This is a genomic window from Bacillus sp. DE0042 (genome assembly GCF_007680225.1).
Lineage (GTDB): Bacteria > Bacillota > Bacilli > Bacillales > Bacillaceae_G > Bacillus_A > Bacillus_A wiedmannii.
This window is the reverse complement of record NZ_VEJP01000001.1, coordinates 1,523,618-1,581,288: the sequence shown is the minus strand read 5'-3', so window position 1 is coordinate 1,581,288 and position 57,671 is coordinate 1,523,618. Positions and strand designations below refer to the sequence as shown.

General features: G+C 36.3%; 63 protein-coding genes and 2 other annotated features (2 of these 65 running past the window's edge). Of the genes, 38 read left to right on the top strand and 25 right to left on the bottom strand.

Annotated features, from left to right (window positions below):
- Positions 1-946: the 5' portion of an MATE family efflux transporter gene (locus FS802_RS07905; RefSeq protein WP_141546006.1), read on the bottom strand. Its footprint begins 500 nt before the window's first position; only the first 946 of its 1,446 coding nucleotides appear in the window; its start codon is at positions 944-946; the stop codon falls past the left edge of the window.
- Positions 947-1,299: 353 nt separating this feature from the next.
- On the opposite strand from FS802_RS07905, the gene FS802_RS07900 reads away from it, so the two are divergent.
- Positions 1,300-2,946 (top strand): peptide ABC transporter substrate-binding protein, encoded by a 1,647-nt coding sequence (locus FS802_RS07900; RefSeq protein ID WP_088048326.1) that lies wholly within the window; start codon positions 1,300-1,302, stop codon positions 2,944-2,946.
- Between the two features lie 28 nt (positions 2,947-2,974).
- On the opposite strand, the gene FS802_RS07895 is transcribed toward FS802_RS07900, so the two are convergent.
- Positions 2,975-3,178: a hypothetical protein gene (locus tag FS802_RS07895; RefSeq protein WP_000559978.1), complete on the bottom strand. Its 204-nt coding sequence runs from the start codon at positions 3,176-3,178 to the stop codon at positions 2,975-2,977.
- A gap of 594 nt (positions 3,179-3,772) precedes the next feature.
- Here FS802_RS07895 and spx point away from each other — a divergent pair.
- Positions 3,773-4,168 (top strand): transcriptional regulator Spx, encoded by a 396-nt coding sequence (gene spx / locus FS802_RS07890; protein WP_000258267.1) that lies wholly within the window; start codon positions 3,773-3,775, stop codon positions 4,166-4,168.
- A gap of 49 nt (positions 4,169-4,217) precedes the next feature.
- Here spx and FS802_RS07885 read toward each other — a convergent pair whose 3' ends face one another.
- On the bottom strand, positions 4,218-4,892 hold the full coding sequence (locus FS802_RS07885) for a TerC family protein (protein ID WP_000362605.1): 675 nt from the start codon (positions 4,890-4,892) through the stop codon (positions 4,218-4,220).
- 342 nt (positions 4,893-5,234) lie between these two features.
- Here FS802_RS07885 and mecA point away from each other — a divergent pair, with 342 nt between their 5' ends.
- The 4 genes from mecA to pepF all read left to right on the top strand — a co-directional run bounded on the left by mecA (position 5,235) and on the right by pepF (position 10,737).
- The gene (gene mecA / locus FS802_RS07880) at positions 5,235-5,918 is read left to right on the top strand and encodes an adaptor protein MecA (RefSeq protein ID WP_000350712.1); all 684 of its coding nucleotides are present in this window, start codon (positions 5,235-5,237) and stop codon (positions 5,916-5,918) included.
- Between the two features lie 72 nt (positions 5,919-5,990).
- Entirely contained in the window at positions 5,991-7,535 is a 1,545-nt protein-coding gene (locus FS802_RS07875; RefSeq protein ID WP_000799207.1) for a cardiolipin synthase, read from the top strand.
- An 80-nt stretch (positions 7,536-7,615) separates the two neighbouring features.
- Positions 7,616-8,860, top strand: coding sequence for a competence protein CoiA (locus tag FS802_RS07870; protein WP_070168541.1), 1,245 nt, complete (start codon positions 7,616-7,618; stop codon positions 8,858-8,860).
- Positions 8,861-8,910: 50 nt separating this feature from the next.
- On the top strand, positions 8,911-10,737 hold the full coding sequence (gene pepF / locus FS802_RS07865) for an oligoendopeptidase F (protein WP_088057601.1): 1,827 nt from the start codon (positions 8,911-8,913) through the stop codon (positions 10,735-10,737).
- A 129-nt stretch (positions 10,738-10,866) separates the two neighbouring features.
- Here pepF and FS802_RS31000 read toward each other — a convergent pair whose 3' ends face one another.
- From FS802_RS31000 to FS802_RS07850, 4 genes are all read right to left on the bottom strand, one after another.
- Positions 10,867-11,040: a hypothetical protein gene (locus FS802_RS31000; protein ID WP_046957017.1), complete on the bottom strand. Its 174-nt coding sequence runs from the start codon at positions 11,038-11,040 to the stop codon at positions 10,867-10,869.
- A gap of 230 nt (positions 11,041-11,270) precedes the next feature.
- Positions 11,271-12,164 (bottom strand): ClpXP adapter SpxH family protein, encoded by an 894-nt coding sequence (locus FS802_RS07860; RefSeq protein ID WP_098720259.1) that lies wholly within the window; start codon positions 12,162-12,164, stop codon positions 11,271-11,273.
- On the bottom strand, positions 12,164-12,562 hold the full coding sequence (locus tag FS802_RS07855) for a globin domain-containing protein (protein ID WP_000043382.1): 399 nt from the start codon (positions 12,560-12,562) through the stop codon (positions 12,164-12,166). The genes FS802_RS07860 and FS802_RS07855 overlap by 1 nt, the downstream gene beginning before the upstream one ends.
- A gap of 180 nt (positions 12,563-12,742) precedes the next feature.
- Positions 12,743-13,321 carry a CYTH domain-containing protein gene (locus tag FS802_RS07850; protein ID WP_000191104.1) on the bottom strand — a complete coding sequence of 193 codons (579 nt, stop codon included), beginning with the start codon at positions 13,319-13,321 and terminating at the stop codon, positions 12,743-12,745.
- A 146-nt stretch (positions 13,322-13,467) separates the two neighbouring features.
- On the opposite strand from FS802_RS07850, the gene FS802_RS07845 reads away from it, so the two are divergent.
- Genes FS802_RS07845 through FS802_RS07830 form a run of 4 tightly spaced genes read left to right on the top strand, consistent with a single transcriptional unit; the run spans position 13,468 to position 16,233 of the window.
- Positions 13,468-13,839: a UPF0738 family protein gene (locus FS802_RS07845; protein ID WP_001180000.1), complete on the top strand. Its 372-nt coding sequence runs from the start codon at positions 13,468-13,470 to the stop codon at positions 13,837-13,839.
- Positions 13,840-13,869: 30 nt separating this feature from the next.
- Positions 13,870-14,508 carry a GTP diphosphokinase gene (yjbM, locus tag FS802_RS07840; RefSeq protein WP_001081480.1) on the top strand — a complete coding sequence of 213 codons (639 nt, stop codon included), beginning with the start codon at positions 13,870-13,872 and terminating at the stop codon, positions 14,506-14,508.
- A gap of 18 nt (positions 14,509-14,526) precedes the next feature.
- On the top strand, positions 14,527-15,324 hold the full coding sequence (locus tag FS802_RS07835) for an NAD kinase (protein ID WP_000673190.1): 798 nt from the start codon (positions 14,527-14,529) through the stop codon (positions 15,322-15,324).
- Between the two features lie 15 nt (positions 15,325-15,339).
- Positions 15,340-16,233: an RluA family pseudouridine synthase gene (locus tag FS802_RS07830; RefSeq protein WP_001079117.1), complete on the top strand. Its 894-nt coding sequence runs from the start codon at positions 15,340-15,342 to the stop codon at positions 16,231-16,233.
- A 48-nt stretch (positions 16,234-16,281) separates the two neighbouring features.
- On the opposite strand, the gene FS802_RS07825 is transcribed toward FS802_RS07830, so the two are convergent.
- From FS802_RS07825 to FS802_RS07795, 7 genes are all read right to left on the bottom strand, one after another.
- Positions 16,282-17,670, bottom strand: a complete 1,389-nt coding sequence (locus FS802_RS07825; protein ID WP_000730491.1) for a peptidase G2 autoproteolytic cleavage domain-containing protein — start codon at positions 17,668-17,670, stop codon at positions 16,282-16,284.
- A gap of 154 nt (positions 17,671-17,824) precedes the next feature.
- Positions 17,825-18,565 carry a bis(5'-nucleosyl)-tetraphosphatase PrpE gene (gene prpE, locus FS802_RS07820; protein WP_000667004.1) on the bottom strand — a complete coding sequence of 247 codons (741 nt, stop codon included), beginning with the start codon at positions 18,563-18,565 and terminating at the stop codon, positions 17,825-17,827.
- A gap of 74 nt (positions 18,566-18,639) precedes the next feature.
- Positions 18,640-19,800, bottom strand: coding sequence for an FtsW/RodA/SpoVE family cell cycle protein (locus tag FS802_RS07815; RefSeq protein ID WP_000654714.1), 1,161 nt, complete (start codon positions 19,798-19,800; stop codon positions 18,640-18,642).
- 146 nt (positions 19,801-19,946) lie between these two features.
- A complete protein-coding gene (locus tag FS802_RS07810; protein WP_001059625.1) occupies positions 19,947-20,882 on the bottom strand; it encodes a glycosyltransferase family 2 protein in 936 nt (311 codons plus the stop codon).
- 6 nt (positions 20,883-20,888) lie between these two features.
- Positions 20,889-21,647 carry a class I SAM-dependent methyltransferase gene (locus FS802_RS07805; protein ID WP_098654961.1) on the bottom strand — a complete coding sequence of 253 codons (759 nt, stop codon included), beginning with the start codon at positions 21,645-21,647 and terminating at the stop codon, positions 20,889-20,891.
- Between the two features lie 140 nt (positions 21,648-21,787).
- Entirely contained in the window at positions 21,788-22,633 is an 846-nt protein-coding gene (locus tag FS802_RS07800; RefSeq protein WP_000428853.1) for a TylF/MycF family methyltransferase, read from the bottom strand.
- Between the two features lie 122 nt (positions 22,634-22,755).
- Positions 22,756-23,652, bottom strand: coding sequence for a BclA C-terminal domain-containing protein (locus FS802_RS07795; protein WP_144524955.1), 897 nt, complete (start codon positions 23,650-23,652; stop codon positions 22,756-22,758).
- 165 nt (positions 23,653-23,817) lie between these two features.
- On the opposite strand from FS802_RS07795, the gene FS802_RS07790 reads away from it, so the two are divergent.
- The 10 genes from FS802_RS07790 to FS802_RS07745 all read left to right on the top strand — a co-directional run bounded on the left by FS802_RS07790 (position 23,818) and on the right by FS802_RS07745 (position 31,848).
- The gene (locus tag FS802_RS07790; RefSeq protein ID WP_000932898.1) at positions 23,818-24,918 is read left to right on the top strand and encodes a glycosyltransferase; all 1,101 of its coding nucleotides are present in this window, start codon (positions 23,818-23,820) and stop codon (positions 24,916-24,918) included.
- 152 nt (positions 24,919-25,070) lie between these two features.
- Entirely contained in the window at positions 25,071-25,760 is a 690-nt protein-coding gene (locus FS802_RS07785) for a class I SAM-dependent methyltransferase (RefSeq protein WP_001087871.1), read from the top strand.
- On the top strand, positions 25,757-26,443 hold the full coding sequence (locus FS802_RS07780; RefSeq protein ID WP_064476799.1) for a glycosyltransferase family protein: 687 nt from the start codon (positions 25,757-25,759) through the stop codon (positions 26,441-26,443). Before FS802_RS07785 ends, FS802_RS07780 begins: the two co-directional genes overlap by 4 nt.
- Positions 26,444-26,455: 12 nt before the next feature.
- A complete protein-coding gene (locus FS802_RS07775) occupies positions 26,456-27,136 on the top strand; it encodes a glycosyltransferase family protein (protein ID WP_000651513.1) in 681 nt (226 codons plus the stop codon).
- 14 nt (positions 27,137-27,150) lie between these two features.
- Positions 27,151-27,888: a sugar phosphate nucleotidyltransferase gene (locus FS802_RS07770; protein WP_000676179.1), complete on the top strand. Its 738-nt coding sequence runs from the start codon at positions 27,151-27,153 to the stop codon at positions 27,886-27,888.
- An 8-nt stretch (positions 27,889-27,896) separates the two neighbouring features.
- Complete coding sequence (gene rfbC / locus FS802_RS07765; RefSeq protein WP_098654964.1) at positions 27,897-28,442, top strand: dTDP-4-dehydrorhamnose 3,5-epimerase; 546 nt, start codon at positions 27,897-27,899, stop codon at positions 28,440-28,442.
- Between the two features lie 16 nt (positions 28,443-28,458).
- Positions 28,459-29,430 carry a dTDP-glucose 4,6-dehydratase gene (rfbB, locus tag FS802_RS07760; RefSeq protein WP_001024131.1) on the top strand — a complete coding sequence of 324 codons (972 nt, stop codon included), beginning with the start codon at positions 28,459-28,461 and terminating at the stop codon, positions 29,428-29,430.
- 11 nt (positions 29,431-29,441) lie between these two features.
- Positions 29,442-30,296, top strand: a complete 855-nt coding sequence (gene rfbD / locus FS802_RS07755) for a dTDP-4-dehydrorhamnose reductase (RefSeq protein ID WP_000664550.1) — start codon at positions 29,442-29,444, stop codon at positions 30,294-30,296.
- Positions 30,297-30,405: 109 nt separating this feature from the next.
- Positions 30,406-31,176: an enoyl-ACP reductase FabI gene (fabI, locus tag FS802_RS07750; RefSeq protein WP_000421885.1), complete on the top strand. Its 771-nt coding sequence runs from the start codon at positions 30,406-30,408 to the stop codon at positions 31,174-31,176.
- A 141-nt stretch (positions 31,177-31,317) separates the two neighbouring features.
- Positions 31,318-31,848, top strand: a complete 531-nt coding sequence (locus tag FS802_RS07745) for a spore coat CotO family protein (protein ID WP_070168550.1) — start codon at positions 31,318-31,320, stop codon at positions 31,846-31,848.
- A 60-nt stretch (positions 31,849-31,908) separates the two neighbouring features.
- Here FS802_RS07745 and exsY read toward each other — a convergent pair whose 3' ends face one another.
- On the bottom strand, positions 31,909-32,367 hold the full coding sequence (gene exsY, locus FS802_RS07740) for an exosporium assembly protein ExsY (RefSeq protein WP_098654965.1): 459 nt from the start codon (positions 32,365-32,367) through the stop codon (positions 31,909-31,911).
- A 125-nt stretch (positions 32,368-32,492) separates the two neighbouring features.
- Here exsY and FS802_RS07735 point away from each other — a divergent pair, with 125 nt between their 5' ends.
- Together FS802_RS07735 and FS802_RS07730 are read left to right on the top strand one after the other, a co-directional pair.
- Positions 32,493-32,852 (top strand): DUF1360 domain-containing protein, encoded by a 360-nt coding sequence (locus FS802_RS07735; protein WP_000899661.1) that lies wholly within the window; start codon positions 32,493-32,495, stop codon positions 32,850-32,852.
- A gap of 101 nt (positions 32,853-32,953) precedes the next feature.
- A complete protein-coding gene (locus FS802_RS07730; RefSeq protein WP_033657682.1) occupies positions 32,954-33,139 on the top strand; it encodes a hypothetical protein in 186 nt (61 codons plus the stop codon).
- A gap of 77 nt (positions 33,140-33,216) precedes the next feature.
- Here FS802_RS07730 and exsF read toward each other — a convergent pair whose 3' ends face one another.
- From exsF to FS802_RS07700, 6 genes are all read right to left on the bottom strand, one after another.
- Positions 33,217-33,720, bottom strand: a complete 504-nt coding sequence (gene exsF / locus FS802_RS07725) for an exosporium protein ExsF (protein ID WP_000492937.1) — start codon at positions 33,718-33,720, stop codon at positions 33,217-33,219.
- A gap of 167 nt (positions 33,721-33,887) precedes the next feature.
- Positions 33,888-34,361 carry a spore coat protein CotY gene (gene cotY / locus FS802_RS07720; RefSeq protein WP_144524953.1) on the bottom strand — a complete coding sequence of 158 codons (474 nt, stop codon included), beginning with the start codon at positions 34,359-34,361 and terminating at the stop codon, positions 33,888-33,890.
- A 143-nt stretch (positions 34,362-34,504) separates the two neighbouring features.
- Positions 34,505-36,571, bottom strand: coding sequence for an ATP-dependent helicase (locus tag FS802_RS07715; RefSeq protein WP_000191182.1), 2,067 nt, complete (start codon positions 36,569-36,571; stop codon positions 34,505-34,507).
- Positions 36,572-36,670: 99 nt separating this feature from the next.
- Positions 36,671-37,093 carry a GNAT family N-acetyltransferase gene (locus tag FS802_RS07710; RefSeq protein ID WP_000543285.1) on the bottom strand — a complete coding sequence of 141 codons (423 nt, stop codon included), beginning with the start codon at positions 37,091-37,093 and terminating at the stop codon, positions 36,671-36,673.
- Position 37,094: 1 nt separating this feature from the next.
- Entirely contained in the window at positions 37,095-37,613 is a 519-nt protein-coding gene (locus tag FS802_RS07705) for a YjcG family protein (RefSeq protein WP_098653962.1), read from the bottom strand.
- 92 nt (positions 37,614-37,705) lie between these two features.
- Positions 37,706-38,437 (bottom strand): alpha/beta hydrolase, encoded by a 732-nt coding sequence (locus tag FS802_RS07700; protein WP_001076856.1) that lies wholly within the window; start codon positions 38,435-38,437, stop codon positions 37,706-37,708.
- 203 nt (positions 38,438-38,640) lie between these two features.
- On the opposite strand from FS802_RS07700, the gene FS802_RS07695 reads away from it, so the two are divergent.
- Both FS802_RS07695 and FS802_RS07690 read left to right on the top strand, forming a co-directional pair.
- Positions 38,641-39,552: a DMT family transporter gene (locus FS802_RS07695; protein ID WP_000808256.1), complete on the top strand. Its 912-nt coding sequence runs from the start codon at positions 38,641-38,643 to the stop codon at positions 39,550-39,552.
- A 76-nt stretch (positions 39,553-39,628) separates the two neighbouring features.
- A complete protein-coding gene (locus FS802_RS07690; RefSeq protein ID WP_098653960.1) occupies positions 39,629-40,024 on the top strand; it encodes a PH domain-containing protein in 396 nt (131 codons plus the stop codon).
- A gap of 24 nt (positions 40,025-40,048) precedes the next feature.
- On the opposite strand, the gene FS802_RS07685 is transcribed toward FS802_RS07690, so the two are convergent.
- A complete protein-coding gene (locus tag FS802_RS07685; protein WP_000878738.1) occupies positions 40,049-40,447 on the bottom strand; it encodes an Ig-like domain-containing protein in 399 nt (132 codons plus the stop codon).
- Positions 40,448-40,609: 162 nt separating this feature from the next.
- Positions 40,610-42,088 carry a sodium/proline symporter PutP gene (gene putP, locus FS802_RS07680; protein WP_000107193.1) on the bottom strand — a complete coding sequence of 493 codons (1,479 nt, stop codon included), beginning with the start codon at positions 42,086-42,088 and terminating at the stop codon, positions 40,610-40,612.
- 306 nt (positions 42,089-42,394) lie between these two features.
- Positions 42,395-42,632, top strand: a binding site (T-box leader).
- A gap of 42 nt (positions 42,633-42,674) precedes the next feature.
- Positions 42,675-42,919: a binding site (T-box leader), on the top strand.
- A 52-nt stretch (positions 42,920-42,971) separates the two neighbouring features.
- Between putP and trpE the strand changes: the two genes are divergently transcribed.
- From trpE to FS802_RS07625, 10 genes are all read left to right on the top strand, one after another.
- Positions 42,972-44,390 (top strand): anthranilate synthase component I, encoded by a 1,419-nt coding sequence (trpE, locus tag FS802_RS07670; RefSeq protein ID WP_141546007.1) that lies wholly within the window; start codon positions 42,972-42,974, stop codon positions 44,388-44,390.
- On the top strand, positions 44,387-44,974 hold the full coding sequence (locus FS802_RS07665; RefSeq protein ID WP_098720244.1) for an aminodeoxychorismate/anthranilate synthase component II: 588 nt from the start codon (positions 44,387-44,389) through the stop codon (positions 44,972-44,974). The genes trpE and FS802_RS07665 overlap by 4 nt, the downstream gene beginning before the upstream one ends.
- Positions 44,971-45,996 carry an anthranilate phosphoribosyltransferase gene (gene trpD, locus FS802_RS07660; RefSeq protein ID WP_098653957.1) on the top strand — a complete coding sequence of 342 codons (1,026 nt, stop codon included), beginning with the start codon at positions 44,971-44,973 and terminating at the stop codon, positions 45,994-45,996. Before FS802_RS07665 ends, trpD begins: the two co-directional genes overlap by 4 nt.
- Position 45,997: 1 nt before the next feature.
- Complete coding sequence (trpC, locus tag FS802_RS07655; RefSeq protein ID WP_098653956.1) at positions 45,998-46,759, top strand: indole-3-glycerol phosphate synthase TrpC; 762 nt, start codon at positions 45,998-46,000, stop codon at positions 46,757-46,759.
- On the top strand, positions 46,756-47,370 hold the full coding sequence (locus tag FS802_RS07650) for a phosphoribosylanthranilate isomerase (protein ID WP_098653955.1): 615 nt from the start codon (positions 46,756-46,758) through the stop codon (positions 47,368-47,370). Before trpC ends, FS802_RS07650 begins: the two co-directional genes overlap by 4 nt.
- Positions 47,367-48,560 (top strand): tryptophan synthase subunit beta, encoded by a 1,194-nt coding sequence (gene trpB / locus FS802_RS07645; RefSeq protein ID WP_098653954.1) that lies wholly within the window; start codon positions 47,367-47,369, stop codon positions 48,558-48,560. Before FS802_RS07650 ends, trpB begins: the two co-directional genes overlap by 4 nt.
- A 3-nt stretch (positions 48,561-48,563) precedes the next feature.
- A complete protein-coding gene (trpA, locus tag FS802_RS07640; RefSeq protein ID WP_098708072.1) occupies positions 48,564-49,340 on the top strand; it encodes a tryptophan synthase subunit alpha in 777 nt (258 codons plus the stop codon).
- A gap of 74 nt (positions 49,341-49,414) precedes the next feature.
- Positions 49,415-49,768 carry a DUF4029 domain-containing protein gene (locus FS802_RS07635; protein ID WP_098653952.1) on the top strand — a complete coding sequence of 118 codons (354 nt, stop codon included), beginning with the start codon at positions 49,415-49,417 and terminating at the stop codon, positions 49,766-49,768.
- A 116-nt stretch (positions 49,769-49,884) separates the two neighbouring features.
- Positions 49,885-51,384, top strand: coding sequence for an L-lactate permease (locus FS802_RS07630; RefSeq protein ID WP_098720243.1), 1,500 nt, complete (start codon positions 49,885-49,887; stop codon positions 51,382-51,384).
- A 90-nt stretch (positions 51,385-51,474) separates the two neighbouring features.
- Positions 51,475-52,158: a DUF2278 family protein gene (locus tag FS802_RS07625; protein ID WP_098653950.1), complete on the top strand. Its 684-nt coding sequence runs from the start codon at positions 51,475-51,477 to the stop codon at positions 52,156-52,158.
- A gap of 14 nt (positions 52,159-52,172) precedes the next feature.
- On the opposite strand, the gene FS802_RS07620 is transcribed toward FS802_RS07625, so the two are convergent.
- Positions 52,173-53,006 carry a hypothetical protein gene (locus FS802_RS07620; RefSeq protein ID WP_098653949.1) on the bottom strand — a complete coding sequence of 278 codons (834 nt, stop codon included), beginning with the start codon at positions 53,004-53,006 and terminating at the stop codon, positions 52,173-52,175.
- A 196-nt stretch (positions 53,007-53,202) separates the two neighbouring features.
- Here FS802_RS07620 and FS802_RS07615 point away from each other — a divergent pair, with 196 nt between their 5' ends.
- Entirely contained in the window at positions 53,203-53,988 is a 786-nt protein-coding gene (locus tag FS802_RS07615; RefSeq protein ID WP_098653948.1) for a zinc ribbon domain-containing protein, read from the top strand.
- A 19-nt stretch (positions 53,989-54,007) separates the two neighbouring features.
- Positions 54,008-55,240, top strand: a complete 1,233-nt coding sequence (locus FS802_RS07610) for a TcaA 3rd/4th domain-containing protein (RefSeq protein ID WP_098653947.1) — start codon at positions 54,008-54,010, stop codon at positions 55,238-55,240.
- Positions 55,241-55,283: 43 nt separating this feature from the next.
- Here the strand turns inward: FS802_RS07610 and FS802_RS07605 are convergent, their stop codons facing one another.
- Complete coding sequence (locus FS802_RS07605; RefSeq protein WP_098653946.1) at positions 55,284-55,706, bottom strand: hypothetical protein; 423 nt, start codon at positions 55,704-55,706, stop codon at positions 55,284-55,286.
- 200 nt (positions 55,707-55,906) lie between these two features.
- Here FS802_RS07605 and FS802_RS07600 point away from each other — a divergent pair, with 200 nt between their 5' ends.
- Both FS802_RS07600 and FS802_RS07595 read left to right on the top strand, forming a co-directional pair.
- Positions 55,907-57,241, top strand: a complete 1,335-nt coding sequence (locus FS802_RS07600) for an FAD-dependent oxidoreductase (protein ID WP_098653944.1) — start codon at positions 55,907-55,909, stop codon at positions 57,239-57,241.
- 98 nt (positions 57,242-57,339) lie between these two features.
- Positions 57,340-57,671, top strand: the 5' portion of a protein-coding gene (locus tag FS802_RS07595) for a GNAT family N-acetyltransferase (RefSeq protein ID WP_098653943.1). Its footprint extends 157 nt past the window's final position; the window shows 332 of its 489 coding nt (coding positions 1-332); it begins with the start codon at positions 57,340-57,342; its stop codon lies beyond the right edge, outside the window.

Genomic DNA, 57,671 nt, shown 5'->3' with positions numbered 1-57,671 from the left:
CTGTTCCCATACCGATCGCAATCGCGAATAAATAAGTGAACATAGAAATGTTCGTAGCGTATTGTCTAGCCGCTAATGATTCCGTTCCTAAGTATGTTGCATAGTATAAGAAGACAATTTGGCAAGCTTGATACATAACCTGCTCAAATGCAGAGGGAATCCCGATCTTTAAAATTTTCCCGATGTATTCTTTAGATAAGGTGAAGTAATATTGTAATTTCACACGGTATTCCATAACGCGGTACAGTAACCAGAAGAAAACGATAAGTGCGATTAATCTGCTGACAGCAGAAGAAATGGCAGCCCCTTGTACACCGAGCTCTGGGAAACCAAATTTCCCAAAAATGAGTACGTAGTTTCCAGCGATATGAATAATATTCATTCCAAGTGAAATAAACATCGCTTGCTTTGTGAAGCCATGTACGCGGATAATTGCGGCTAATGAATTAATAATAGCTTGAAGGAAAATAGCGCCTCCGACGATGGATAAATAGCCTTGCGCATACATGAGTACATCGCCTTGTAAGTTCATTGCCATCATCATATGTTTTGAAAATAAAAGAAAACCAGCGCTTATAATGAGTCCGACCACTAAATTTAATGTGACGGCTAAAGCTGATATTTTTGATGCTTCCATAAAACGTTTGGAACCGAGGTATTGAGATACGACGATAGCTGCGCCGTTCCCGATGACTTCAAGTACCAAAATAGCGATATGGAGGTATTGATTCGCTGCACCAACCCCAGATACAGCATCGTCTGATAATGCACTTAACATGAAAGTATCAGCGATCCCCATTAACATAAATAGAAAAACTTCTAGAAAAATAGGCCATGTTAATAAGAATAAACTTAATTTCTCTGTCGGCCCGTTTTTTGCCTGAATTGCTGTCATGTCCGTCCCCTCTTTACCGATATCTATTTTTAGCAAAGTGTATCGTAACATACTTTCTTATCCTTTGCACTCATTTTAACCTACATATCTTTATTATGAAGGGAGCGCCATTTTATGATAAATAGAGAAGGATAATTATGCACAAAGTATTATGAGATATAAAATTTATTTTTCTCTGATAATTTAGAGAAATATAAAAACAGTTATTATTAACACTTTAGTAAGGATAATCGGCAATATGAAACGTTTACAAAGGTTTATTTTTTTACAGAAAATTTTAATAAAATAGAAATATAAATATACAAAAAATATATTTGTATGTATAATATGAATTGTTAGAACATATATATATTTCTATTTGTTTGAAAATGAAAGGGCTAACATTTTTTGTGGAGGGTGGAAGTATGAAAAAAAAGATGCCAGTTTTTGTAGTATCAACAGTAGCGATGAGCATGATGTTAGGGGCATGTAGCTACCAAAAAGATGAGCCGCAAGCGAACGCAAAAGGGGATAGCGGGAAAAGCGGTGCGAAGCAAGTTATTAACTTAATTGAAACACAAGAAATTCCAACGATGGATCCAGCGTTATCAGCTGATGCAGTTTCTTCAAGAGTAATGACTAATACGATGGAAGGCTTATACAGTTTAGGAAAAGATGATAAGCTAGTTCCTGGTGTAGCGAAGGAATTCCAAAAGTCAGAAGACGGTAAAAAATATACATTTAAATTACGTGAAGACGCAAAATGGTCAAATGGTGAACCTGTGACGGCGAAGGATTTCGTATACGCATGGCAAAGAGCGATTAACCCAGATACAGCTGCGAAATCAGCGTACATTATGTATGATATAAAAAATGCAGAGAAAATTAATAAAAAAGAGATGAGTCCAGATCAATTAGGCGTAAAAGCGATTGATGATCATACATTAGAAGTGGAATTAGACAATTCAATTCCATACCTTGTAGATTTAATGGTATATCCAATCTTCTATCCTGTGAATGAAAAGTTTGTGAAAGAGCAAGGTACGAAGTTTGGTTTGGAAGCGAATACAACACTTTATAACGGACCATTTACATTAAGTGATTGGCAACATGAACGTAGCTTTAAAATGACAAAGAGCGCGTCATATTGGGACAATAAAGAAGTGAAGATTGAGGAAGTAAACTTTAATATTGTAAAAGATACGTCTACGCCAATTAATTTATATGAAACAAACGCAGTCGATCGAGCGACGTTATTAGCAGAGTTCATCGATAAATATAAAGGAAAACCAGATTTCCAAACAGTAGAAGATACATCTGTATTCTTCCTTCGTTTAAATCAAAAAGACCCAGCTTTAGCAAATAAAAATATTCGTAAAGCAATTTCACTTGCTTTTGAACGTAAGCCGTTCGTTGATACATTATTAAATAACGGTTCTAAGCCAGCAACAGGATTAATTCCTGATAACTTCATTAAAGGGCCAGATAAGAAAGACTTCCGTGCTGTAAATGGAGATATTGTAAAACCAAACGTGAAAGAAGCGAAGAAGTATTGGGAAGCTGGTAAAAAAGAACTTGGTAAAAATGAAATCGAATTAGAGCTATTAAATGAAGACGTTGAATTATCGAAGAAAACAGGTGAATATTTAAAAGGTGAATTAGAAAAGAATTTACCAGGTTTAACAGTGAAAATTAAACAACAACCATTTGCGCAAAAACTAAAACTAGAAGATGCGGGCGATTATGTTATGTCATTTTCTGGATGGAGTGCAGACTTCCCAGATCCAGTTACATACCTTGATATGTTCGTAACGGACGGATCACAAAATAAAATGAAATACTCTAATCCGAAATATGATGAAATTATCATGAAAGCGAAGAAAGATGGAAGTGATGTAAATGCTCGTTGGAAAAACTTACTGGAAGCAGAGAAAATGTTACTTGATGATGCTGCGATTGTTCCAGTATATCAACGTGGTAGAGCATACTTACAAAGAGAATCAATTAAAAATATGTACAACCATAAATATGGCGGCGATTTAAGCTTTAAATGGGCGTCAGTAGAGAAATAAGAAAAAAGCAGGTGATTACCTGCTTTTTTTAATACGTACGTTTCTTATAAATACCTTTCCCGCCAACTTGGTTCCAGCCGGATTGTACATCCAAACTTTTATTAACAAACTTCATCTTTTCTTTTCCGCCAAAGAGTTTTTCACCAATGCTATTTGTAATGACACCAATCAATGCTGTGATTCCGATGATGAGGGCAGCAACAGTGACAAAATCAATAAAAAAAGCAATCATTTGAAAATTCCCCCTTTGCCTGTCTGTATGTTTATTGTATGAGATAAAAGATAAAAAAGAAAGAAATGTCAGAAAAATAATTGATTTATTTTAGAAATCGTATAGACATGGATGAGGATGTTTGTTAAAATAAGAACAAGTGTTCCTTTTGATTCTCACTTGTATAGTCTTACATTTCTTAATTGATTTATCAAGAAAAGGTAAGAAAACGTTCTCTTTTTCATAGAGAAGATTATGGGGAAATAACTGTATATCACATGAAAAATCTATGACAAGCCAGTATTAAGAGGGTTGAAGGTTATTGTTAAAGTACAGCTGAAGTTAGTGTAATTATGTTACATAGCAGTGGAATACACGGAAGAGTTTTCTCAATTAGAAGGAAATTTACTGTATATTTCTTGCAAAATCTATTGTATAATGATTATAGAAGTTACTTATTAAAAGTAATTGTTGTTTGCTCAAAGTTGTTGCTTACATGAAATGCGATTTTTTGCACTTTGTTATAAGACAAGGTATCGTAAAAAATTGCTGAATTTAGAAATTTAAACTGTAATTAGTACAGAATTTGTACTCTTTAAGGAGAGTGAGCTTTGTATGGTAACATTATATAGTTCTCCAAGCTGTACGTCTTGTAGAAAGGCGAAATTATGGCTAGAGGAAAATCATATTCCTTATACAGAACGTAATATTTTCTCAGATCCATTAACGATTGAGGAAATTAAAGAGATTTTACGTATGACAGAAAGCGGAACGGATGAGATTATTTCTACTCGTTCAAAAGTTTTCCAAGAATTAAATGTAAATTTAGAGTCTTTACCACTTCAAGATTTATATAAGATGATTCGTGACTATCCAGGGATTTTACGTCGTCCAATTATGATTGACGAGAAACGCCTTCAAGTAGGTTACAATGAAGACGAAATCCGCCGTTTCTTACCACGTACAGTAAGAACGTTTCAATTACGTGAAGCACAGCGTCTTGTAAATTAATTATAATAATATGAAAACCTTCTACCTATTATATAGTAGAAGGTTTTTTTTAATGTTTCACGTTTCGTAATCGAACTTGTTGCACGATAATACCGATGCATAGAACAGTGAAAATGAATAAGAAAGGCATGCTTGTGGTGAAATTTGGATTATTATGAAAGAACGTTGCAAGCCTGTCTTCATGTGTAACCATTTTTCCTGCTGTATAGGCGAGAATCGCTGCTCCGCAATAAATGAGGAATGGAAAGCGTTCCATAAGTATTAAAATAAGTTTGCTACCCCAAATAATAATCGGGATAGAAATGAGTAAGCCGATTATTACGAGTAAAAATCTTCCGTGAGCTGCACCTGCAATGGCAATAACGTTGTCAAACCCCATAACGAGATCCGCGAATACAATTGTACGCACAGCTTGAAATAAAGTTGTTTTCCCCTGAATAGCAGAAAGATCGTTGCTATTATCAGTTAGTAAATTTACTGCAATTAATGTAAGTAAAACGCCCCCGATAAGTTGTAGAAATGGAATGTCGAGTAAATAGACAGCTAGTATAGTAAGGATAATTCTTAGTACGATTGCTAAAAGAGTACCAATCAAAATGGCTTTATTTCGTTTCGATTCAGGTAAATTTCGGCTAGCTAGTGCGATGACGATTGCGTTGTCACCACCTAATACAACATCGATACCGACAATCATTAGTACAGATGTTAAAAACTCTAAGTCCATTCGTCTGCCTCCATTTATGATGTTTTAATAAGCGAAATGTATGTATGTGGTGAAGAGAGAGACTAAATAATCTTCTCTAATAAAAGTTTCACTTTATTACAGTGTACGGGGGAGGGTGGAAATGTATGTCCAAATTTTTCATAAGTGAGAAATCGCTATAATGATATATTTGTGTAGATGGTCGAATGAAGATAGGCATATAACTATTTTTGTAAAATAAATCGATTTTATTTCCATTCTGGAGAATCTTATCATAAAATGAGAGTACAAGAATCTATTGATTTGTCATATGAGTGGGGAATCCCTTCATAACAATTCTAAGCAGGAAGGGAGAGTTGTATTTTGGATATTGAAAGAATTAATGACCATACGATGAAATTTTTTATTACGTACATTGATATAGAGGATAGAGGGTTTAATCGTGAAGAAATTTGGTATGACCGCGAACGAAGTGAAGAGCTCTTTTGGGAGATGATGGACGAAGCTCGTGATCATGATGATTTCTTTATTGATGGACCGTTATGGATTCAAGTGCAAGCAGTCGATAAAGGGATTGAAGTACTTGTAACGAAAGCAGAGCTTTCAAAGGATGGACAAAAGCTAGAACTACCAATAGGTGTAGATAAAATTATAGACATTCCTCTAGATGAAGGCATTGAATCATTATTCCAGCAAGAATTAGTGGAAGAGGTAGAAGAACAAGCAGGAACAAACTTTAACGAAGATGGTACGTTTGGCTTTTTAATTAAGTTTAATGATTTTGAAGATGTAATTTCATTAAGCCACCGTCTTATCTTTGAAGATATAAAAGATGAGCTGTATTCATTTGAGAACCGCTATTATGTATATGTGGAATTCGATGAAGTGCTACATGATGAAGAAGAAATTGATCGTATTTTAAGTATTGTTTTAGAATACGGAGAAGAATCAACTTTAACAATTCATCGTGTAAGTGAGTATGGGAAACAAATTGTGAAAGAGCGTGCGCTTGAAACAATTCGCAATAATTTTCCTGCTAAAACGTAGGCCGATTTCTGTAGTATGAAATCGGCTTTTTATATGAAGAATAGGAAAGCTTTCTTAGTAAGGAGGTAAGAGATGAAAAATACATTAAAGTTGATTTTCTTTGTTCTACTATTGTTCGCATTATTTGTTTCGTTACGTATGTTTATTGATGTAGCATTTTATTCGGATGTAATTGGGATAAAAGATGTTTCGATTTTAGGTATTATTAGTATTTTATTTACGGTATCTGCATTTTTAATTGGCTGCGTTATTTTCTTAGAGAACCGTCATCCGTCTAAAACACTTACATGGCTCATTGTGTTAGGTATTTTTCCGGTATTTGGATTCTTCGCTTATTTATTATTTGGACAGAACTTTCGGAGGAAGAGAATGTTCCAAAAGAAGGCGTTGCTCGATGAACAAGCATTTTTACAGTATAAGGGGCATGAAGATTACGAAGAACGGATTTTGCGCAATCATAAGCATCAAGAGCTGTTATTTCGTTTAGCGGACCGCTTAGGCGCTTTAAATATTTCATTTCAAACTGAAACGAGAACATTAACAAATGGAGATGAAACGTTTCAGGCCATTTTAGATGGATTAAAACGAGCGAAACACCACATTCATATGGAATATTACATTGTGCGTGATGATAAGCTTGGAACAGAAATTAAAGATATTTTAATACAGAAATCAAAAGAAGGTGTTGTCGTTCGTTTTTTATATGATGCGGTTGGAAGTTTTAGATTATCGAATTCATATATTGAAGAATTGAATGATGCAGGAGTAGAAATGATTCCTTTTTTCCCTGTGCGCTTTCCGATTTTAAACGATAAGATTAATTATCGAAACCACCGAAAAATCGTTATTATTGATGGAAACGAAGGGTTTGTCGGTGGATTAAATATTGGTGATGAATATTTAGGAAAGGATAAATATTTCGGTTTTTGGCGAGACACGCATTTATATTTGCGTGGTGAAGCTGTTCAAAGCTTGCAACTTATTTTCCTTCAAGATTGGTTTTATATGACTGGTGAGGCTGTGCTGGCCCCTGAATATTTACAAGCGAAAGCAGTTGAGGGTGATCATTGGGGAGGCGTACAGCTCGTTGCAGGTGGACCAGATAATAAATGGGAAACAATTAAACATTTATACTTTGCCATGATTGCTTCTGCGCGGAAATCCATTTGGATTGCGACGCCGTATTTCATTCCGGATGATGATATTTTATCCGCATTAAAGGTAGCGGCACTTGCTGGTATTGATGTTCGTTTGTTAATGCCGAGTAAGCCTGATAAGCGCACCGTCTTTTACGCATCGAGATCGTACTTCCCAGAGCTTTTAGATGCAGGGGTAAAGATATATGAATACGAAAAAGGTTTTCTCCATAGTAAAGTTGTCATTGTGGATTCTGATCTAGCTTCAATTGGGACTGCTAATATGGATATGAGAAGTTTTCATTTGAACTTTGAAGTAAATGCCTTTTTATATGATACAGACAGCATTCGAAAACTTGTTCAAGATTATAAAGAGGATATAGAAGAATCAAGTGAAATTCATGTCGATCGTTTTCATAAAAGGCGTCTTCATAGACGAATTGTTGAATCGACGTATCGATTATTATCACCTTTATTATAAAAAGAGATGTCCGAAATTGGGACATCTCTTTTTTAAAAGGAATTTGTAATAAATTGTAGAATATAAGGAGCTGAAAGGGTGTGATTCCGATGTTTATCGCCAAAAGAGAAAACGGAGAAAAAATTCATCTACTCTATCATCATGATGAAGAGCTTTTACATCGTATGCGTAAAATGGAAAGCTTCTTTTGCATAGCTTGCGGGAAGGAAGTGCAAATGAAATTAGGGAAACAAAAAAGTTGGCATTTTGCTCATAAGAAAATGGACGCGTGTCTTGCCTTTTATGAAGCAGAATCTATGTATCATATGCACGGTAAAGAATTGTTATATAGGTGGTTCAAACGTCAAAACTTTCCTGTGTATATAGAGCACTATCTTCCAGAAATTCAGCAACGACCAGATATTTTCATAGAGAGAGCAGGGAGAACAATTGCGATTGAATACCAATGCGCTAATCTCTCTATAGAGCAGCTGTACAAACGAACCTATTCGTATTGGCGAGCTGGTATACAGGTCATTTGGATCATTGGTGGAAATCAATTGAAAAGGCAATCAGCATATTGGATGAAATTCTCCTCACTTATGGCTTTCTCCTTACAATCTTATCCTCAGCCATTTCTTATTTTCTTCTGTTCGAAACAAAAATCATTTATGAAATGCGCGTTTCTCACTTCATTTTCTACAAGCGTCTCTTTCTCACATATTATCTATTTACCAACTGAAACGACTACTTTTGAAATGCTCTTTTCTCCCGTCTCTTTCCGAAAAGAAACATTAGGTGAGGAATGGAAAAAGCGAAAGAGCTATTTTCGGCAAAATGCTCTGCCGATTTGGAATTACAATCATAAGTCACTATTACGCCTCTTATATCAATGTAAATGTACCCCAGCAAATTTTCCTTCTGAAATCGGTGTGCCACTCCCGTCCTCATTTGCTTTTCAAACAAATCCATTTATATGGCAAGCTTTTCTATATATAAAGTGTATAGGTGAGCTTGCGGTAGGGGATTGTATTTCCCTTCAATATGTATGTAGTTATGTGAAAATGTATGTGAAAAGGCGCATGCTCCCGTACTTTTCACGGCATATATGGAAAGTAGCAGTTGCTGAATATATGACATTTTTATGTTATACAGGTGTATTGCAGAAAGTAGGGACTTATAAGTACCGGAAAAAAAGAGAGGTAGTTATGTTAAAAACAGAGGAGGAAGTTATGAAATATGATGAAATTTGCTTAGCGTATGCCTTATCTTTATTTGAGGCAAAGTACAACATGAGAGAAGGAAAAGGGGATATAATAAAGACTGATCGTGAAGGAATTACATAAGAAAAATCGAATTGTATGTAAGTAGAGATATTTAAAGGAGGGCTTAAAGGATGTCTGAACAAAACACAGCAAAAACATTACCAGATCGCAAAGAAATTGAAGAATCAAGTACGTGGCGATTAGAAGATATTTTCCAAACAGATGCAGAATGGGAAAAAGAATTCCAAGCTATTAAAGAGCTATTACCGAAGTTAACTGAATTTAAAGGGAAACTTGGTGACTCTGCGAACAATTTACTTGAAGCATTGCAATATGAAGACGAAATTTCAATGCGATTAGGTAAGCTATATACATATGCACATATGCGTTACGATCAAGATACAACAAACTCTGTGTATCAAGCGTTAAATGACCGCGCAACAAATTTATATTCACAAGTATCTAGTAGCACAGCATATATTGTGCCTGAAATTTTATCGATTTCAGAAGATACACTGCAAACATTCTTGAAAGAAAATAGAGACTTAAGTGTATATGAACATGCATTAGAAGAAATTACGCGTCAACGCCCGCACGTATTATCTGAAGCGGAAGAGGCTCTATTAGCAGAAGCATCTGAAGTAATGAGTGCGTCAAGTAATACATTTGGTATGTTGAATAATGCGGATTTGAAATTCCCATCTATTAAAGGTGAGGATGGAGAAGAAGTGGAAATTACACATGGTCGTTACATTCAGTTTTTAGAAAGTGATGATCGTCGTGTGCGTGAAGATGCATTCAAAGCTGTATATGAAACGTACGGGAAATATAAGAACACATTTGCAAGCACGTTAAGCGGAGCTGTGAAACGTAATAATTTCAATGCGCGTGTTCGTAAATACGATTCTGCACGTCAAGCTGCATTAAGTAATAATAATATTCCTGAAGCGGTGTATGATCAACTTGTTGAATCTGTAAATGATAATTTACACTTGCTACATCGTTACATTGATATTCGTAAGCGTGCACTAGGACTTGATGAGCTTCATATGTATGATTTATATACACCACTTGTACCAGAAGTGAAAATGAACGTGAAGTATGAAGAAGCACAAGACATGTTATTAAAGTCTTTAAACGTACTTGGTGATGAGTATGTTGACATTTTAAAAGAAGCATATGAAAATCGCTGGGTAGATGTGTATGAGAATAAAGGAAAGCGAAGCGGAGCATATTCATCTGGTGCATATGGAACAAATCCGTATATTTTAATGAACTGGCATGATAATGTAAATAATTTATATACACTTGCTCATGAGTTCGGTCATTCCGTGCATAGTTACTATACAAGAAAGACGCAGCCGCACGTATACGGTGATTATTCAATCTTCGTTGCGGAAGTAGCATCAACTTGTAATGAAGCACTTCTAAACGATTATTTATTAAAAACGACAGAAGATAAGAAAGAGCGTCTATACTTATTAAATCATTATTTAGAAGGATTCCGTGGTACTGTATTCCGTCAAACGATGTTCGCAGAGTTTGAGCATATTATTCATAAGAAAGTACAAGAAGGACATGCGGTTACGCCAGACATGTTAACGGAGATCTACTATGATTTAAATAAGAAATATTTCGGTGATGCTTTAGTAATCGATGAAGAAATTGGTTTAGAGTGGTCTCGTATTCCGCACTTCTACTACAACTATTACGTATACCAATACGCAACAGGATTTAGTGCAGCAACGGCTTTATCTAAACAAATTTTAGAAGAGGGGCAACCAGCAGTAGAACGTTACATTAATGAGTTCTTAAAAGCAGGAAGCTCAGATTATCCAATTGAAGTGCTGAAAAAAGCTGGAGTAGATATGGCATCTCCAGAACCGGTAAAAGAAGCGCTACAAGTATTTGAAGAGAAATTAAATGAATTAGAAGCATTATTATTTGAAGAGAATTAATTGTAAAGACGAGGAATTTACCTCGTCTTTTTTTGTTTTAAATATTTTTGTCGATATTTGTCGAAAAAATAAGGTGAATTTCTTTCTTTTTTCTAAATTAGAAGGCATTTTTACAGGTGATTTTTGTAGTTAAAACCCTTTAAATCGTTTTTTATGGTTGAAATAAGAGAGAGCGATGACAATGACTCCAAATAAAAGAGGGAAGGCAATAATTTTAGGAAAAGCTTGTAGTAGAGAGAGGATGTACAAGAAAAAAGAAACGATGACAGCTAGTAAGATAAGTAAAATATACGTTTTTTTCATACAGAACACCTCCAAAATAGCTTTTTTATAGCTTATTCAGAAATGAAAACGTTTAGAATGTGACAAAAGTGTGAAATTCGACAAAAGGGGTTGTCATCTGACGTCGAATCTTGTAATATAATAAGCGTGAACGAATTCACATACAAACATATACCCCTTTGTTTGAACGTGAAAATTTCTCCCATCCCCTTTAATATTTTTATAAGCCGTAAAGAAGAAGACCTGGTGTTTTACACCAGGTCTTTTTCTTTTGCTATCCATTTCCAATAACGCTCACATTTTACGTCAATCATTTGTACTTTTCGTTTCAGTTGTAATTTTTTCAGTTCACGCTCGATCTCTTGCTGCGAGCAGTCATATATAAATGCTACTTCTTTTGAAGATATAAATTGCGTTGCTTCTAGTAACACTTCTAAAGGTGGTAATGGTTCTGGCTCGATTTCACATTTTACAAGTTCTTTCAATAATTGTACGTATACGTCGTAGGAATAAGTTCCAGCGATTTTAATACCTTCTTCATCTGAATTCGCATGAAAGAATACGAGAGAAGGTATTTCTGTAATATGCATCTCATTTGTAAATTTCAAGTCACATTGGAAAGCTTTTTTTGCGCTAGCGGAATGTAGGTCTTTTTTAAATTCTTCTACATCAATATCGCTATCTCTTGCACATGCAAGTAATAATTCGCAGTCAGGGTTTGATACATTTTCAAGGAAAATGTATTCTTGGAGTTTTCGCAAAAACTTCGAACCTGCTTTTCGGCCCTGTAACTCCGCTGCCTTAATTGCCATCGAAACTAAATATGGTGTTGACGATGCTTCTTGCATATGTACCTTTCCATCACATGAAAAACCTTGTAAACTTGTTGTCTTTTCCCACACAAATCGAATATTAGCAGGTTTATTCCATTTGTGTGAGGAAGCGTTCGTTCCGTCCATTTTTCCAGTTACGATATGACGAATAGAGAAGTATTTCCCGTATTCAAGCCATAGTTTAATAATAAAGGGCTCAATTTCCCAGCAATCTTTACAAAGTGGATCAATAAATAAATATGCTTCTACAGACTTATGCTCACATGCGGAAGGAGATGGCATATTTATATGCTTTGCTTCCTGCTTATCCATTACACTTCACCTGTTTCGTTTGGAGTATTAACCATATGCTGAGCAGTTAACGCTAAACGTTCAAAAACGAACTCTCTTATATGACCGTGCACTCCTGTGTCATCCATTGCTTGCTCCATACATGATAGCCAAGCCTCTGCTCGTTTTGGAGTAATCTCAAACGGAAGGTGGCGTGCTCTTAACATAGGATGACCATGTTCTTCAGTGTACAAATTAGGACCACCTAAATATTGCGTTAAAAATTGTTTCTGCTTCCTAGCGGTTTCTGTTAAATCATCCGGGAAGATGGGAGAGAGGTCAGGGTGTTTACTGACATAGGAATAAAACGTGTCTACTAATATTGCAATGCATTGTTCACCGCCAATTGCTTCAAATGGTGTCATCGGTTGCTTGCTCATCCTTTATAAACTCCTTTTTCCATGAAATGTATATCTATTGTAGCAATGGAATGTTCTAGAGGGCAAATAAACAGCCTTCATAACGTTCTTTGCTTATTTTTCAAATGTAAAAGAATCTTTTCCTTTTAAAAAGTGAGATATATCCACTAGTAGAACGTATTCACTAGTGGAATTTTCACTTTAGCGTGCTTTGTTTTGTTTGGCAAGGAAAAAGCGTTTTACTTTATTATTTGTATGACGGATTGGTATGTCGTGCTGTTTTAATAAATGAATAAATGCAGCTTTTCCTGTTTCTTCATCTTGCACTTCAAATTCAATTTCATAATCATCGTGATTGTAATAGAAACTATGATCAAAGACAAGCGTTCCGCCTTCAAATAGTGTTTCGGCTCTTTCAGTTGTTAAACTACCCATATAAGTTAAAGTGGAAACAGGAATTTGTAATTTGTGTAGTTGATCCATTACAGCCCCTGAAATGATTACGTTTGTTTCCATCATCATTCTTGCTTCGGCTTCTGTTACGACTTGATGCGTTTCTAACAAGCCGACTTCTGCAGGTTGTTTCAATGTTAATGTATAAGTTTCTCCTTTATGACGAATACGAAGTGCAGAGCCAGCTTCTTTTAACGAGAAGCCCGGTGTTTCAAAGTAGTGATTCACCTGTTTCGTAAATACTTCAATAGAGAATGATTTACATAATGTATCGAATTCTTCTTCTGTAACAATATTTTTAAATTCAATTTCAATTTCTTGTGTCATTGTATGCGCGCTCCTTTTAAAAAATAATTCTTTACACATTATCGCTTTTTCATAAATTTGGTTCAATGTTTTATTTGTTTGCGTCCATGTTATGATACAATAATACTGTTAAGTAAGACAGGAAGTTGAGATGGAGGAGTTAGAGCATGCAAAATAAAATTCAAGTTAAGAGCGTAGAAAAGAGAGAGAATGCGCTTATTTTTTGTGCGGAAAATAGTGAAATAGAGGTAAAGGAGTTAAGTGCGCGTAATCACGTACTTGTAGACTCAGACAATTTATCATTTTTATATATTTTAGAAAACGAATCATCTTTCATTTATGTAAGTATTCCGCACACATGCTGGGAAGCAATGCATGAAGCGATGAATAACGATATAGTAATGTTCGTTCGTGTGAATGACGTTGAAATGGAATTAGAAAATTTAAAAGAAGAAGTAGAATATTTAGTTGAAAATATTGAAGGTAATGCAAATTACGGAGAAGAACTAGTAACTGCTGTAGAAAAAGTATTTCTATAAGCAAATGGATTGATTTTGGTGGTGGTTGAAATGAATCGAAATTGGGAAGAATTTTTAGCACCTTACCATCAAGCGGTGGCAGAGCTGAAAGTGAAACTAAAAGGAATGCGTACTCAATTTGCAATGTTAACAGAGCATTCTCCAATTGAGTTTGTAACAGGAAGGGTAAAGTCGGTTGCTAGTATTATTGATAAAGCGGAGAAGAGAAATGTACCGCTAGATCGGCTGAGAGAAGATATGCAAGACATCGCGGGCCTTCGAATGATGTGTCAATTTGTTGATGAGATTAAGCCTGTTGTAGAATATCTTCGAAAACGAAATGACTTTGAAATCGTGGAAGAACGTGATTATGTCACGCAAAAGAAAGATAGCGGCTATCGCTCTTATCACGTTGTCATTAGTTACCCCGTTCAAACGATTCAGGGAGAAAAAAAAGTATTGGTAGAAATCCAAATACGCACGTTAGCAATGAATTTTTGGGCAACAATTGAGCATTCTTTAAATTATAAATATAGTGGACGTTTTCCTGAAGATATTAAAATACGCTTGCAACGCGCAGCGGAAGCGGCGTTTTTATTAGATGAAGAAATGTCTTCTATTCGTCTTGAGATTCAAGAAGCGCAGAAAGCTTTTTCAAGAAAACAAGAAACGAAAGATTCCGAATCATAAACTAAAGGGTGTTGGGCGATGAAATTTACAATTATGTCAAAGGGAGATCAATCATCAGATACACTGGCAAGCACGATGAAAGAATACTTGCTAGATTTTGGATTTATAATGGATGAAAAGGAACCCGATATTGTAATTTCTGTTGGGGGAGATGGAACGCTTTTATATGCGTTTCATCGTTATTATAATCGATTGGATGAAACAGCATTTGTTGGTGTACATACAGGGCATTTAGGTTTCTATGCAGATTGGTTACCGACAGAAGTAGAGAAATTAGTAATTGCAATTGCTAAAACACCATTCCAAGTGGTGGAATATCCGCTTTTAGAAGTGATTATTCGCTATGTGAATGGGAGTAAAGAATCACAGTATTTGGCGATGAATGAAGCAACTGTAAAAAGTGCAGAAGGTACATTAGTAACAGAAGTAGAAATACGCGGAGAGTACTTTGAAACATTCCGCGGAGATGGCCTTTGTATTTCTACTCCTTCGGGAAGTACTGCGTATAATAAGGCGCTTGGCGGAGCGATTATTCACCCTTCTATTGAAGCGATTCAAATTGCAGAAATGGCATCTATTAATAACCGCGTGTTTCGTACTGTAGGCTCGCCACTCGTATTGCCGAAGCATCATACATGTGTGTTGAAGCCGGCTGCAGGAATGAACTTACAAATTACGGTGGACCATTTAACGATGGTTCATCAAGATGTGAAATCAATCCAGTATCGCGTTGCAAACGAGAAAGTACGATTTGTTCGTTTCCGTCCGTTCCCGTTCTGGAAACGAGTTCGTGACTCGTTTGTTGCAGATAAATAGAAAGGGTTTATATATTTGAACAGATTTACATTGAAATGGGATATTGAATCGGCTGAAGAGGGAACTTTAGTTAGAGAATTTTTAAAAACAAAAGGGATTTCTAAAGCCGCCTTAACGGATATAAAATTTCGCGGCGGAGCTATTGAAGTAAATAATCAACATGCGAGTGTTCGTCATCAGTTGCAAGCTGGTGAAGAATTACGTGTCTTTTTTCCAGTGGAAGAAAGAAGTGAAGGGATGATTAAAGAAGATATCCCTTTATGTATTGTATATGAAGATGATGCGGTTCTTGTCATAAACAAAGAGGCGAACATGTCAACGATTCCGTCTAGAGAACATCCGGCAGGGAGTGTTGCGAATGCGCTCTTATCTCATTATGATAAGCAGCATCTTGCAAGTACGGTGCACATCGTAACAAGATTAGATCGTGATACTTCAGGGCTTATGCTTATTGCAAAAAATCGTTTCGTGCATCATCTTTTATCGAAACAGCATCAACAAAAAGCTGTGAAAAGAACATATGAAGCAATTGTTCACGGTGAGATGATAGAACGAGAAGGAACGATTGATGCACCGATTGGACGAAAATCGGATAGCATTATTGAGCGAACCGTTTGTGAAAATGGGCAAAGAGCAGTTACTCATTTTAGAGTGATGGATAGCGCCAATCACAAGACGCATGTATCACTTGAGCTTGAGACCGGAAGAACGCATCAAATTCGTGTACATATGGCTCATATAGGCCACCCGTTACTTGGTGATGATTTATATGGAGGACGAAGAGATGTGATAAAACGTCAAGCACTTCATAGTACATCTTTGACTTTTTATCATCCTATTTTAGAGAAGGAAATGTCTTTCACTACAACGATTCCAAGCGATATGGAAGAGGTATTAAGGCATACTTAAAAAGGGAACAAAATTCTTATGTAACGAAGAATTTTGTTCCCTTTTTTCTTAGCGGAATAATATTAAAATTTGATTTTCACCCGTGCGCTTTATAACGAAAAAGCCACTTTCGGATTTTGTAGCAATGCCATCGTTATTTGGACGACAATATCCATGCGTTTCGCAAGTGCCGTCATCACGTACTAACATTTGTCCAATTAATCCGACAGGAAGCCACTCGGTACGATCTTTTCTTGCTATATATTTGCAAGTCGGATCCCATCCTGTATTTAAAAGAGGTTGTATGTCTTGCGATTCCGTACGCACATATTGGCGTTTTCCAAAGTTATCTGTTTTATAGCGTTTTTGCCAACTTAAAGCACCGCTATTTCCTATAAGGGCAGGGGTTGCACTAGATATTCCTAAAATGAATGAATCGTTTGAAGTAGCGATCCGAATTTTTTCTTCGCTACTAAATGTAACGAAATAACCTACATCAATAAAATTATTGTCTGTTGTTTCAAACATTTGTGCAAAATCAGTTCCACTTGCATTGTAAGAAGCGCCATCAATATACATTTCCCCATTATGAGCAAGCCACTTTGCACCGATATTATGATCGGTTTCATTTGTGCCGTTTGCAATAAACCAAGAATAAGATTCTTCTGCTGTGCCGAAGCGCCCCATAATATGGCTACCTGCAAAATGAGCTGTTGATGTATGATTACCTTCCGCATGAGAAGAGAATCCGTTAGCGATAGTCGCGGTTCCTTCTGCATGTGCTGCTTCGCCTAAAGCGATTGTATGTTTACCTTCCGCATGAGAATAAGAGCCACCTGCTGTCGTTTCACTTCCTTCACTATGGGAACTATGTCCAGTTGCTTTCGTTTTTGATCCTTCCGCATGAGAGAAAGAAGCTTTTGCGTGTGTAAGAAGTCCTTCTGCATGTGAAGCTGTACCCTCTGCATTAGAGTGAAGCCCCTCTGCATGTGCATAACGTCCCCCTTTTTTTACTTTTGTATTTTCAGGTGTAGGAGTTTGAATTATGATCGTTTTTTCTGTTTGTATATCATTGGATGGTGCTAATGCTTCTCTTATTTTTTTCACTTGATTTATAATAGCAGCTGGAATTTCTGATTCTGCTTTTTTATTTATTGCTACAGGGATGTCTTCTTCTGTATTTTTCTCTGTTTGCTCAGAAGGCACAATCTGTTCAGTGTGAGTAGAAAGAGGTTTATTTTTTTGCTGCATCTTTGTTTTTCTATTATCGATTATGCGGCTCATTACAGCATTTTCTAAAGAGACATATTTTGGTTTAGCTTTGTTTTTGGGGGAAGCCCCTTGTCCGTCCGGTTCTTCTAAAGCTGCAGCTCGAATGCTGCACCAGTTGTTAATTCCGTACATGGGCAGATAAAAAGGCGGGCATTTTCTTTTTTGTTTAGAAGATTTTTTCTTCATTCTGTCACCTCCTGCGACAGTATATGCCGTGTAATTAAAAAAAGATGCACTTTATTGCATCTTTTTTTAATTACTTTACCTAGTTTTTATAGGAGAGCCGCCTAAATGATACGGTAATCCTCGTAATTTGTGAATGATATCTAAATAAGGATCGTTATGAAATTGGGCGAAATTTCTCAGGGACAAAAGACAGGGAGGAAGGGACGGAAACGGTCTCCATCTCAGGATAACGTAGTCCGGTTAGTTTGCCACCAAATACAGCGCCAGTGTCAATATTGACTGTATGATTTACGAAGCGAGGTTCTTTAACGGGTGTATGTCCATATACAATCCAAGCTTTTCCTTTATATTCTTGTGCCCAGTCGCGACGGACAGGAGAGCCGTCAGCATGTTTTTCTCCTGTAATATCGCCATATAATACAAAGGTTTGTACTTTTTTATCTTGTCTTCCTATGTAATCTTGCCGAATTCCAGCGTGACATACAATTAACCTTTTCTCATCGAGTACGTGATAAAAAGGAGAGTGCTCGTAAAGGGTGATAAATTTTTCTTTTATAATGTTTTGTTTATGAGAAGGCAGTGCTTCATATTCGGCAACAGTTGTTTCGAGTCCATGAGCGATTGTCACATTACGCCCAAGGAAAAAACGGTATAGTTTATTACAGTGATTTCCCGGAGCGTAATAAGCTACTTTTTTATTTATGACAAGTTCCCATACAATTTCAATCATACGTAATGAATGAGGGCCGCGATCTGTAATATCACCAACAAATGCAAGCTTACGTTGGTCAGGGTGAAACGGCAGGTCACTATTCCAGTTGTATCCGAGTTTCGTCGTTAAATCTTGAAACTCTTGAAAGCATCCATGAATATCCCCTATAATGTCAAATTTCATATTTAAACCTCCACCATATTTTTCATTAGTATATCTAAAAAAGGATAGAGATAAAAATATACTGTTTTTGCTCGTCATTTAAACATAAAGATTTTCGTTCTTGAGCGAACGTTTAAAACGAATCCAATCGCTATCATGTATGTGAGTAAGGAACTTCCTCCGTAGCTCATAAGGGGTAATGTAATTCCTGTAATAGGTAGTAATCCGATGGTCATCCCGATATTTTGAAATACTTGAAAAGTAAACATTCCGATTGTACCAGCACAGATGTAACTACCGAAAGGGTCATTACTTTCTAAAGCGATATGAATCATGCGGAAAATAAGTAGGAAAAAAAGTGAAATAATGACACTTGCGCCTAAAAAGCCGAATTGCTCAGCGACATTGGTGAAAATAAAATCTGTATGTGGTTCTGGAAAGTATACTTGTCCATTTTCCCAACCTTTTCCTTGCATTTCCCCTGATCCAGTAGCTAAGAAAGCTTGTCTTAATTGATAGCCTTGCGCATCATATTTGTATGGCGCTAACCAGCCGTAGAAGCGATTTAGTTGATATTCTTGTAAAATGTGTGCTTTAAAGAATTTTGTATGAGTAAAAAAAATATACGTTAATGTAACGCCAGCTGCAAAAATACCGGAAACTAATCCGAAAATAAACCGCCAACGTATACCAGAAACTAGTATCATTGCTGCGAGCATAGCTGAAATTACCATTGTGTTTCCTAAATCAGGTTCCTTTGCAATAAGTAGTAGGGGTGGCAAACTTGTTGCACATATTTTTCCGAGTAATAAAAAATCGCCGTGTATTGTTCGGAAAAAATGTTTCTCATTGTGATTTGCTATAATTCGTCCGGTGACGATAATTAAAAACAATTTCATAATTTCAGAAGGCTGGAAATTTCCGAAGCCTGGAAGCCTGTACCAAGCGGTCGCACCTTTTATTGTAACGGCACCTGGTACTTGAAGTTCTAGTCCAATTAGTAGTACCAATGCAAAGCTATATAAATACCAAGCAATTTTTTGATAACGATCGAAATCAATAATCATAATCATACCAATGGCTATAAATCCAATGAAGTACCATTGGATTTGCTTTAATACAAAATTTACGCTTTGCAAAAATGGTGGTAAAGAGGCTTGTGCACTTGCAATTGCAAAGCAACTAACAGTCCCAATGGCAAATAAGATGAATAGTAATACGTAGTCTATTTGATATTGAGAATTTGGATCTTTCAATGTATGTATTCCTTTCTATCGCCTAGTAAGTATATGGATCATGTCATGATAAAAATAATATACAAGCAGACTATGCATACATTTATTCCACTATTTGTGGGAAGTCATACATCACGAGGAAGGAATAGCTCCTCCCTTGTGATGGACTATATTGCACGGAGCTCTTTTGTAATGATATTTAAACAATAAGAAAGTCGTGCATGTGTATTTTTATCTGGAATGAGGTTTGGAAATAGATCGTAAAATTTGACCGCATTTTTATACCATCCGTAAGCTCTTATCAAACCTTTTTTATAATATTTAGTGTCTTGTAAGAAACCATACTTTTTCGAAGCTAAAACGAGCTGAGAAAAATCTTCACAGCCCTCAAGGAATTTGTGACGTACTTGCTGTCCAGTATGAAGACGGAATGAACTTAAGGGCTCAGTTATATACATCGCATCACCTTTTGAAAGTAAACTTAGCCAAGAGGCCATATCAACACTACAACCATATTTTCTGCCATGTAAAGTGCCGAAAGGTTCCGTTAATAGGCTTTTTCTAAAGAGTACGATTGTAGGCTCACCGATAATATTTTGTCCTGACATAAGCATACGGTTTCCAAAATCTTTCCCATTTAGTAGAGTATCTTCATCATATAATTTTTTCATGGAGGGATGTTGTTCAATTATATCTCCATTATCATCAATCCAAGCGCGATAGGATGTGATAAGTGCGAGATTTTTATTGAGGTCTTGTTGAAAATAAAACATCATTTTTTCGATTTTATTATTATAAAATGTATCATCGTCCATTAAGAAATTTATGTACTCTCCATTTGACTGTTCTAAGAGCATAAGGGCGTTATTAAATTGTCCTAGAGTAGAGGCATTTCGAATGTATGTTATATGTTTATGCTTATGTAAATAATGTCTGTATATTAATTTTTCTGTTTCATTATTTGTACTATCGTCCCCTATAATAATTTCAATATTTGAATACGTTTGCGCTAATGCACTTTCTAAAGCAATTTTAAAATAATGTGGTCGATTATAGGTGGGAATAAGGATGGAAACGAGAGGCGGATTTTTTATATTATTCATATACAACTACCTTTCAGAAGTTTTTTGTGTAAGAATAATATCTTGATAACTTGTGTGTTCAGTTCTGCTACACCATGAACCATAGTGAGGAGGGGACTGTATTTCTAACCCATATTTATTTAATAGGGTACGAATATCGTCCTCAGGATAGGCAACTGCGAAATTAGGGATATCTTTATTTAGAACATAACAATTGTCAATTTGATGATAAAAACCTAACGTACTTAGTCCTGCATTTAAATAATAGGATGATTCAGGGTTAATTAAAAAGAAAGTAATAAAACATCTCCCATCTTTTTTCAGAACTCGTGCGATCTCGCATACGTAATGTTCTAATTCTTTCGGAAGGAGATGGGTAAATACAGACGTTAAAAAAATAAAATCGAATGATTCATCTTCATATGGAAACTTGTATTGGGAAGCATCTTCTTTTCCATCGGGATTGTAGAATTGATTATATATATCGACATGTTCAAAATGGAAATTGTTACGGCGTGTAGAAATGTTATTTTTGCACCATGTAATCCCCGCATTGAATAAGTCAAATCCATAATAAGTACCTTCATCGCTTAAATAGTTCATTAATGGAACCGCCATTCGGCCAATGCCGCAGCCTACATCTAACACTGTTTCATTTGATTTTAAATTGCCAATTTCAATAAAATACTGCATAAACTCTTTTCCAACTTCTTCAAAATTACCACCTACATATTGAACGAGTTCTGGTGGTGGAATTAATGTGATTTTTTTCTCGTTTTCGTTCATACATTCACTCCGTCCTTGTAGTAAAGTAGGGGATTTCTATTGTATATATAAGTTAATCATTTATAGTGAGGGGAACTTTACACAATTAGTTTTTATGAATAAGTAGTGTAATAGGACCCCTCAAAAAATAAAGTTATATTCTATTCTTTTCGCCAATAAATACCGAAATCATCAATTTTAGTAATAGGAGCTTGTAAGTTTCTTTCCTTTCTGAAATCAATTACAGCCTCTGCACATGTTACCAATCCGTAATCATCAATAATAATATAGCCACCTGTTGAAACTTTATCGTATAAGTTTACAAGACTATCCATCGTTGATTCGTACATATCACCATCAAGGCGAGCAATTGCAATTTTTTCTACCGGTGCTGAAGGCAATGTATCTTTAAACCAACCCTTTAAAAATTTCACCTGATCATTTAATAAATCGTATTTTCTAAAGTTTTCTTGCACTGTTTCTAAAGAAACTCGTAAGTAATCGAATGTGTGCAAATAATCACCATAATCTTTCGGATATTGTTCTAAGTTAGGTGCTGGCAGACCTTCAAACGAATCGGCAACCCACACAGTACGATCCGTAATGTTGTTTGCTTGTAAAAAACCATTCATAAAAATGCATGATCCTCCGCGCCATACACCAGTTTCAATAAAATCACCTTCTATATTTTCCCTTACAACAGTTTCCATAGCCTCATGTAATTGATTCATACGTTTTCGGCCAACCATACTGTGTGCTGCTCTTGGCCAATCCTTGCCACCTTGACGCGCATTTTTTGAAACGTTAGGATCAACGATTTTTAAATTGTGATTTTCTACGTATTGCTTAAGAAATAAAGGAAGTGGAACTGTAACTGGTTCATATGATAGCTCTTTAGATATATGTAACGAAGCAGGTAAGTATGGTTCGTATTCTAACCATATTTCAAATAAAATTGTTTTCTTTAATAACTCGAGATAAAGCTGGACAGCTGATTTATTTTCCATATAAGTGCCTCCTGCGGAATGTCATACAACATTATGACTATGTAGAAAAGAAAGATTTAATGATTGAATTTAATAATGAAAAAGCAGTAAAACTGATATCAGTTTTACTGCTAAGTACAAAATTAAGCGATTTTTTCAATAATAATTGATGCACTTGTACCAAGAGCTAGTGATAATCCAATTCCTGTAACAATTGCTTCAACGAGTGATGGTGTTGTAGTAATTTGTGTAATGGCTTGGATAACGATAGGAGCTCCAAGTGAAATCAAGCTTGTGCCCGCACCTGGTACATTAACTCCATTAACTTGAATTCCAAGACTTCCTAATAAACTTACTGCCGCTGTATAAGCAATAACAGTAATTTTATAGAAACCAGTTTCACTAATTACGAAAGTATCGGCATCCATTTGAGAAATTGCTGTACCAAACTGAGATCCAACGGTATTAAATGGTACTGGATCATTAATTCCAAGAGCTAAAGAAACTGTAGCTGAGTTAAAGGCATATAATCCTGCTGGCAGTCCTAATCCAGATGGCCCAGTTGGTCCAGTTGGTCCAGTCGGTCCGGTAGCGCCAGTCGGTCCAGTAGCACCAGTAGCACCAGTAGCACCAGTAGCACCAGTTGGCCCAGTCGGCCCAGTCGGCCCAGTTGGTCCAGTCGGTCCAGTCGGTCCAGTTAGCCCAGTCGGTCCAGTAGCACCAGTAGCACCAGTTAGCCCAGTCGGCCCAGTCGGTCCAGTCGGTCCAGTTAGCCCAGTCGGTCCAGTTAGCCCAGTCGGTCCAGTCGGTCCAGTCGGCCCAGTCGGTCCAGTCGGCCCAGTTGGTCCAGTCGGTCCAGAAGGTCCAGTTGGTACAGTTGGCCCAGTCGGCCCAGTTGGTCCAGTCGGTCCAGTCGGCCCGGTAGGAAGGGTAAACGGTGGTATTGGTGGTAATGTTGGTCCTACAAGATTAGGGTCAAATGCACTAGCTGATAAAGATTCATCGGGATTTAATCCATCTGAATAATTATTATTTGACATAAATTCACCTCCATAAAGCGTTCATTATATAGTAGATGCAAAACCGGAAGAAAATGACACGGACATTTGAATTATTGAAAAGAAATCTTAAACTGCTTGTGCAAGTTAAAAAAGTGGAAAGTTTATTGTATGTATAACATATGATTGATTTGGAAGAGGGTGATTATGTTGAACAAGCAAGGAATTACAATTAGTTTATGTATGATTGTTCGAGATGAGGAAGATACAATCGGTCGATGTTTAGACGCAGTAGAAAAAATCGTTGATGAAATTATTATAGTTGATACAGGTTCCATTGATCGAACGAAAGAAATTGTAGCTCAATATACCTCTAACATATATGACTTTCCATGGATTAATGATTTTGCGGCAGCTAGAAATTTTTCTTTTTCAAAAGCAACGCAAGAATATATATTATGGCTAGATGCTGATGATGTGTTATTAGAAGATGCTCAAGAGGCATTGAAGCTATTAAAAAAAGAATTAGATTCTAATGTGGATGCTGTTTCGATGCCTTATCATCTTGTAATGGATTCTAATGGGAAACCTTTATATTGTACAAAAAGATATCGGCTTGTAAAGCGTGAAAAAGAATTTCAATGGTTTGGAAAGGTGCATGAGTATTTAGCTATTTTTGGTGAGATTTTTAATAGTAATGTTGCGGTTACGCATAAAAAAGAAAAGAAAGTAACGAACCGCAATTTGAAAATTTTTCAGGATGCTGTAGCAGCTGGAGAAGAATTGAGTCCGAGAGATTTGTTTTATTACGCGAATGAATCTATGGATAATCAAAAATATGATGATGCAGTTTTACTTTATAAAACATTTCTTAATCAAGATGAAGGTTGGTATGAAGAGAAAATTTATGCATGTGGTAAATTAGGAGATTGCTATGCAAAGCTTGGAATGTGGGAGAAGGCAGTTGAATCTTGTGTAAAGTCATTTCGGTATGATGTCCCTAGAGGAGAGAATTGTACAAGAATAGGATATATATATATGGATCAACAAAAATACAATGAAGCAATTTTTTGGTTTAAACTTGCAACAGAAGTGACAATGGCAACAGAGAGTCCTTTTCACAGTCCAGCTAGCTACACATGGATTCCCTATTTACAAATGTGTATTTGTTATAGCAAGTTAGGCGAGCAAGATAAAGCTTATTATTACAATGAATTAGCAGCTTCTTATGTTCCAAATAATGCTGCAATTGAATATAACCGCAAATATTTTCGGAGTGTTTTTGATAAACAATATAAATCGTTATAGGTTGCGTTTTTCTAGAAATGATGTAGCACGATTCTAACTCTAATAGATTGGCTATATAGTAAAGTATCGGCAATGTAACCAGTACTGGTTATATCTATAGACTTTAGATGAGATTTATATTTCAAATTCAATTTGCATAAGGAGTGTGTAAAATGAATTCCCCAAAAAATTCTTTATACGAAGAAAAGTCCGGGCATTATTATAATGCAGTGAATCCGAATTTATTAAAGCATATAAAAAAGGAATGGAAAGAAGTTCTTGATATCGGTTGCTCGAGTGGTGCATTGGGAGCTGCCATAAAAGAAAATGGCACACGTGTATCAGGAATTGAGGCATTCCAAGAGGCGGCAGAACAAGCAAAAGAAAAACTAGATCATGTTGTTTTAGGTGATATAGAAACAATGGATATGCCGTATGAGGAGGAGCAATTTGATTGCGTTATATTTGGTGACGTACTAGAGCATTTATTTGATCCGTGGGCTGTAATAGAAAAAGTAAAACCATATATAAAGCAAAATGGTGTAATTTTGGCTAGTATCCCGAACGTTTCTCACATTTCAGTATTAGCGCCCCTACTCGCTGGAAATTGGACGTATACAGAATATGGTTTATTAGATAAAACACATATTCGTTTCTTTACATTTAATGAAATGCTACGAATGTTTTTAAAAGCAGGCTATTCAATTAGTAAAGTAGATCGTGTATATGTTGATCATAAAATGTATGAACCGCTTATTGAGGAATTATATGGAATTTGTAAAAAATATCGTCTTGGAAGTGGCTTCATGGCTGAGACGGTTGTATTTCAATATATTATTGAAGCAGAAAAATCACAATTATGAGTGCGGCAGATAAAACAATATTATTTGTTACGTGTATAAATGATCGGAAAATGTATGCACAATGTGCGCGACATATATTACAATTGCCAGTTCCTCCAGGATATACGATACAATTTATGCCGATTCGAAACGCAGAAAGTATGACGAGTGGATATAATAAAGCAATTTCGCATCCAGCAAAATATAAAGTGTATATACATCAAGATGTTTTCATTGTAAATGTAGGATTTTTATATGGATTACTTCAATTGTTTCAGGAACATGAACATCTTGGAATGATTGGTATGGTTGGAGCCCAATATGTTCCTCCAAATGGAATATGGAATGTAGGCAGAGGAGTTGTTGGAAAAGTCATTGGTTATATGAATGATTTATTTTATATGGCGAGTCAAGAAAAGCCGTATCATGACTCAAAAACATTTATGCCAGTTGAATGTATTGACGGATTATTAATGGCAACGCAATACGATATTCCGTGGCGGGAAGACTTGTTTGATGGATTTGACTATTATGATGTGTCTCAATCATTTGAATTTAGAAAAGCAGGCTATACAGTTGGGGTTCCTGTACAGCGTGATGCGTGGTGCATTCATTATCATATTGATGTGAATATGACAAACTATGAAAAGTATAGAAAAATATTTGTGGAGCACTATATGTCAGATGTAAATCAAGACGAATAGAGGGGCTACAAAATGAAAGATCATACAATATTAGTCGTTGTTTGTATAAATAATGAAGAGCTATTTGAACAATGTGAGAGACAAATAAGAAACCTTTTTGTTCCCCCTGGTTATGTCGTACAAATTTTTCCGATACGAGATGCGAAAAGTATGGCAAGTGCATATAACCGAGCACTTTCATATCCCGCGAAGTATAAGGTTTATATACATCAAGATACTTATCTTATTAATCGTGAGATGTTTTATACACTCATTTCACTTTTTAAAGATAACGAAAAACTTGGTTTAATTGGCGTAGCTGGTGCTCAGTTTTTACCGAGTAACGGGATATGGTGGGAAGGGAAAAATTTGGTCGGGAAAGTGATTGAGTACAGAAGACAGAATTATCAATTATTAAATTTAGATCAGCTGTTTTATGGGAATCAATCATTTATGTCAGTTCAAGCAATTGATGGATTATTAATGGCCACACAATATGATATTCCGTGGCGAGAAGACTTGTTTCAAGGATTCCACTTTTATGATGTGTCGCAGTCTTTAGAATTTCAAAAGGCGGGTTATTTAATTGGTATCCCTAATCAAGCAAATTTATGGTGTATTCACTACAACGGGGATGAGTTTGATGCGGATACATATGAGAAGGATCGGAAAGTGTTTGTAGAACATTACAAAGATATACTATCTCCATCATAAGGGAGAGATGCAGGATGAAAGGAATTATTTTAGCAGGTGGAACTGGATCGAGATTATATCCTATAACGAAAGTAACGAATAAACACTTGCTTCCTGTTGGACGTTATCCAATGATATATCATGCGGTATATAAGCTAAAACAATGCGAAATTACAGATATTATGATTATTACAGGTAAAGAACATATGGGAGATGTTGTTAGTTTTTTAGGAAGCGGTCAAGAGTTTGGTGTGTCTTTTACGTATCGTGTGCAAGATAAGGCTGGCGGAATTGCACAAGCATTAGGGCTCTGTGAGAGTTTCGTCGGGAACGATCGTATGGTAGTTATATTAGGCGATAATATCTTTTCTGATGATATTCGTCCGTATGTTGAAGAGTTTGCAAGTCAAAAAGAGGGTGCGAAAGTACTGCTACAATCTGTAGATGATCCGGAGAGATTTGGTGTAGCAAATATTCAAAACCGAAAAATAATTGAAATTGAAGAAAAACCGAAAGAGCCGAAAAGTTCCTATGCAGTTACAGGGATTTATTTGTATGATTCGAAAGTTTTTTCTTATATAAAAGAATTAAAACCTTCCGCAAGGGGAGAACTTGAAATTACAGATATTAATAATTGGTATTTAAAACGAGGGGTACTTACTTATAATGAAATGAGCGGTTGGTGGACAGATGCGGGAACTCATGTTTCTCTTCAAAAGGCGAATACGTTAGCGAGGGATATAAACTTTGGGAAACAGTTTAACGGAGAATAGGTGAGAATATGAAAGTTGTAGAAACAAACTTTACCGACGCAAAATTGTTAGAACCGAGGTTATTTGGAGATGAGCGTGGCTTTTTTACAGAAAGTTATAATAAGAAGGTGCTAGAAACATTAGGGATTACGTATTCGTTTGTACAGGATAATGTCTCTTATTCAGCTAGGTCGGGAACGATTCGGGGATTACACTTTCAAAAGAATCCGAAAGCACAAACGAAACTTATTCAAGTTATGCAAGGAGCAATTTATGACGTTATCGTTGATTTGCGAAAAGATTCATCAACGTTTAAACAGTGGAGAGGATATATTTTAAGCGCGGATAATCACCGGCAACTATTAGTGCCAAAAGGATTTGCACATGGTTTTTGTACACTTGTTCCGCATACGATTGTTATGTATAAAGTAGATGAATATTATAGCGCCGAGCATGACTCAGGGTTACTTTGGAGCGATAAAGAATTAGCAATTCCATGGCCGGTAACAAGTCCTATTTTGTCTGATAAAGATCGAATATTACCGTTACTTCAGGAATGCGAAGATAGCTTTTGAGTAGGAGAGTTGTTATATGAATATATTAGTAACAGGTGGGGCCGGATTTATTGGAAGTAACTTTGTTCATTACATGTTACAAAGATATGAAACATATAAAATTATTAATTTCGATGCATTAACATATAGCGGGAATTTAAATAACGTGAAGCCTCTTCAAGGGCATCCTAATTACTCTTTTGTAAAAGGGGAAATTCAAAATGGAGAGCTGCTAGAGCATGTCATAAAAGAGCGAGACGTCCATGTGATTGTAAATTTCGCAGCTGAATCACATGTGGACCGTAGTATTGCAAATCCGATCCCTTTTTATGATACAAATATAATCGGGACTGTCACCTTATTAGAATTAGTAAAAAAATACCCGCATATTAAACTTGTGCAAGTATCAACTGATGAGGTGTACGGTTCTTTAGGGAAAACAGGTCGATTTACCGAGGAAACTCCATTAGCTCCAAATAGTCCGTATTCTTCAAGCAAAGCAAGCGCCGACATGATAGTTTTATCTTATTATAAAACATATCAATTACCAGTTATAGTAACGCGTTGCTCCAATAACTATGGGCCGTATCAATATCCTGAAAAATTAATTCCATTAATGGTTACGAATGCGCTTGAAGGAAAAAAACTACCGTTATATGGCGATGGATTAAATGTAAGAGATTGGTTACATGTAACGGATCATTGTAGTGCGATTGACGTTGTTCTGCATAAGGGACGTATAGGAGAAGTATATAATATAGGTGGAAATAATGAAAAAACAAATATAGATGTTGTGGAACAAATTATTTCTCTCTTAGGAAAAACGAAAGAAGATATTGCGTATGTTACAGACCGTTTAGGTCATGATCGTCGTTATGCGATTGATGCACAAAAGATGAAGAATGAACTCGGGTGGGAACCGCAGTATACGTTTGAACAGGGACTAAAAGAAACTGTGGAATGGTATGAACATCATATAGAATGGTGGACACCACTAAAAGAAAAGTAAGGGGCATAGAAATGAAAGAACGGCTTATCATAACGGGAGCAAACGGTCAATTAGGAAAGCAACTACAAGAAGAGTTAAATCCTGAAGAATATGACATATATCCATTTGATAAAAAGTTACTAGATATAACAAATATATCCCAAATGCAGCAAGTGGTACAAGAAGTAAGGCCACATATAATTATTCATTGTGCAGCGTATACGAAGGTTGATCATGCTGAGAAAGAACAAGATCTTGCTTATGTAATAAATGCAATAGGAGCTCGAAATGTAGCGGTTGCTTCACAATTAGTAGGGGCAAAGTTAGTTTATATTAGTACCGATTATGTATTTCAGGGCGACAGACCGGAAGGGTATGATGAATTTCAGAATCCGTCGCCAATAAATATATACGGAGCTTCTAAGTATGCAGGAGAGCAGTTCGTCAAAGAGTTACATAATAAATATTTTATCGTTCGCACATCGTGGTTATATGGTAAGCATGGAAATAATTTTGTGAAAACGATGATGCGATTAGGGAAAGACAGGACAGAAGTGTCTGTTGTAGCGGATCAAATCGGCTCTCCTACTTATGTGGCGGATTTAAATGTGATGATTAATAAGCTCATTCATACTTCTTTATATGGTACGTATCATGTATCAAATAGAGGCTCATGTTCTTGGTTTGAATTTGCAAAAAAAATATTTGCGTATGCAAATATGAAAGTGAATGTATTACCAGTTTCAACTGAAGAATTTGGAGCAGCGGCAGCGAGACCAAAATATTCTGTTTTTCAACATAACATGCTACGATTAAATGGTTTTTCACAAATGCCTTCTTGGGAAGAAGGATTAGAGCGGTTTTTTATAGAAACAAAAAGTCATTAACAAAATTTAAGTTAATGACTTTTTTGTTTGCCTTTAAGAGGTTTTATGGTACTATAATTATAGTATCAGGTACTAATAACAAGTATAAGCAATTCTGGGAGGATATATCATGGAACTATTACAAGGGAAAACATTTGTTGTTATGGGCGTTGCGAACCAAAGAAGTATTGCGTGGGGAATTGCTCGCTCTTTGCATAATGCAGGTGCAAAATTAATATTCACATATGCAGGAGAACGTTTAGAAAGAAACGTTCGTGAATTAGCGGACACATTAGAAGGACAAGAATCACTTGTATTACCTTGTGATGTAACAAATGATGAAGAACTTACAGCTTGCTTTGAAACAATTAAGCAAGAGGTTGGTACAATTCACGGTGTTGCACACTGTATTGCTTTTGCAAATCGTGATGATTTAAAAGGTGAATTTGTAGATACTTCTCGCGATGGATTTTTACTTGCACAAAATATTAGTGCATTCTCTTTAACAGCTGTAGCAAGAGAAGCGAAGAAAGTAATGACAGAAGGCGGAAATATTTTAACGTTAACATACCTTGGCGGCGAGCGCGTTGTGAAAAACTATAACGTTATGGGTGTTGCGAAAGCTTCATTAGAGGCGAGTGTAAAATATTTAGCTAACGATTTAGGCCAACATGGCATTCGCGTTAACGCTATTTCTGCAGGACCAATTCGTACGTTATCTGCAAAAGGTGTAGGCGACTTTAACTCAATCTTAAGAGAAATTGAGGAGCGCGCACCACTTCGTCGTACAACAACTCCAGAAGAAGTTGGGGATACAGCAGTATTCTTATTCAGTGATTTAGCACGCGGCGTAACAGGAGAAAACATTCACGTTGATTCAGGGTATCATATCCTAGGATAAATATAATTTTAATTTTTAAAGGACAATCTCTAAATGTTGAGATTGTCCTTTTTATTTGTTCTTAGAAAGAATGATTTTTAACGAAAGTTCTTACCACGTTATGAATATAACTATAATAGTACACGATTTATTCAGCTACGTATGGAAGTGGGAGGGACGAGTGTGAAGAATAAAAATAAAAGTTCAACAGTTGGAAAACCGTTGTTATATATTGCGCAAGTAAGTATGGAACTTGCTGCACCGAAAATAAAAAGGATTATCTTAACAAACTTTGAAAATGAGGATCGAAAAGAGCGAAGTAATAGAAACGAAAATGCTGTAAGTAGTGCTGTGGAAGAAGTAATAGAACAACAAGAAGAGCAACAAGAAGAACAAGTAGAAGAAAAAATAGAAGAAGAGGAACAAGTACAAGAACAGCAAGAGCCAGTTAGAACTGTTCCGTATAATAAATCATTTAAGGATATGAATAATGATGAGAAAATTCATTTCTTATTAAACCGTCCTCATTACATTCCGAAAGTAAGGTGCAGAATAAAAACGGCTACAGTTTCTTATATTGGATCAATCATATCGTATCGTAATGGCATTGTATCCATTATGCCGCAAAATAGTATGAGAGATATTAAGTTGTCTATAGATGATATCCAATCGATTAGTATGGCCGGCTTTTAAATATGTAAAGGTGGTAGAAATCTTCTACCACCCCAATAGTTTTTTAGTTTACTTCACTTATTAGATAGAAACGTCGCGTAAGCACTGAATCGCACAGAAGCAGCTTAAATCAACAGTAAGACAAGTGTTAGTCGATACTAATCTTGCATTTGGTACAGCTAAAAACGTACAAATTGGATCATTATCAGGTGGTACAGGAGAAGTATCACCTAATACTACAGTTAATACACGTAATACAGCACAGCTATCATCATCTACACTTTCCACACGGAAAATTGGAGATCGGCAGTTTGAAAGGCTTGCAGTTGGTGCAAATGCTTCAAAAGGTTCTCCAGTTTTTGTGTATAAAATAAAAGGGCGTGTATTTGCTACTGAAGCACTATTGTGTGCTCCTAAAAATGGAATTTCACAACCAGATCCACACGTTGTTGTAGAACAATCTTGTAATTCATTGATGAATTTTACAACGTCAACTACACAATGAGAAGAGCCATGGTGTTTATTTTCGTTACAACTCATTAATGTCACTCCTTATCTTCTTGTTTGTATTTACATTAATAAGATATTGGAGTCGAGGAGATTTGGTCACAATCTCAAGAGCTTTTTTTTTAAATAGGCGAAAGAAGATAAGGGAAGGTGGAATCATGCTGTTTACAAGTTGGCTTTTATTTTTCATTTTCGCGTTAGCTGCTTTTAGGCTCACCCGTTTAATTGTTTATGATAAAATTACAGCTTTTTTGCGAAGACCGTTTATTGATGAATTAGAGATTACAGAGCCGGATGGAAGTGTATCAACTTTTACAAAAGTAAAAGGTAAAGGATTAAGAAAATGGATTGGAGAATTATTAAGCTGTTATTGGTGTACAGGTGTATGGGTTAGTGCTTTTTTATTAGTTTTATATAATTGGATTCCTATCGTTGCAGAGCCGTTACTTGCATTATTAGCTATTGCAGGAGCAGCAGCAATCATTGAAACGATTACAGGATACTTTATAGGAGAATAATATATTTTCATAATACGAGAAAAAGCGGAGTTTAAAAGAATGAGGGAACGGAAATAAAAAGTTGTTCATATAGTAAATAGACAGAATTGACAGTAGAGGAGATGTTTGCTGTGAGTAATAGTCCAAGGCAAAATTCATATGACCTGCAGCAATGGTATCATATACAGCAACAACACCAAGCACAACAACAGGCATACCAAGAACAATTACAACAACAAGGATTTGTGAAGAAAAAGGGATGTAATTGCGGGAAAAAGAAGAACACAATAAAACATTATGAAGAATGAAACACTCATATTACTGTGAGTGTTTTTTATTATAAATATAAAAAGCGGTATTTCTAAGGAAGAAATACCGCTTTTTACTAGCTAATTTGTGCAACTGTTAATGCTGCAGCACGGATGTCTACAGTTCCAATTAACTCAACTGGTACAATTTGAATTAAATCGCCAGGGTTTAAGTTAATCAGAATAACACCACTGGATACGTCTACTTCACCAGTACCAATAACGTTAGAACGAACTGCTGTACCTGATCCAGGAATAATGTTAGCTGGCGTACCTAATGATAAGAAGAAACGACCAGCTTCTGGTGCAACAGGTGAGTTATCAAGACTAATTGTTAATGTATAACTGATTTGATAAATACCAGCTCGTAGAATTCGAATGCCATCTCCGACACTTACTGTATCATTTATTACAGGAACAGTAATATTTGGGTTTGGACTTACGCTAGGTAATAGTAATGGTGTGAATAATGAAGCGAACTGAGGGGCAGAAGCGTTGAAAGCAAAACCGAAGGCAGGTAGTGTACTAGCTGGTTTCGCCTCACAATCGATTTTAGTAAATTCGCAATCAGAAGAGAACATGTTTTTCACTCCTTTATCTGTTTCTACTTTCAGTTAATGAAAAGGACAGGTTCTATGTTCTAGACAAGTTCCCAATTTTATAAAAAATACATAATAATACCTTTTAAGCATGGATTGGGTGGCAGAAAATTCTGCCACCCAATCCATGCTTAACTCATTATTTAGTTTTAAATCGTAACATCACGTAAGCATTGAATAGCGCAGAAGCAACTTAAATCAACAGTAAGACAAGTGTTGGTCGATATTAATCTTGCATTTGGTACAGCTAAAAACGTACAAATTGGATCATTATCAGGTGGTACAGGAGAAGTATCACCTAATACTACAGTTAATACACGCAATACAGCACAGTCGTCATCATCTATACTCTCGACACGGAAAATTGGAGATCGGCAGCTAGAAAGGCTTGCAGTTGGTGCAAATGCTTCAAAAGGTTCTCCAGTTTTTGTGTATAAAATAAAAGGGCGTGTATTTGCTACAGATGCACTATTATGTGCTCCTAAAAATGGAACTTCGCAACCAGATCCACAGGTTGTGGTTGCACATTCCTGTAATTCATGTATAAAACGAACGACATTTGATACACAGTTGAAATCACAATCGTGATGATGATGATGGTCTTCGTTACAATTGCAGCTCATTATGTTCACTCCTTATCGTGAGTTCTGACATACACTATTACAATATGAATGAGATATGGTTGATATTACGTTAATTATCATGACGAAAACAGGTAATTTATATTAGGAGGGATGTACATAATGCAATACAAAAAAAGACATCCTTATTTAGTGGATGTCTTTTCAGATAAATCTTTTCGCGCAGTATATAAAAAACGAGAGATATCTAATTTTTTACCTCTAAAAAATTGAGGAGAGGAAATGTAAAGTTCTTCTTTCGCACGTGTAATTGCGACATAAAGTAGTCGGCGTTCTTCCTCTAAAGCTTCAGAAGTCTCTGTAACACGATCATTTGCATCTTTTAAAGAAGAAGTATGGGGGAGAATACCATCGCTCGCTCCAAGTAAAAAGACGCATGGAAATTCAAGGCCTTTTGCGTTATGAATAGACATAAGCGAAACAGCATTTTTTTCCGGCATTGTTTTTAATGCTTCCATTTCTTTTTGACCTTGAATTGCTTCATCAATAAATTGTAAGTATGCTGGAATATCGGTGAAACGAGTTGCTGACTCCATTAATTCTTCTAACATTTCTTCTTGTATATCTTTATGCATCGTAAAGGAAGAACGATCGTTACTTTGTAAGTACTCTAAATATTTTCCTTTACCATGAATAATTTCTTTTAATGCTTTTTTCGGTTCTAATTCTTTTATAAATTTAATAAAATCGATACGCTCATTTACCTTTTTCACTTGAAAAGGTTTTAAGCTAGGATTTAATAATAAGAAATGAAGAAGAGAAGGGAACCGCCCCTCACCATATTTCCATTGTTCACGTTCAATAAATGAAATACAATCATCACGCCCGATATACATCGTTGGCAATATATTTGAAAGTGATTCTAGTCGAAACGGTTCAATCACCAGTCTTAAATGATCTAATACAGGTTTAATTAAAGAATGTTCATAAAATGATTGACTCGCCCCGTGCTTAATAAACGGGATTTTGTGAATTGTAAGCTGATCAAGTAACGAACGGCTTACAGAATGTGTGCGATACAGTAAACAAAAATCTTTAAAGTTGCGTTCGCCGCTATCTACTTTTTCTTGAATGAGCTGCAAAATTTGATTTGCTTCATCAAGAGTCGTAGCAGGTCTTGCGTAAAAAGGTTGTACACCTTCTTCACGCACAGAATATAGCTCTTTATCAAACCGCTCCTGATTTAGTTTGATAACTTCATTTCCAAGTCCGACGATAAAAGGATTGGATCGATAATTCGTATTAAGTGCGATAATCGTAGTGTTATCAAATTCTTTTGGAAAAGATAAAATAATTTGGTGACTTGCTCCTCGCCAGCCATATATCGCCTGATCGTCATCACCTGCGATAAATAAATTATTTCTTGGCGTGGCTAACAATTTTACAATTTCATATTGTGCATACGATGTATCTTGGAACTCATCTACTTCAATATAGTGGAACCGTTGTTGTAATTGGGTAAGCAAAGGAACGTTATTTTCTAACATATAATATGTTTCTAATAAGATGTCATCGAAATCAATATAATTATATCGTTGTTTTACTTCTTCAAAACGCTCGTATACTTCTTTAAACTCTTGTTCAACGGGTGTTTTTGCTTTTACATCTTTCGGACGATTCAATTTGTTTTTCTCAAGTGAAATCATAGCGAGCATTGTTTCAGCATCATAATCGTCTTTTAGACGCAATTCTTTCAAGATTTTCTTTATCATAATTTGTTTATGTTTTTCGTTTGCTAAAATTTGCTGATTATATCCTTGACTACGAAGCAATTTTAAAAAGACAGAGTGGAATGTACCAGCAACAACGTAGCTACTTGCAGCACGATTCATACCTGGTAAATTTGCTACACGGTTTCGGATTTCTTCAGCTGCTTTTTGTGTAAATGTAAGCAATAAAATATTTCGTGGATGAACTTGTTTTACATTTACTAAATAACCTACGCGGGTTGTTAAAACAGATGTTTTCCCGCTTCCGGCACCAGCTAATGTAAGAACAGGGCCTTCTGTCGTACGTACGGCCTCTAATTGTTTTTCATTTAAAAAAACATTTTGTTGTTCGAGAGCGCGAAAATACGCCGCATCTGCATCTTCTTCCATAATTAAATGGGTAGATGTTTTTGGAATATGGTATGTTGCACGCGGAATATCAGCGTGCGTTAATGATTTTTGTGAAAATTTTTCTTGTGTCATATATTCACCTTCAAAACTATAGCATCAACATTTAACTTTAGCGGAAGAAAAAGAAAATAGCAATGTAAAAAACAGGAGGGGATACCTCCTGTTTTCAAATTACAATTCTTTTATCATAACGATGTGAGGAATATTTGCTTCCATGAATACATCAGAATTCGTTACATATCCAAGTTTCTTATAGAAATCTTCAGCATGTGTTTGGGCATGCAACTTTAATTTTGGTAGCGAGTTTTCATTCGCATACGCTTCAAGTGCATCCATAACAATTTTTCCAATGCCTTTTTTACGATGGGAAGCTAGTACGCAAATACGTTCCATTTTTCCTATTCCATCCAGTATGCGAAAACGACCAGCACCAACTGGAACATCATTATCATATATAACAACGTGTGTTGAAGTTTCTTCAAACTCATCATACTCTTCGTCAGCAGAAACTTGTTGTTCATTTACAAATACTTGTTTACGTACAGAGAATGCATCTCTTAGTTGTTCGTCCGTTTGTACGATCTGTGCGTGCAAATTAGTTGTTCCCCTTTCCAAGGTGGAATGTTTCGTATACAGTCCACGTTCCGTTTTCTAATTGATATAGAAGATGGAAGCGATCAATTGGTTGTTCATAATAGAAATCTTTCATACGTAATCGACCTAATACATCAGCATGCTCTGCATCTGATAAGCCTTGTCCGATTGTTAAATGAGGTACGAAAGCGTACTCGCGTTCTTGTATAAAGAATTCGCTATGCATTTCCTCATTTAAGAAAGTAAGTTCAGGTGTTTTTTCTACTTTAAAATAAAGAACATTATTAACAGGTGCGAATGAACCAACTTTTCCGACATGAAGGGTGAAAGAGTTCGTTTTACTTGCGATTGTATGTAACTCTTTTACAATCGATTCTAATTGTTCATCTTGCGTCTCAAAGGGTGTTTTCAATGTAATATGTGGCGGAACTAATGCGTAGTGCGGATCATAACGTTTACGCAATCCGTTCGCTTTATCTTGAATCATTTTAGATGGAAAAATTACAATGCCTAATTTCATGTTCCAATTCCTCCCTTTGTAAGTCTAGTTAGATTTTGAGAAAATAAATCTCTTAATCTATTATATCAAATTATTCTGAATACTGCTCTCTATTATTTCATTGATAGAATATGAGAGAAAGCTTTCGGTAAATCAGTTTGCCAATATTTCCACGTGTGGTTACCTTCAAACTCCTCGTAATGCGTGATGAAATTTCTATCTGTCAGAAGCGTATTGAGCTCACGGTTCGGTTGTACAAAATCAGAAACTTGTCCATCAGTGCGTTTTACAGCTGTTTCTTCTGTCCCAATGACATGATAAAGGTCTAGCGCCTCCGGATTTTTGAAGTCTTTTGCTAAGCTCATCACTGTTTCATCCACAAATGGTGATTGCATAACGACTTTACCGAATGTATGCGGATACATAAGTGCAGTCATGAAGGAAACTGTCCCGCCAAGAGAATCACCAATTAACACACGACCTTTTCCCATTTGGTAAGTTGGATAATTTTCATCGATATATGGTGCAAGTTCATGAGCAAGGAAACGAATATAAGCAGCGTTTTTCACTTCATTTGGGAAATATTTTTCTTTACGATCGTGTACATTTTTATATGGAATACCGACAATAATTGTACGGTCAATTTCTTCAGTTTCACGAAGGCGCTCAAGTACACGGTGCGCTTTACCAAGCTGAAAATAATCTCTACCATCTTGTGCAATTACAACTGTATGTTTGTGCAGTGGTGTGTAATTTACCGGTAAGTAAACGAGAAGTGTAACATCTTCTTGAAGTGATGCGCTATAAAATGAAATTTCTTCAATTCTCCCTATTGTTTGATTCATGTGGATCCCCCTAAATAAAAATTTACTGTAATGATTGTAAGAGCGACGCTTGTAGTGAAAAAGAAAGAAATATTCACTAATAGGTGCTTTCGTTTCTATTTTACCATAATGGTACGAAGAATCTAAAAAATTAGTATTTAAGTTGTGAAAGAAAACGGATATAATGAAGTGGGATTTTTGACAGGTGAGAGGGGAGACTGAATTTGAAACAAGAAAGATCAATCGCACTACCATTAGCAATTTCCATTATAGCCATTTCATTCGCAGCAGTTTTTGTAAAGATGTCCTCAGCACCATCTTCAATATTAAGTATGTATCGATTATGGATTATCGTGCTTATTATGCTGCCTATCGTTTGGAAAAAACGGAAAGAGTTTAGTAAGATTCAAATAAAAGATTGGGGATTTTTAATTGGATCTGGTTTTTTTTTAGCGCTTCATTTTCTTTTATGGTTTGAATCTTTAAAGCATACGACAGTTGCTAGTTCGACGATTATTTTAGCGCTTCAACCAATCGTATCTTTAGTTGGAGGTTTTTTCTTATTTAAAGAAAGAACAACATACTCAGCCATTGCTACAATGGGAATAGCGATACTAGGCGTAATGTGTATTGGGTGGGGAGATTTAGGGTTAAGTGAACAAGCAATTTATGGAGATATATTATCCTTTTTAAGTGTAATAGCGGTTGTTGGTTATTTATTTATCGGGCAAACGACAGTAAAGAAAGTATCACACTGGATTTACAGCTTTACAGTCTTTGCATTCGCAGGTATTTTTATGGGGATTTATAATATAGTATTGCAAGTGCCTTTTACAGGTTATACGAAGTGGGACTGGACCGTTTTTCTTTTACTTGCAGTTGTGCCAACAGTGTCACACGTCATTAATAATTGGTTATTAAACTACGTAAATGCAACAACAATTTCAATGAGTATTTTAGGAGAACCAGTTGGAGCATCTATATTAGCGTTCTTTTTACTAGGTGAAAGACTAAATGCCATGCAAATTATCGGTAGCATGCTCGTATTGTTTGGTGTATCTGTTTTCTTACTACAGCAACAAAAACGAACAGCAAAAAATGTAGTGAACGAACCGGCTTATACACAGGAAATATAATGTTAGAGGAGAAAAGAGAAGTTGTGATACTTCTCTTTTTGTTTTATAGAAATTTAGTTGAAGGAGGGGGAGTTTAGTGGAATTTCCATCAAAAAAAGATGTATGGTTATACCCGATTTTTTTCGTTGTCATTGGAGCGTGTTTTGCCCCCATATTTGTAGGAAGAGAATATTTTCTTTTATTTTTTACACTTCCGTTAGCAATATTATTTATGTGGAGTTGGTTTTCGACAAAATACATCGTCGGAGAAGAAACAATTACAATTAGATCAGGTCTCGTTAAAAAACGCATATTTATACAAGATATAAAACAAATTTCAAATACGAAAAATCCAATAGCTGCTCATGCATTGTCATTGGATCGACTTGAAATTGTTTACCGCGCACATAAAACAGAAGTTATTTCTCCTAAAGATAAAGACCAATTCATCAATCTTGTTACAAGTAAAAATTCACACATTGAAATTAAGTAAAAGAGTGGCTAGACAGCCACTCTTTTACTTTGGATTTGTCATATAAGGTTGTACATGAATAATACATAAGTCACGGAACTTTCCTTCAGCAGTTGTGACAATTATGACTGCTCTTCCGGCACTTTTTCCAGTAATCGTTACTGTATCACCTTTTGGATACATTGTGATAACATCAGCATTCATATTTGTCCAAATAAGTTCTTTATTCGTTGCTTGCACTGGCAAAACGGAAGCTGATAAATCAGTGCTTTGTCCAGTTCTTACTTTCAACTTATTTTTTTCCATATGAACACCAATGACTGAAATAACAGAAGGAGCGATTGAAATTTTAGGTGGATTAGGTTGTACGTTCAAACAAGACGCAGAAGTATTTGTAATAGGTGAAAATTTTCGTGTTTGTTGTTGCTGGAAAGCTGCTAACATGTTGGAGTCCCCTTTCTGTATAAGTGCTGATAGTACTACTATAAAGGAGTAGTGTTATGTTTAATTTAACGAAACATAAAGAAATTGTTAAATTCGAGTAGAAGATTGTCGAACTTTCATAAAAAGAAAGCTCTGCTGATATGATAACAGCAGAGCTTTCTTTTATAGATTATGACTATGTTGTTTTTCGAAATCCTCAAATTGCTCTTCAATTTCTTTTGAAGCTTGTGTTAGTAAACTAACAATTACGATTACTAGTAAACTAATAGTGAAACCAGGAATCATTTCATATAAGAATTCTTTTAAGAATTTAAACTGAGTCCATATAATAACAGTAGCGGCACCAGAAATCATGCCAGCAAGTGCGCCCCACTTCGTCATACGTTTCCAATATAAGCTTAATAAAATAGCAGGTCCGAATGAAGAACCAAATCCAGCCCAAGCGTATCCAACAAGAGCTAAAATCGTATCATTTTGTTTAAACGCTAATGCGCACCCAACTAATGCAATAACAAGTACAGCCATACGACCGACAAATACAAGTTCTTTATCAGAAGCAGAACGTTTAAAGAATGTACGATATAAATCTTCTGTTATAGCACTAGAAGTAACGAGTAACTGAGATGAAATTGTACTCATAACCGCTGCTAAAATAGCTGCTAATAAAAATCCAGTAATAAGTGGATGGAATAAAATAGTGCCAAGTTCAACGAAAATCGTTTCTGGATCAGAAAGTTTTAAACCTGCTTTTGAATAGTATGCAATACCGATAAGGCCAGTAAACATAGCTCCGACAACAGAGAAAATCATCCAGCTCATACCAATACGTCGTGCGCTTTTAATTTCTTTTACAGAAGAAATCGCCATAAAGCGTACGATAATATGTGGTTGTCCAACATAACCAAGGCCCCATGCGAATAATGAAATAATTCCTAATACAGAAGTACCTTTAAAAATATCTAATAATGCTGGATCGATAGATTTAATTGTTTCAAATGCTGGACCAAGTCCATTTACGTGCATAATTGTTACGACTGGAACAAGAATAAGAGCGACTACCATAATGATTCCTTGCACGAAGTCTGTCCAACTTACAGCTAAAAATCCACCAAATAATGTGTAAGCTACGACAACTCCACCAACGATAAGAAGACCAACATGGTAATTGAGTCCAAATGAATTTTCAAATAATACAGCGCCAGAGACAAATCCTGAAGCTACATAAAACGTGAAAAATATCATAATAACAAGTCCAGATACTAGGCGTAGCATATGGGATTTGTCGTGGAAACGGTGTTCCAAAAATTCTGGGATAGTAATAGAGTTGTTTGCAATTTCAGAGTAGGTACGTAAGCGAGGAGCGACATAGATCCAGTTTGCGTATGCGCCTAATGTTAGGCCGATCGCAATCCAACTACTACTTAATCCAACGCTAAACATTGCACCGGGTAAGCCCATTAAAAGCCAACCACTCATATCAGCTGCTCCAGCACTTAATGCTGTTACTGCGGGGCCTAGTGTACGCCCGCCAAGCATATAATCTGTTAAGTTGGACGTTCGTTTATAGGCGAAATAGCCAATTACTAACATCCCGAGCATGTAAATAGAGATAGAAGTTAAAGTTAACATCTGCGTACTCATGTAGTTCCCCTTCCTTTTGTCATGTCTTTTGATGCGTTATGCATATTTATAATCTATCATGATTATTCTGAAAAATCCATACAGAAATACGAATTTTCAGAAATGTAAGCGTTTTTTGACATCATTTTATTTTTTTAATATATAATATTCATACAAAAAACCTTATTTTTAATAGAGTATTTATTATATTTACATAAAAAGAGGTTGTTTTGTCAATATAATATTGAAAGGAAAGAAAAATATTTTTTTTTGAAAAGTATTGACTTGTGAAAAAAGTCAGGTCTATAATGAGTGCAACTTAAAAAAATGCAAGCGTTGATGAAGAAGAGTACACATGATGAACATGTCAGAGAGCTGATGGTTGGTGCGAATCAGTATGGGATTGATGTGGAATGGGCTTCGGAGCTTCCAAACCGAAACGAAAGAAGTAGGCTTTGGCGACATGATCTCATCGATACAAGAGACACGTATTGTTTTTGATACGGTAAAGTGCGTTACATTCGTAACGAATTAAGGTGGCACCACGGGAGTACCCGTCCTTTCTATAGGATGAGTACTCCCTTTTTGTGTACAAAAAATTAAATAAATGAAATCGTTGAAGTAAGAAGAGTACGTATATTGGAGACGTTACAGAGAGCCGGGGATAGGTGGGAGCCCGGTGCGGTGCTATATACGGAATGGGCTTACGAGAGGTATGCTGAACAATTATTTTCAGTAGGCAACCCGGGTTCCGCCGTTACAAGGATAAGGTATATATTTTGTACCTGAACAAAGCGGGATGCTTTTGCGTCCAACATGAGGTGGTACCACGGTAAATTTATCGTCCTCTACATATTTTCGATATGTAGGGGACTTTTTTATTTTTCAGATTGAGGTGAAAGGCATGATGACAAAAGAGGAATTTATGAAGAAAAAAGAACAGGGAAGAGCATTTTTAGTAATCGCTGAAGAAGAAGGAGATAGCATTACGCCAATTTCTTTATATAGACGTATGAAAGGAAAGAAAAAGTTTTTATTAGAAAGTTCGCAGCTTCATCAAGATAAAGGACGCTATTCTTACTTAGGATGTAATCCATATGGTGAAGTGAAAAGTGTTGGTACGGAAGTAGAACGAACGATTTACGGCCAAACAGAAAAGCTGCAAGGTAACGTACTACAAGTGTTAGAAGAAGAAATCGCGTCAGCTCAAGTAGACAATCCATTCCCGTTTTGCGGAGGAGCAGTTGGTTATATTGGTTATGACGTCATTCGGCAATATGAAAACATTGGAGAAGATTTACACGATCCATTGAATATTCCGGAAGTACACCTTTTACTGTACCGTGAGTTTATCGTGTATGACCACTTACGCCAAAAATTATCATTTGTATATGTATGCAGGGAAGATGATGCAGCTTCTTATGAAGAAGTATATGAAAGATTGCAAGTATACAAAGAGGAAGTGTTACAAGGAGAAGAAGCAGAAGTAACTGAAATAAGATCAACATTATCATTCACTTCTTCTATAACAGAAAAAGAATTTTGCACGATGGTAGAAACGGCGAAAGAATACATTGGGGCCGGGGACATATTCCAAGTCGTATTATCTCAGCGTTTGCAAAGTGAATGTATCGGTGATCCATTCGCGTTATACCGAAAACTTCGAATTGCCAATCCGTCACCATATATGTTCTATATCGATTTTCAAGATTATGTTGTACTCGGTTCTTCGCCGGAAAGCTTGTTATCAGTTAGAGAAGATAAGGTGATGACGAATCCAATTGCGGGTACGAGGCCGAGAGGGAAAACGAAGGAGCAAGATACGGAAATTGAAAAAGAACTGTTAGAAGATGAGAAAGAACGAGCGGAGCACATGATGCTTGTAGATCTTGGGCGAAATGATATTGGCAGAGTAAGTGAAATTGGATCTGTGACGATAGATAAATATATGAAAGTAGAAAAATACTCCCACGTTATGCACATTGTATCTGAAGTTTACGGAACATTGCGAAAACAAATGAGTGGATTTGATGCATTAGCGTATTGCCTACCAGCAGGAACAGTGTCGGGAGCTCCGAAAATTAGAGCGATGGAAATTATAAATGAGCTAGAGAATGAAAAAAGAAATGTATACGCCGGTGCAGTTGGGTATGTTAGTTTTTCTGGAAATCTTGATATGGCACTCGCCATTCGAACGATGGTCGTAAAGGATGAAAAAGCATATGTTCAGGCAGGAGCGGGAATTGTTTATGATTCAGACCCAGTAGCTGAATATGAAGAAACGTTAAATAAAGCGAGAGCACTATTGGAGGTAATGAAATGATTGTACTAATTGATAATTATGATTCATTCACATATAACTTGTATCAACTGTTAGGTGAATACGAAGAAGATATTGTAGTCGTAAGAAATGATCAAATAACGATAGAACAGCTAGAAGGGATGGATCCTACAGGAATTGTGCTTTCACCAGGACCAGGAAAACCAGAGGATGCTGGCATTTGTATCGAAGTGATTCGTCATTTTTATAAGAACGTTCCCATATTAGGTATTTGCCTTGGTCATCAAGCAATTATATCAGCATTTGGAGGAGAAATTGTAAGAGCTGAACGCATTAAACACGGTAAAACATCACGTGTAAAACATAATGGAACTTCAATCTTTTCATATGTAACACAGCCATTAACGGCGATGCGCTACCATTCTCTTGTTGCAGCACAAACGAGTTTGCCAGAGTGTTTTGACATACTTGCGACAGCGATGGACGATGGAGAAATTATGGCAGTTCGTCACAATTATTATTCGCTATTCGGACTACAGTTTCATCCGGAATCAATTGCAACAGAAGAAGGCGGAAAGTTAATACGTGCCTTTTTAACAGAAGTGAAGGAGGAGGAAAGAGTATGAATAACTATCTTCGTAAATTAGTGGAGGGACAACATTTAACAGAAGAGGAAATGTATAGAGCAGGGCTTCTTTTATTAAATGAAAACATATTGGAAAGTGAAATTGCAGCCTTCTTAGTCTTACTGAAAGCGAAAGGTGAAACGGCAGAAGAAATATACGGCCTTGTTCGAGCTCTTCGTGAAAAGGCATTACCGTTTTCGAACCATATACAAGGAGCAATGGATAATTGCGGGACAGGTGGTGACGGTGCCCAAACGTTTAATATTAGTACAACATCGGCATTTGTACTCGCAGGAGCTGGCGTAAAGGTTGCAAAACACGGTAACCGTGCTGTTTCTAGTAAAACAGGAAGTGCAGATTTATTAGAAGAACTCGGTGTAAATATTAGCAGTACGCCAAACGAAATTGATTATTTATTAGAGCATGTCGGCATCGCATTTTTATTCGCGCCAGCGATGCATCCAGCATTAAGACGCATTATGAAAATAAGAAAAGAATTGAATGTGCCGACGATTTTTAATTTAATTGGTCCTTTAACAAATCCGGTAAATTTAGAAACACAATTTGTCGGCATTTATAAACGAGATATGTTACTACCAGTTGCGCAAGTATTACAGAAGCTGGGAAGAAAACAAGCGCTTGTCGTAAACGGAAGTGGATTTTTAGATGAAGCATCATTACAAGGAGAGAATCATGTTGTCATTTTAAAAGATAATGAAATAGTAGAAACGAGTATTGATCCTGAGAAATATGGTTTCTCAATAGTGAAAAACGAAGAGATTAGAGGTGGGGATTCGAAAGAAAATGCAAAGATTACGCTTGGCGTATTAAGTGGAGAAAAGAGTGTTTACCGTGATACTGTTTTATTAAATGCAGGTCTAGCTCTTTTCGCAAATGGAAAAGCAGAAACGATTGAAGAAGGAATTACACTAGCGGTGCATAGTATTGACTCAGGAAAAGCATTAGCCAAACTAAACTTATTAATTGCAGCAAGTAATGAAAAATTAGAAAGGGTGAATTAAAGTGGGGACGATTTTAGATAAAATTGTAGACCAAAAGAAAAAGGAAGTTGCGGCATTATATGAAACATATACACCATTAAAAGAAAATAGAAAGACACATTCACTTGTAGAAGCATTACAGCAGTTTACTGTCATTGCAGAAGTAAAGCGAGCATCACCATCAAAAGGAGATATCAATTTACACGTTGATGTACGAAAACAAGTGAAGACATATGAAGAATGCGGCGCAGGAGCAGTTTCTGTTTTAACAGACGGTCAATTTTTTAAAGGATCGTTTCATGATTTACAAACGGCAAGAAGAGAAAGTAACATTCCGCTTTTATGTAAAGATTTCATAATCGATAAGATTCAAATTGATAGGGCGTATGAAGCTGGCGCAGATATTATTTTACTAATCGTAGCGGCGTTAACGAAAGAGAAGTTAAAAGAACTGTATAGCTACGTACTAGAAAAAGGATTAGAAGCAATTGTTGAAGTTCATGATGAACAGGAATTAGAAATTGCGATCCAATTAAATCCGCACGTTATCGGTATTAACAACCGTAATTTAAAAACATTCGAAGTTGATTTAAGCCAAACAGAACAGCTTGGAAAACGATTAAACGAGGAGAATTTACTTTGGATTAGTGAAAGCGGGATTCATTCAAAAGAAGATATTATTCGCGTCAAACGAGCTGGGTCGAAAGGTGTATTAGTTGGAGAAGCACTTATGACATCATCTTCTATTCTTACCTTTTTTGAAGATTGTAAGGTGAACATATGAAAGTGAAAATTTGCGGTATTACTGATGTTGAAACGGCAAAACGTGCTTGCGAATACGGAGCTGATGCACTCGGATTTGTTTTTGCAGAAAGTAAGCGAAAAATTACTCCAAGGCTAGCGAAAGAAATCATTCAGGAGATTCCAGCAAACGTGTTAAAGATCGGTGTTTTCGTAAATGAATCAGTAGAAGTGATCCAGGAAATTGCAGATGAGTGTGGGTTAACGCATGTGCAACTACATGGGGATGAAGATAATCATCAAATCAAAAGATTGAATATTCCGTCTATAAAGGCGCTCGGAGTGACTTCGGAGGAAGATATGAAAAACGCTCAAACATATGAAGCGGATTATATATTGTTTGATAGTCCGAAAGAAAAGTTTCACGGGGGAAATGGAAAGAAATTTTCATGGGAGTTACTCGCACATATGTCAAAAGAGTCGCGAGAGAAAACGATATTAGCTGGTGGATTAAACGCTCTTAATATAGAAGAAGCGATTCGAACTATTCAGCCATACATGGTCGATGTAAGTAGCGGAGTGGAGACAGAAGGAAAGAAAGATGTAGAGAAAATAAAACAATTTATTATAAAAGCGAAGGAGTGTTCCAAATGAATTACGCATATCCAGATGAAAAAGGTCACTACGGTATATACGGAGGACGATACGTTCCAGAAACGTTAATGCAATCTGTATTAGAACTAGAAGAAGCATATAAAGAAGCGATGCAAGATGAAGCGTTTCAAAAGGAATTAAATCATTATTTAAAAACATACATCGGAAGAGAAACACCGCTTTATTTCGCTGAAAATATGACGAAGTATTGCGGCGGTGCAAAGATTTATTTAAAACGTGAAGATTTGAACCATACAGGAGCTCATAAAATTAACAATACAATCGGTCAGGCACTTCTTGCAGTACGAATGGGCAAGAAAAAAGTTGTCGCTGAAACAGGGGCAGGACAACACGGAGTGGCAACGGCTACTGTATGTGCCCTACTCGGATTAGAATGCGTCATCTTTATGGGAGAAGAAGATGTGAGACGTCAAAAATTAAATGTGTTCCGAATGGAATTACTCGGAGCGAAAGTAGAAAGCGTAGCCGCAGGTAGCGGTACATTAAAAGATGCGGTAAACGAGGCGCTTCGCTACTGGGTTTCACATGTACACGATACACACTACATTATGGGATCCGTTCTTGGACCACATCCATTCCCGCAAATAGTTCGTGATTTCCAAAGTGTAATTGGGAAAGAAACGAAAAAACAATATGAAGCGTTAGAAGGGAAATTACCAGAGGCAGTCGTTGCATGTATTGGTGGTGGTAGTAATGCGATGGGCATGTTTTATCCGTTCGTACACGATGAAGAAGTCGCTCTTTACGGTGTAGAAGCAGCTGGGAAAGGTGTTCATACAGAAAAGCACGCAGCTACTTTAACGAAAGGAAGCGTTGGCGTTTTACACGGATCGATGATGTACCTTCTGCAAAATGAAGAAGGACAAATTCAAGAAGCGCATTCTATTTCAGCAGGACTCGATTACCCGGGTGTGGGGCCAGAACATAGCTTGCTAAAAGACATCGGCCGTGTTTCTTACCACTCAATTACGGATGAAGAAGCGTTAGAAGCATTTCAATTATTAACGAAAAAAGAAGGGATTATTCCGGCATTAGAAAGTTCACATGCTGTCGCATATGCATTAAAATTAGCGCCGCAAATGAAGAAAGAAGAAGGACTTGTCATTTGTTTATCTGGCCGTGGTGATAAAGATGTAGAGAGTATAAAACGTTATATGGAAGAGGTGTAAAAAATGGGAGTAGAAAAAATTCAAGCAGCGTTTGAAAATGGTAAGAAAGCATTTATTCCGTACGTAATGGGCGGAGATGGTGGCCTTGAAAAATTAAAAGAAAGAATTCGTTTTCTAGACGAAGCAGGAGCAAGCATCGTTGAAATTGGTATCCCGTTTTCAGATCCAGTCGCAGATGGCCCAACGATTCAAAGAGCAGGGAAACGAGCGCTAGATAGCGGTGTAACAGTAAAAGGCATTTTTCAAGCATTAATAGAGGTAAGGAAAGAGGTACAAATTCCATTTGTACTCATGACATATTTAAATCCAGTACTCGCATTCGGAAAAGAACGATTCATCGAAAACTGTATCGAAGCAGGGGTAGACGGTATGATCGTTCCGGATTTACCGTATGAAGAACAAAATATTATTGCCCCGTTACTTCGAGAGGCAAACATTGCGCTAATTCCACTCGTTACAGTAACGAGCCCAATTGAGCGAATCGAAAAAATTACGAGTGAATCAGAAGGATTTGTCTACGCCGTTACAGTAGCGGGCGTAACAGGAGTACGTCAAAACTTTAAAGGTGAGATTCATAGTTACTTAGAAAAAGTAAAATCACATACGCAATTACCCGTAGTGGCAGGGTTCGGTATTTCAACAAAGGAACATGTAGAAGAAATGATTACAATATGTGATGGAGTAGTCGTTGGAAGTAAAATCATTGAGCTTTTAGAAAATGAAAAGCGAGAAGAAATATGTGAATTAATACAGGCAACAAAACAAAAAGAAGAGGCGTGAGTCTCTTCTTTTTGTTTTGTGTAATAAATGTTAAAATATACAGAAAATACATATAAATTAGAGGGTGAAAAAGCATGCTAAGACGAAAACTACTATATCTTCTTTTAACCGTACCACTATACGCTTGGCTCATTAGCATGACGAAAATAGAGTTGATGGCTCTATTTTTAGGATATGTATTCATCTTTTCCAACTTAACTCGTATTCAAGAGCAATCTATTTTAGAAATATGTATATTTTCGATTAGTATAGAACTATTTAGTATCGTTTCAATTGTATTATTAAATGAATTATTCCGATGGATCCATGCATTTGAATTAATGAAATTTGGTAACGTTGTATTGCAAGTAATATGTGCTTATCTTGTGCTTGTTGTGTTAGACAAAATAGTCGGACAGCAGACGGTTTTTCAGGATAATAGAAAATAGGAGTGAAAAGGAGCCGTTTGGCTTCTTTTTTACAACTGTTGTAAAAACAATTGAAAAATATGACATCTGTTATATAATAGTTAAAAATTGTATTTTTAATGAAAAGAGATGATAACATGGCCATATTGTTGGCACTTATCCCAATTATGATGATTTTCATTTGTTTATTTTTATTTAAACAAACGTCATTAAGGTCCTCTTTAATTGCTTACGTTGTGTCTGTTGGAATCGTTTTACTCTCGCCAACGTTTCAACTAGGGATAAGTGAAATTGTGCACGCAACGATTAAAGGTTGGTTAATTTGTTTTATTGTCGGGTACGTTTTGTTTTTCGGTATTTTTTTATTTCACCTCATGAACAAAATGGGGTACATCGATCAAGTAGCACGTTTTCTAGAAGAAGTGACGCACGATCGTTTATTACAAATGCTCCTTATGTGTTTTGGTATTTGTCCGCTAATCGAATCAGTAAGTGGATTCGGAATTGGCTTCATGGTTGCAGCACCTATTTTTCTTTCATTAGGTTATAAACCGTTTCAAGCTGTACTGCTCTCATTTATTGGCTTACTAGCTAGTTCATGGGGGGCAATGGCAACTGGTACGATTATCGGCTCGCAACTAATAAATATGCCTCTTACAACACTCGGTACAAATACAGCGCTATTAAGTATCCCGATGTTTGCTTATTTCGTCATTCTTTCTTTACACGTTGTTGGTGGCTGGCGGGCCGTAATTGAAAAGTGGAAAGAAGGATGCGGTTTCTTTCTATTATTTTCTCTCGGAATCTATCTTTCTAACGCATATGTAAGTGTTGAACTAGCAGGTATATTAAGTTCTATCATTACAATTACATTTGGCTTTCTTATCATTAAATTAAAAGGAAAAAATAAACAAAATCTTATAACAGAACATGCTGCGGCAACGGAGAGAGAAGTATCTATTATAAAAATAATTAGCCCTTATATATTCTTAACTGTTTGTATTTTGCTTTCTCGCCTCGTACCAGCATTACATGATGTATTCAGATCATATGCAGTCCTTGATTTAAAATCATACTCTTACAAACTAGAGCTACTATATTCGCCAGGTTTTTGGCTCGGTATGACTTGCTTATTTACTATTATTTTCTTCCGCATTCCATCTCATATTATGAAACAATCACTCTCGCAAACGATAAAACAATGGATTCCATTTGCAATTACGACGACAATGTTTATCGCTATTTCAGAACTAATGGGTGCATCTGGTATGCATGCATTGCTTGCAAAAACAGCTGGTGAAACATTTGGAACGTTTTTCGTTTTCGTTGCTCCGTTTATCGGCGGAATCGGTGGCTTTTTAACAGGGAGTAACGCAGGATCAAATGCGATGTTCATAAAACTACAAATGCAAACTGCGCAAAACGTAGCCCTCCCGTGGCAATACGTCACAACACTGCAAAACACCGCATCATCAGTAGCGACAATCGCTTGTCCATCGCGAATTACACTCGGTGCTTACTTATGTAATATCCCGTATCGTGAAAATGAACTATTAAAGAAGACGACCTTAATGATCCTTGGCGCGGTTTTGCTTGTAGTGGTAGAGGTTATTGTTTGGTATATGTTGAGAAATTAAAAATCCTCCTGACATAGGAGGATTTTTAATTTGATTGGATAATGTTTTAAAGATGAAAAGCTTCTACTAAATGAATAGGAGATGAAATGTATGCCCCTAAAAAACTACGGCGTGTTAAAAGGTACAGTTATACAATCAAAGATTGGAAAAGGGAAAACGCCTCATTATCAAGTTCATTTACAAGGTGAAGCAGAAGTAAATTATCGTATTGCAATTAACGTGAAATCGCAAAGTTATCCGTCAGAAGTTTTATATTTTGCGAGTGATAATATTAGGTCAGAGGCGATTCATATTTTACCGACTTTACCGTTCGGTTTTACAGAAGTAAAAAACAATGAACCGAAAGTTGCTTTAGACTACGTAAGAGGTAATGTATTTGATTCGAAACAAATGATTCCTTTACCTGCTGAAAAAGCAGGAGTGGATAATGATTTAAATGAAAAAATTGAACGTTATATAAAACGAGCGATAGAGGAAAAAGCGATTATTTACGCGTTTGGTGAAAGATGGGGACCAGAAGAAAATACACCGGATTCTTATTTTCATTTTGAACCAGGAAACGGTATACATGATATTCATATGAATCAAGGAAATGTAGAGAAATGGAAAGGTGATAATGGTATATGGCAAGACGGAGGCATACTCATTCACTTTGAAAAGGAAGAAGAATGGATCGGTATCTTTCTAGCCTTCCAGTCGCAGTCATGGTGTACCGATGAAGAAGGACATGCTCGCGTTCCGGTTGAGCATTGTGATTATAAGGGAAATAATTGAGTAGAAGAGGGCGTTCAAACTGAACGCCCTCTTCTTATTTTATAAAACCCAAAACTAACAAGTGTAGAAATACAAGAGAACAGCAGTGCCACACTAGAAAATGCAATGACGTACATATTATACTTCATCATTTTGCCAATGAGCTGGTTACTGTCGTACTGAAACAGGCCTGCGATTATGTTGAATAAAAATAATACGATAAACATGACGATAACACCGTCTATTGATCCTTTAATATCTGGCTTGCTTAAAGCGATATGTGCAGAAATACAAATGGCGATAAATAAAAATAGCCAAAAGGAAGGATTCAATAAATTACTTATTGTAAATAAACTTTTCAATAATACAAACGTCGACAAGAGCATGTTTTGAACCATCTCTACATTAATAGAAGTAGAAGCGATTGTTTTTTCGAGAGTTGTATTAAATAAGAAATATGAATTTGGTACGAAATAGCGCATTAAAAGGATTAACGCAGTAATGCCGGAAATAATAGGACCGATCCCAATGAAGAAGTTCCCAATTCGTTGATATACACTTTTTTGATTGTATTGATGTTGTACGTAGCCTAAAGCACCTTGACTTGTATCTGTTGGGAAAAACTGCGTTGCTACAATTTTATGACGGAATAGTACACACATAATTGCATGTCCAAGTTCATGAATCGGAACACCAATCCACGCTGTTAAAAGGAATCCTTTTCTTCCGAAAGCTCTCGACCAATACATTCGTGTGAGAGATTCTAAATAGCCTAATAGAAATCCAATTACAACGATAACGCCAATTAAAGAAAATAATTGGATTATGCTTGTAAGGAGTATTTGAAAAATTGAGTTTACCAATTCCATTGTCTTTCATCCAATCTGTTAAAAATGTTATTTGTTCTGTTTCATAATAGCATTATTTTTCAAGATTGCTAGCACATATATTTTCTTTTGAAAGAAGGATTTCATAATCTTTTTCTTGTAGTCATGTTTTATGTCCAAAGTCATATATTGAATTTGTAACACCCTATATGGTATATGCTCAGGGAGGGATGAGAGAATGAAATGTCCGGCGTGTCAGACGGAAAATGCAGCAGAGGCAAAGTTTTGCGGGAATTGTGGACATTCGTTGACGGAGGAAGTAGTGGCAAGTAGTGGCCAAGAAGAAGGGCCGGAACAAGCGCGCGCGGCACAAGCGAAGGAAACTCGCCCAAATGAAACGGTAGAGCAAGCGAAGCGATTTGCGAGTGGGTATTTTCAGTTTTTTAAACATGCTTTCAAAGCACCGACAGCGATTATGAAAAACGGCAAGGTTGAAGTACGAAATGGAATTGTAAGTCTCATTCTCATTTGTTTTTTAGCTGCATGTATTTTTTATAGAATGATGAGTGCTGCAGCAGCTGTTACGAGAACATTTGCACCCGAGATATCTACTCCTACATTCTTTTTGGACACTGTAACGGTCTTTTTATTTTTACTAATTTTAACTTTATTTATCGGATTTATTATTTGTGTAAGTGGTAAGATGATGAAATCATCTTTTTCGTTTCTTGAAGTATTCGGTATATGGGGAACGATAGCGACGCCAGCTATTGCTATATTAGTGCTTTCTTTTCTGTTTAGCTTTTTATTAATCTTTTTCTTACCAATTTTATTAGGCCTGGCTACAACGTATATGGCAATTAGTATAATTGTAGCTATAGTAAAACTAGATAACGGTGGATTAGATCTTGTCTACACACTTTTTATCGCAAATGTTTTAATCGGAATTGCAACATTCATTGTACTTTGGTCTTACATTAGCACGATAATTCAAACCATTACTCAGGGATTAACTGGCTTCTAACGAAAAGGTGGTTGAATGGATGAATATATGTACAAATTGTGGGACTCATTTTGAGGATGGGGTACAATTTTGTCAAAACTGCGGGATGAAGAGGGGAAATCTTGTAGTAAAGAAGAACATGAGCAGCGGTGCAAAAGTTGGCATTACACTTTTAGTACTACTTATTATAGCAATTGTTGGATTGTATTTGTACGGATCATCGTATTATAAGCAGACGGCACAAGTAGACCGGATGATTACCATTGTACAAGAGAGGGACGGGGACAAATTAGCTGAAATCGTCACGGCAGATGATCCATCAGTTATTGTAACGAGAGAGAGTTTAATGCCACTATTTTCGTATATAAAAGAAAATCCATCTTACGTGAATGAATTGAAAGAATATTTGAGGCAAGGTGAAAAACGAGGGGATGGAATCGAAAGAGCAGATTTTTCGTTAACGAAAGACGGGAAGTATTTCTTTTTATTTGATCGGTATAAATTGAAAGCGAAGACGTACTATACGACTTTACTTTCAAATGAAAAAGGTACATCTTTAAAAATGAACGGAAAAGAAATTGATAAAACAGATGACAAAAAGTTTGAGAAGCAATATGGACCGTTTCTTCCAGGAGCTCAAGTGTTTCAATCAGAATATAAAAATGACTATGTAAAACTATCACGTGAAGAAAAGGTTGTACTTATGAAACAAGGTCAAAATAACGTAACGATAGATTTAACGTTGCAAGGGCAATATATTACAGTACAAACGAACGCGCCTGGTGCAACATTGTATGTGAATCAAAAACCAGTTATAGCGCTGGCTGGAGAAGAAATTACGTGGGGACCGGTAGCAACTGATGGAAGTACGACGATTTATTTAGAACGAAATGGAGAAAGTGGACGGGAAACGACAAAGGTAGAAACGGTAACGGCACTTTCGTCTTATACTCTTCCATTCCAGAAGAAAAGTACAGAAAAAACAGTTGTTTACAATGTTACTCCGCCTACGAATCGGTATGTATATAATGGTTTCATCTTCCCTGATAGTGATGTTCGAAAATTAACGAGTTCAGATTTAACGTATTTATCGAAAGAACAATTGAAAATAGCGAGAAACGAAATATACGCAAGACATGGACATATGTTTCAAACGAAAGATATGCAAGCGTATTTTTCAAAACAGTCTTGGTATAGAGAAAATCCATATTTTACAGGAAAGCTAACAGATATTGAAACTTATAATGTTGAACTCATCAAATCAAGAGAATAAACACGTGAAAAAGGTACAGTGCATAACTGTACCTTTTTTATGGTTATTTATCTGAACCAGGATCCCTTGAGAAAAAGATGTGAAAGAGAAATGTGACTTTACTTGATCCTCCTGATGTACTAGCTTGTATATGGGATAAAGGACCAGAAGTTAGAGCTGCCTCGGAATGGGGTGGTACGACTATTTTGAGCGCATGATCTGATTCTGGTGAAGCAGTAACAGTTATTGTATCGTCAGAAAAATTCAAAATTTTAACAGAACCGACTGGAAAGATGGACTTGCCAGCATGTGATGCTGAAGCGAATTGGGTAGCTTTCCAAATATCTTGCGCAAACGTATCATCTTTAGATAACCAAGCACGAGCGCTGTATATTGTTGCATTAATGGAAAATTCTTGGTCAAGTGAGACGGCGGGTTTCGGTTCTTTCGGTTCATCTCGGAGCTGGGCGAGAAGGCCGGCGCACATGTATGTTTCACCTACTTTCAATTGTTACTGTTATAGCATATTAAACATGTTGTTTATAAGACACGACGGTTACCTATTAAAGTATAGGTTTGTGCACCAAATTTGAAGATGAAATTATCTTTCTTTAAAATGGAAGTAGGTGTTATTTCTATAAAATATGGAAAGCGTAAAGAGTATGTAAAAAAAGAAGGAGTGGTAAAGTGAACTATGTCATTATTGGCGGAGATGCAGCTGGTATGAGTGCAGCTATGCAAATTGTTAGAAACGATGAAAATGCAAATGTTGTGACGTTAGAAAAAGGTGAAATTTATTCGTACGCTCAGTGTGGATTACCGTATGTCATTAGTGGTGCTATCGCTTCAACAGAAAAATTAATCGCGCGCAATGTAAAGGCGTTTCGTGATAAATACGGAATTGATGCGAAAGTGCGTCATGAAGTAACGAAAGTCGATACGGAAAAGAAAATGGTGTACGCAGAGCATACAGAGACGAAAGATATTTTTCAATTTCCATATGACCGTTTACTAGTTGCAACTGGAGTACGCCCTGTTATGCCGGAATGGGAAGGACGAGATTTACAAGGCGTTCATCTTTTAAAAACAATTCCGGATGCTGAGCGCATATTAAAAACGTTAGAGACGAATAAAGTTGAAGATGTAACGATTATTGGCGGCGGTGCAATTGGACTTGAGATGGCAGAAACATTCGTCGAACTTGGTAAGAAAGTAAGAATGATTGAGAGAAATGATCATATCGGTACAATTTATGATGCAGATATGGCGGAGTATATACATAAAGAAGCAGATAAACATCATATTGAAATTTTAACAAATGAAAATGTAAAAGCGTTTAAAGGAAACGAAAGAGTGGAACAAATTGAAACGGATAAAGGTACGTATAAAGCGGATCTTGTTTTAGTATCTGTTGGAGTGAAGCCGAATACTGATTTTCTTGAAGGAACAAATATACGTACAAATCATAAAGGGGCAATCGAAGTAAATACATATATGCAAACGAATGTGCAGGACGTATATGCAGCTGGTGATTGCGCAACACATTACCACGTTATAAAGGAAATTCATGATCATATTCCGCTCGGAACGACTGCCAATAAACAAGGGCGACTTGCTGGACTGAATATGCTTAATAAACGAAGAGCCTTTAAAGGTACGTTAGGTACAGGGATTATTAAATTTATGGATTTGACGCTCGCAAGAACAGGCTTAAATGAAAAAGAAGCAAAAGGGCTACATATTCCGTATAAAACGGTCAAAGTAGATTCCACAAATATGGCGGGCTATTATCCAAATGCGAAACCACTTTATTTGAAATTACTATATCGTTCTGACACGAAACAATTATTAGGTGGACAAGTAATTGGAGAAGAAGGTGTAGATAAACGGATTGATGTGATTGCAATGGCGCTTTTCAATAAAATGAGCATTCACGATTTAGAAGATGTCGACTTAAGTTACGCACCACCATATAACAGCGTTTGGGATCCAATTCAGCAAGCGGCAAGACGAGCGGAATAGCACTTTTTAAGTGCTATTTTTTTCGTTAAAGGGGAATAATCCTTTTTGCCGAATAAAAAAGGGGGAAATAGTTACATATAGGGAAGGGGATTTTTAAAATGGTTGTAACACTTCAAACAGTTCAAGAATTAGAAAAAGAAATATTGCGTAATTTGTACGCACTATATCTTCATGACCTCTCTACATTCACTCCTAATATAACGATTGGGGAAAATGGATTTTTTGAATACGAAGATTTGCACATGTTTTGGGAAAATGACGGAATCACTCCGTATTTTATTAAAAGTGATAATGATATTGTAGGATTTTTATTACTACTGGAACGTCCTTTTTTGAAGAAGGAAAACGACTTTGGTATAAATGACATTTTCATATTGAATCAGTACAAGGGGAAAGGAATCGGTAAACAAGTTATTGAGAATGTACTAAA

Excerpts from the sequence above, each read along its gene's own strand:
- FS802_RS07900 (WP_088048326.1), top strand. The coding sequence starts at position 1,300 with ATGAAAAAAAAGATGCCAGTTTTTGTAGTATCAACAGTAGCGATGAGC.
- FS802_RS07895 (WP_000559978.1), bottom strand. The coding sequence starts at position 3,178 with ATGATTGCTTTTTTTATTGATTTTGTCACTGTTGCTGCCCTCATCATC.
- spx (WP_000258267.1), top strand. The coding sequence starts at position 3,773 with ATGGTAACATTATATAGTTCTCCAAGCTGTACGTCTTGTAGAAAGGCG.
- FS802_RS07885 (WP_000362605.1), bottom strand. The coding sequence starts at position 4,892 with ATGGACTTAGAGTTTTTAACATCTGTACTAATGATTGTCGGTATCGAT.
- FS802_RS07875 (WP_000799207.1), top strand. The coding sequence starts at position 5,991 with ATGAAAAATACATTAAAGTTGATTTTCTTTGTTCTACTATTGTTCGCA.
- pepF (WP_088057601.1), top strand. The coding sequence starts at position 8,911 with ATGTCTGAACAAAACACAGCAAAAACATTACCAGATCGCAAAGAAATT.
- FS802_RS31000 (WP_046957017.1), bottom strand. The coding sequence starts at position 11,040 with ATGAAAAAAACGTATATTTTACTTATCTTACTAGCTGTCATCGTTTCT.
- FS802_RS07860 (WP_098720259.1), bottom strand. The coding sequence starts at position 12,164 with ATGGATAAGCAGGAAGCAAAGCATATAAATATGCCATCTCCTTCCGCA.
- FS802_RS07855 (WP_000043382.1), bottom strand. The coding sequence starts at position 12,562 with ATGAGCAAGCAACCGATGACACCATTTGAAGCAATTGGCGGTGAACAA.
- FS802_RS07850 (WP_000191104.1), bottom strand. The coding sequence starts at position 13,321 with ATGACACAAGAAATTGAAATTGAATTTAAAAATATTGTTACAGAAGAA.
- FS802_RS07845 (WP_001180000.1), top strand. The coding sequence starts at position 13,468 with ATGCAAAATAAAATTCAAGTTAAGAGCGTAGAAAAGAGAGAGAATGCG.
- yjbM (WP_001081480.1), top strand. The coding sequence starts at position 13,870 with ATGAATCGAAATTGGGAAGAATTTTTAGCACCTTACCATCAAGCGGTG.
- FS802_RS07835 (WP_000673190.1), top strand. The coding sequence starts at position 14,527 with ATGAAATTTACAATTATGTCAAAGGGAGATCAATCATCAGATACACTG.
- FS802_RS07825 (WP_000730491.1), bottom strand. The coding sequence starts at position 17,670 with ATGAAGAAAAAATCTTCTAAACAAAAAAGAAAATGCCCGCCTTTTTAT.
- prpE (WP_000667004.1), bottom strand. The coding sequence starts at position 18,565 with ATGAAATTTGACATTATAGGGGATATTCATGGATGCTTTCAAGAGTTT.
- FS802_RS07810 (WP_001059625.1), bottom strand. The coding sequence starts at position 20,882 with ATGAATAATATAAAAAATCCGCCTCTCGTTTCCATCCTTATTCCCACC.
- FS802_RS07805 (WP_098654961.1), bottom strand. The coding sequence starts at position 21,647 with ATGAACGAAAACGAGAAAAAAATCACATTAATTCCACCACCAGAACTC.
- FS802_RS07800 (WP_000428853.1), bottom strand. The coding sequence starts at position 22,633 with ATGGAAAATAAATCAGCTGTCCAGCTTTATCTCGAGTTATTAAAGAAA.
- FS802_RS07795 (WP_144524955.1), bottom strand. The coding sequence starts at position 23,652 with ATGTCAAATAATAATTATTCAGATGGATTAAATCCCGATGAATCTTTA.
- FS802_RS07790 (WP_000932898.1), top strand. The coding sequence starts at position 23,818 with ATGTTGAACAAGCAAGGAATTACAATTAGTTTATGTATGATTGTTCGA.
- FS802_RS07785 (WP_001087871.1), top strand. The coding sequence starts at position 25,071 with ATGAATTCCCCAAAAAATTCTTTATACGAAGAAAAGTCCGGGCATTAT.
- FS802_RS07780 (WP_064476799.1), top strand. The coding sequence starts at position 25,757 with ATGAGTGCGGCAGATAAAACAATATTATTTGTTACGTGTATAAATGAT.
- FS802_RS07775 (WP_000651513.1), top strand. The coding sequence starts at position 26,456 with ATGAAAGATCATACAATATTAGTCGTTGTTTGTATAAATAATGAAGAG.
- FS802_RS07770 (WP_000676179.1), top strand. The coding sequence starts at position 27,151 with ATGAAAGGAATTATTTTAGCAGGTGGAACTGGATCGAGATTATATCCT.
- rfbC (WP_098654964.1), top strand. The coding sequence starts at position 27,897 with ATGAAAGTTGTAGAAACAAACTTTACCGACGCAAAATTGTTAGAACCG.
- rfbB (WP_001024131.1), top strand. The coding sequence starts at position 28,459 with ATGAATATATTAGTAACAGGTGGGGCCGGATTTATTGGAAGTAACTTT.
- rfbD (WP_000664550.1), top strand. The coding sequence starts at position 29,442 with ATGAAAGAACGGCTTATCATAACGGGAGCAAACGGTCAATTAGGAAAG.
- fabI (WP_000421885.1), top strand. The coding sequence starts at position 30,406 with ATGGAACTATTACAAGGGAAAACATTTGTTGTTATGGGCGTTGCGAAC.
- FS802_RS07745 (WP_070168550.1), top strand. The coding sequence starts at position 31,318 with ATGGAAGTGGGAGGGACGAGTGTGAAGAATAAAAATAAAAGTTCAACA.
- exsY (WP_098654965.1), bottom strand. The coding sequence starts at position 32,367 with ATGAGTTGTAACGAAAATAAACACCATGGCTCTTCTCATTGTGTAGTT.
- FS802_RS07735 (WP_000899661.1), top strand. The coding sequence starts at position 32,493 with ATGCTGTTTACAAGTTGGCTTTTATTTTTCATTTTCGCGTTAGCTGCT.
- FS802_RS07730 (WP_033657682.1), top strand. The coding sequence starts at position 32,954 with ATGTTTGCTGTGAGTAATAGTCCAAGGCAAAATTCATATGACCTGCAG.
- exsF (WP_000492937.1), bottom strand. The coding sequence starts at position 33,720 with ATGTTCTCTTCTGATTGCGAATTTACTAAAATCGATTGTGAGGCGAAA.
- cotY (WP_144524953.1), bottom strand. The coding sequence starts at position 34,361 with ATGAGCTGCAATTGTAACGAAGACCATCATCATCATCACGATTGTGAT.
- FS802_RS07715 (WP_000191182.1), bottom strand. The coding sequence starts at position 36,571 with ATGACACAAGAAAAATTTTCACAAAAATCATTAACGCACGCTGATATT.
- FS802_RS07705 (WP_098653962.1), bottom strand. The coding sequence starts at position 37,613 with ATGAAATTAGGCATTGTAATTTTTCCATCTAAAATGATTCAAGATAAA.
- FS802_RS07700 (WP_001076856.1), bottom strand. The coding sequence starts at position 38,437 with ATGAATCAAACAATAGGGAGAATTGAAGAAATTTCATTTTATAGCGCA.
- FS802_RS07685 (WP_000878738.1), bottom strand. The coding sequence starts at position 40,447 with ATGTTAGCAGCTTTCCAGCAACAACAAACACGAAAATTTTCACCTATT.
- putP (WP_000107193.1), bottom strand. The coding sequence starts at position 42,088 with ATGAGTACGCAGATGTTAACTTTAACTTCTATCTCTATTTACATGCTC.
- trpE (WP_141546007.1), top strand. The coding sequence starts at position 42,972 with ATGATGACAAAAGAGGAATTTATGAAGAAAAAAGAACAGGGAAGAGCA.
- FS802_RS07665 (WP_098720244.1), top strand. The coding sequence starts at position 44,387 with ATGATTGTACTAATTGATAATTATGATTCATTCACATATAACTTGTAT.
- trpD (WP_098653957.1), top strand. The coding sequence starts at position 44,971 with ATGAATAACTATCTTCGTAAATTAGTGGAGGGACAACATTTAACAGAA.
- FS802_RS07650 (WP_098653955.1), top strand. The coding sequence starts at position 46,756 with ATGAAAGTGAAAATTTGCGGTATTACTGATGTTGAAACGGCAAAACGT.
- trpB (WP_098653954.1), top strand. The coding sequence starts at position 47,367 with ATGAATTACGCATATCCAGATGAAAAAGGTCACTACGGTATATACGGA.
- trpA (WP_098708072.1), top strand. The coding sequence starts at position 48,564 with ATGGGAGTAGAAAAAATTCAAGCAGCGTTTGAAAATGGTAAGAAAGCA.
- FS802_RS07635 (WP_098653952.1), top strand. The coding sequence starts at position 49,415 with ATGCTAAGACGAAAACTACTATATCTTCTTTTAACCGTACCACTATAC.
- FS802_RS07630 (WP_098720243.1), top strand. The coding sequence starts at position 49,885 with ATGGCCATATTGTTGGCACTTATCCCAATTATGATGATTTTCATTTGT.
- FS802_RS07625 (WP_098653950.1), top strand. The coding sequence starts at position 51,475 with ATGCCCCTAAAAAACTACGGCGTGTTAAAAGGTACAGTTATACAATCA.
- FS802_RS07620 (WP_098653949.1), bottom strand. The coding sequence starts at position 53,006 with ATGGAATTGGTAAACTCAATTTTTCAAATACTCCTTACAAGCATAATC.
- FS802_RS07615 (WP_098653948.1), top strand. The coding sequence starts at position 53,203 with ATGAAATGTCCGGCGTGTCAGACGGAAAATGCAGCAGAGGCAAAGTTT.
- FS802_RS07610 (WP_098653947.1), top strand. The coding sequence starts at position 54,008 with ATGAATATATGTACAAATTGTGGGACTCATTTTGAGGATGGGGTACAA.
- FS802_RS07605 (WP_098653946.1), bottom strand. The coding sequence starts at position 55,706 with ATGTGCGCCGGCCTTCTCGCCCAGCTCCGAGATGAACCGAAAGAACCG.